The sequence below is a fragment of the Amycolatopsis sp. NPDC051045 genome, assembly GCF_040682955.1.
In the GTDB taxonomy this organism is placed as follows: Bacteria; Actinomycetota; Actinomycetes; order Mycobacteriales; family Pseudonocardiaceae; genus Amycolatopsis.
The window spans coordinates 43,973-100,015 of record NZ_JBFBCC010000008.1 but is presented as its reverse complement, the minus strand read 5'-3'; the positions used below and the strand labels follow the sequence as shown (position 1 = coordinate 100,015).

The following is a 56,043-nucleotide window of genomic DNA, read 5'->3' as shown; positions in this document are numbered from 1 at the left end:
TTCGGACAGTGTCTTGTGGAGGGTCCGGGGCAGCGGCGGGTAGTCGAAGACCGCCTCGCCGTCGGGCTCCAGGTGCGCCGTCGGCTCGCCGTCGGTGACCATCAGGACCACCGGCTGGGCGTCCGGGTGGCGGCGCAGGTGCTGCCCGGCGAGCAGCAGCCCGTGGTGGGCGTTGGTGCCCTGCTCCCAGGCACCCTCCAGGCCGACCAGCTCCGGCAGCTCCACCGACGTCGCGTACCGGCCGAACGTGATCAGCTGCAGGGCGTCGTTGCGGAAGCGGGTGCTGATCAGCTGGTGCAGCGCGAGCGCGGTGCGCTTCATCGGCAGCCAGCGGCCTTCCGACACCATCGACCACGACGTGTCGACCAGCAGCGCCACCGCCGCGCGGGACCGGTGCTCGGTTTCGACCACTTCGACGTCTTCGACGTCCAGCCGGACCCGGCGCTCCCCCACCGAAACCGACCGCAGGACGGCGTTGCGGATGGTCCGCGGCACGTCCCAGGGCTGCATGTCCCCGAACCGCCACGGCCGCGACGCGCCGGTGGGCTCGCCGGCCGCGCCCGCCGACTCGGTCTCGCGCTCGCCGGTCTTGCCGCGCAGCGCGTTCACGATGTCGGACAAGGCCGTCTCGCCGAGGCGCCGCAACGCCTTGGGCGACAACCGGAGCGAGCCGTCGGCGGCGCGCTCGAACAGGCCCTGGCGGCGCAGTTCGCGCTCCAGTTCGGCCAGCCGGCGGGCGTCGACGCCCGCGTCCTTGCCGAGCTGGGCTTCGAGGGCCTCCAGGTCGATGTCCTCCAGCCGCGCGCCGGGGTAGGACTGGCCGAGCTGCTCGGCCAGCGCGTCCAGCTCGGCGAGGTCCGCCATGGCCTGGGCGCCTTCGCCCATGCCCAGCGGGTTCTTGCCGCGGAAGCGTTCCGAGCCCGTCCAGTCCTCGCCCGGCCGGGCCGCGCGCAGTTGCGCGTCGAGGTTGGCCAGCTGCTGGGCGAGGCGCGGGTCGCCGAACGCCTGCTGGGTCAGTTCGGCCAGCTCCGCCCGCTGTTCGGCGGACATCGAGTTGAGCATCCGCTGGGCCGCCGCGGAGCGCTCGGCGAGCGCGTCGATCAGCTCTTCGACGGTGCGCGGGTTCTCCGGGAAGAACTCGCCGTGCTTGCCCATGAAGTCGTCGAAGCGCTCCTGGATGTCTTCGGCGCCCCGGGCGTGCGCGGCCAGCAGGTCGTTGAGGTCGGAGAGCATCTCGTTGATCCGCTCGACGTCCTCGGGCCCGGCGTTCTGCAGTGCCTGCTTCATGCCCTGGAACCGGGACTCCATCAGCTCCTGGCCGAGCAGATCCCGGATCTGCTGGTAGTTCTCCCGGCCCTGTTCGGACCGCCAGTCGTAGTTCGCCAGTTCGTTGACCGCCGCGGCCGTGCCCGACGGCAGCGCGTCGAGCTGGGCCTCCCGGAACCGGGCTTCGTCGTCCGGATCCGGGAACAGCTCCCGCCGTTCGGCGTCGAGGGCCTCCTGCAGCAGGCGCTGGACCTCCTGGAGGGTGCCGTCGAGCCGGTTGCGCCGCTGGATCTGCGAGCGGCGCTGCCAAAGCCGGCGGGTCAGCTCGTCGAGGCCCGCGGTGCGGTCGGTGCCGCGCCGCAGCATTTCCTCCAGCGCGGACCGCGGCGAAGCCCCGGCCATGACGTCGCGGCCGATCTCGTCGAGCGCGTCGCGCAGGTCGGCCGGCGGAGCGAGCGGATCCGGCCCGTCGTGCCACGGGCCGTAGGAGTAGCCGTCGGGAAGCGGGACCGCGGTCATCGGCCGTAGACGGTCGTCGCGTCGTCGGAGTCCTTGGCGAGCCTTCGCGACAGGAACAGCGATTCGAGGGCGAGTTCGACGGCGGCCGCGATCCGCCCGGCGGGCTCGTCGGCGGCCACCCCGGCCCGCGCGGCGACCTCGTGCAGCACCGGCAGCTCCGGCAGGGCCGCGAGGACGTCCTTGCCCGGCACGCGCTCACCGGTGGCCACCAGGTGGCCGTCGCCGACCGCGTCGGCCAGGGGCCGCAGGTCGAGACCGGCGAACCGGTCGCGCGCGGTCTCCGCGACGGCGAGGCGCAGCAGGTGCACGAGGTGCTCGATCTCGCGGCCTTCTTCGCCGGGCTCGAATTCGATCTTGCCGCGCAGCACCGACGGCACGGCGTCGAGGTCGACCGGCCGCGCCACCGCGGGCTCCTCCCCCGTCAGCGCCGAACGCCGCAGGGCGGCCGCCGCGACGGTCTCCGCCGCGGCGACGGCGAACCGGGCCGAGACGCCGGAACGCTGGTCGATCACCGTGGACTCGCGGAGGTTGCGCACGAACCGGGCGAGGACTTCGAGCAGCGGCTCGCCGACCTCGGCGACGAGGTGGGCTTCCTGCCGCACGACGGCGACCTCCGCCTCGACGTCGAGGGGGTAGTGGGTGCGGATCTCGGCGCCGAAGCGGTCCTTGAGCGGGGTGATGATCCGGCCGCGGTTGGTGTAGTCCTCGGGGTTCGCGGTCGCGACGAGCAGGACGTCCAGCGGCAGCCGCAGCGTGTAGCCGCGGACCTGGATGTCGCGCTCCTCCATCACGTTGAGCAGCGCGACCTGGATGCGTTCGGCCAGGTCGGGCAGCTCGTTGATGGCGACGATGCCGCGGTGGGCGCGCGGGACCAGGCCGAAGTGGATGGTCTCGGGGTCGCCCAGGCTGCGGCCTTCGGCGACCTTCACCGGGTCGACGTCGCCGATCAGGTCGCCGACGGAGGTGTCCGGGGTGGCGAGCTTTTCGGTGTAGCGCTCGGAGCGGTGGCGCCAGGCCACCGGCAGGTCGTCGCCGAGTTCGGCGGCGCGCCGGATCGACGCCGGCGTGATCGGCTGCAGCGGGTGTTCGCCCAGCTCGGAGCCCTCGATCACGGGCGTCCACTCGTCGAGCAGGCCGGGGAGGGTGCGCAGCAGGCGGGTCTTGCCCTGGCCGCGTTCGCCGAGCAGGACGACGTCGTGGCCGGCCAGCAGCGCGCGTTCGAGCTGCGGCAGCACGGTGCGGGAGAACCCGACGATGCCGGGCCAGGCGTCTTCACCGTTCTTGAGGGCGGTCAGCAGGTTGTCGTGGATCTCTTGCGCGATCGGGCGCGGCTCGTACCCGGCCGCGCGCAGGGCCCCGGCGGTGCGGGGAAGAGCGTCTGGAACAGCGTTCACCCGTTCGACGCTACTGCCGGATCGGCGGCCCGTCGATGTGGAGCGACTCCAGCGTGGGCGCGCGCTCGGTGCAGGGGGCGGCCCGGTAAAATAGGGCAGTAAAATGGCGAACTGTGTGCCGACCCAGTGCGACTTTCGCCGTCTGGTCGAGCGCGTGGCTCAACGGGGCCGCCGCGTCCGACGATGTCCTCGATGCCCTGCTCGCGTGGGGTGAGGCCCACGACGTCGTGGCCGCCGACGCGGCCGCGGCCGAGGCGTTCGCGCTCCCGCTGGCCTTCAACCGGGCGGCCACTCCGGTGCAGCTGCTGATGGCGCTGCGTTCGCAAGGAGCGAAATCGCTGCAGCTGGTGCTCCCGGTCCCGGGCGACGTCCGCGGCCTCGGCGGCGGCGGTCCGTTCACCGAAGCGGCGTTGCGCTCGGGCGACGCGCTGGTGCTGCCGGACCTCGGGTCCGGCCTGGTGCCGGAGCCGATCGCCGAAGGCCTGGTGCGCTGGACGGTCTACTCGGTGCCGTCGCCGACGACGCCGGAGTACGTCGCCCTCGGCGACGCCGAGCACGGGCTGACGGACGCGATCCGGGCCAGCGCCGGGGCGTTGCAGGCGCTGGACGTGGCCTCGGACCGGCCGGGCGTGCGCGCGGAGCTGTCGGCCCACCTGCGGTCCCGTCCGGACGTCGACTGGCCGGCGGGGACACCGGGGCGCGCGTTGCGGGTGCTGCAGCGGGCCGACGAGATCGCGGCGATCCTGGCGGTCGCTTCGTCGGAGGACCCGGGCGGAGCGCTGTCGGCCTCGGCGTCGACGCTGCGGGCCCAGGCGCTGCGGCCGCTGTCGGACGCGGTCCGGACGGCCCGGCGCGCGGCGGTCAACGAGGCCGTGCGGGTGTTCGCGGAGCAGACGGCCCGCGAAGGCTGAGCCCCGGCGCGGCCGATACGGTGCAGCCATGGCCGAGGACACCTGGGCCGCGCTGGGTACTGGGCCTGCCGACGCGGGCGGACACGGTGGCCGAACTCGGCGAGTCCCTCCGCGCCCGGGGCGTGGAACCGCTGCAGTGGTACGGAGTCTGGCTGTTCGTCGACTGGCTCGACCTCAGCGGAGCCCCCGTGGACGAGGCCGAAACGGAGCGGGTGGCGGCCGTCGAGCTCGAAGCGGGCCGGCGGGACCCCTACCGCCGGCTCAGCCGCGTCTTCCACCTGGTGGGGCGCAAAACCTAACGGCCGGGGCGCTTGGCCGGTTCGCAGCACCCGATGGCGCAGGGCGCGCCGTTGGTCGTGCAGCCCGCCACCGGGAACGAAGACAGCTTCCGCGGCTGCACCCCGTGCGTGTGCTCGCGGATCAGCTCCACCACCAGCTCCGCGAACCTCGGGTCCGCACCCGCCGTCGCCGCGCGGGCGAAGGCCATTCCGTGCTCCGCCGCGCGCTCGGCCGCCTCGTTGTCCAGGTCCCAGATCACCTCGAGGTGGTCGGACACGAACCCGATCGGCGAGACGACCACGCCACGCACCCCCGCGGCGTGCAAGGCGTCGATGTGGTCGACGATGTCGGGCTCCAGCCACGGCACCTGCGGCGGCCCGGACCTCGACTGCCACACGACGTCGTAGGAATCGATGCCCGCCTCGGCCGCCACCAGCCGGGCCGCCTCCGCGATCTGCCGCGAGTAGCGGCGGCCGCCTTCCGCGGGCGGGCCCGACGCCAGATCCGCGCTCTCCGGCACCGAGTGCGCCGTGAACACCGTGCGGATCCCGGGCTCGTTCCCCAGCGACGCGTGGGCCGCGCGCACGGCGTCGGCGACCGCCGAGACGAACAGCGGGTGGTCGAAGAACTGCCGGATCTTCACCAGTTCAGGCGCGGCGGAGCCGACCGCCGCCCGGGCGCGCTCGATGTCCTCGTCGTACTGCCGGCACGCCGAGTAGCCGCCGTACGCGCTCGTCGGGAAGACCAGGACGCGCTTCGCGCCTTCCGACGTCAGGGAAGCCAGGGTCTCCTCGACCATCGGGTGCCAGTTGCGGTTGCCGAAGTGCACCGGCAGTTCCATGCCGGCGGCCGAAAGCTGCTTCTCGACCGCGGCCATCGCTTCGCGATTCAGCTTGTTGATCGGCGAGACCCCGCCGAAGTGCTGGTAGTGCTCGGCGACCTCCAGGAGCCGCTCGCGCGGTACCCCGCGGCCCCTGGTGACGTTCTCGAGGAACGGCATGACGTCGTCGGGCCCTTCCGGACCGCCGAACGAAAGCCACAGCAACGCGTCGTATCCCACCCCGTCATCTTGCCGATGTGGCGGCCCGCACGCTGACTCGGGCTCGTTGTGAATCGAGCAGTCCAAAACCCTGGTACGGTGACGCCATGGCCAGGCCACGGGAATTCGACGAGACCGCCGCCGTCGAGAGCGCAATGCAGGCGTTCTGGGACCGCGGCTACGAGGCGACGTCGACGCAAGACCTGTGCCGGGCGACCGGGCTCGGCCGCAGCAGCGTCTACAACGCCTTCACCAGCAAACGAGCCCTGTTCCGGCGTGCGCTGGCGCACTACACGACCCGGGAACTGGGCAAGCGGAAAGCGATCCTCGACGGGCCGGGCACCGCGGCCGAGCGGCTCACGGCGGTCCTCGACACGGTGATCGAAGCCGGCCTCGGAAACCGCGGCTGCCTGGTGGTGAACACCCTCGCCGAACTCGGGCTGCCGAACGACGAGGTCGGCGCCGCCCTGCGCAGCGACACCGCCCAGAACCTGGCCATGTTCGCGGAATGCGCCAGGGAAGGCGTGCTCGACGGCAGCCTCCGCGACGGCCTCGACCCGGCCGACGTGGCGGAGTTCCTGCTCAGCACCATCTCGGGCCTGCGGGTGATGGGCCGCCGGGGCTCGAGCCGCGAGGCGCTGCACACCGTCGCCGACCTGGCGCTCTCGGCGATCCTCGCGCACTGACCCGCAGCCGGGACCCGGCTGAACCCTGCCCGAGTTTTGAACTGACCGATACACAACCAAGGAGAACCCGTGCCCCTGGCTGTCTTCGTCCTCGGGCTCAGCGTCTTCTCGCTGGGCACGTCCGAGTTCATGATCACCGGCCTGCTCCCCGGGATGGCCGCCGACCTCGGGGTCAGCATCCCCGACACCGGGCTGCTGATCTCCGCGTTCGCCGTCGGCATGGTCGTCGGCGCGCCGCTGCTGGCCATCGGCACGCTGCGGCTGCCCCGCCGCCGGACGCTGCTGGTGATGCTGGGCGTGTTCATCGCGGCGCACGTCGTCGGCGCGCTCGCCGACGGGTACGCGCTCCTCTTCGCCACGCGGGTGGTCGCGGCGCTCGCCTGCGCCGGGTTCTGGGCCGTCGCCACGGCGACGACGATCGCGCTCGTGCCCGTCGACCGGCGCGGCCGCGCGATGGCAGTGCTCGTCGGCGGCCTGACCCTGGCCAACGTCGCCGGGGTGCCGGCCGGGACGTTCCTGGGCCAGCACGCGGGCTGGCGCGCGGCGTTCTGGGCGGTGGCGGCGGTGACCCTGGTGGCGGTGGCCGGGGTGGCGGCCCTCGTGCCCGAGACGACCGGCGATGCGGCGACGGTTCGCGGCGAACTGCGGCTGTACCGGCGCGGCCGGGTCTGGCTCGCCCTCGGCGTGATCGCGTTGGCCCAGGCCATGATCTTCGCCGCGTTCAGCTACCTGGCGCCCCTGTTGACCGAAACCGACGGCCTCCCCGAGCCGTGGGTGCCCGGCGTCCTCGCGTTGTTCGGCGTCGGCGCGCTGATCGGGATCACCGTGGGCGGCCGGCTCGCCGACCGGCGGCCGTTCGCGACGCTGTACGGCTGCCTCGGGCTCGCGCTGGCGGCCCTGCTCGTGCTCGCCCTCACCACCGACGCGCTCGTGGCCACCGCGGCCGTGCTGGTCTTCGGCGTCGCCGGGTTCGGGGCCAATCCGGCGCTGAACGTGCGCACCTACCAGGTCGCCGGCGACGCGCCCACGCTCGTGGGCGCCAGCACGACCGCCGCGTTCAACGTCGGCAACACCGTCGGCCCGTGGCTGGGCGGCGTCGCGATCGAAGCCGGCCTCGGCTTCCCGAGCGTGGCGTGGACGGGCATCGCCCTCGGCGTGGCGACGCTGGCCGCGCTCACGGTCGCCGCCGCCGTCCAGCGGACCGACGACCGTGAGCCGGCAGTCGTGTGAGGCTCAGATCCCGAGGAAGTGGACCCCGCCGTCGACCATGATCATCGAGCCGGTCGTGGCGGGGAGCCAGTCCGACAGCACCGCGCAGACACTCTTCGCCACCGGGTCCGGGTCCGTGCTGTCCCAGCCGAGCGGCGCGCGCTCGCCCCAGCCGTCCTCCAGGTCGACGAAGCCCGGGATGGACTTCGCCGCCATCGTCTTCATCGGGCCCGCGCTGACCAGGTTGACCCGGATACCCTGCGGCCCCAGCTCCTTGGCCAGGTAGCGGTTGACCGACTCGAGCCCGGCCTTCGCGACGCCCATCCAGTTGTAGACCGGCCACGCGACGCGCGCGTCGAAGTCCATGCCGACGTACGACGCGCCCCGGCCGAGCAACGGCAGGCACGCCTTCGCCAGCGACATGTACGAGTACGTCGAAACCTCGATCGCGGTCTTGACGTCTTCGGCGGGCGCGTCGAGGAACGGCGCGCCGAGACAGGTCTGCGGGGCGAAGCCGATCGAGTGCAGCACCCCGTCGAGGCCGTCGACGTGCTCGCGGACGCGGTCGGCGAGGCCGTCGAGATGCTCCTGGTTGGTGACGTCCAGCTCGATCACCGGCGCCGTTTCGGGCAGCCGCTTCGCGATGCGCTCGACCAGCGACATGCGGCCGAAGCCGGTCAGCACCACCTTCGCGCCCTCCTGCTGCGCGATCTTGGCCGCGTGGAAGGCGAGCGACGCGTCGGTGATGACGCCGGTGATCAGCAGGCGCTTGCCTTCGAGCAGTCCGGGCACGGGTCCTCCAGGTCTTGTTCGGGGTGGGGGTCTTCGAAGAACGTCAGTGGCCGAGGCCGAGGCCGCCGTCGACCGGCAGCACCGCGCCGTTGACGTAGCCGGCCTCCTCCGAGGCCAGGTAGCGGACGGCGGCGGCGATCTCCGACGGCTCGGCGTACCGGCCGGAGGGCACCTGGGCGAGGATTTCCTTCTTGCGGTCCTCGGACAGCTCGTCGGTCATGTCGGTGTGGACGAACCCGGGTGCGATGACGTTCGAGGTGATGTTGCGCGAGCCGAGCTCACGGGCCAGCGAGCGCGCGAAGCCGACCAGGCCGGCCTTCGACGCGGCGTAGTTCGCCTGGCCGGCCGAGCCGGAGAGGCCGACGACCGAGGAGATGAAGACGAACCGGCCCCACCGGCCGCGCAGCATGCCGCGCGACGCGCGCTTCGCGACCCGGTAGGCGCCGGTCAGGTTGGCGTCGATCACGCGCTCGAACTGCTCGTCGCTCATCCGCATCAGCAGCGTGTCGTCGGTCAGCCCGGCGTTGGACACCAGCACCTCGACCGGCCCCTGGTGCTCCTCGACGAGCTTGAACGCCGCGTCGACCTGCTCGGTGTCGGTGACGTCGGCCTGCACGCCGAACAGCCCTTCCGGCGCGCCCGAACCACGGTGCGTGACGGCGACCTGGTGCCCCTGTGCGGCGAGGTCCCGGGCGATCGCCAGACCGATGCCCCGGTTGCCCCCGGTGACCAGAACCGACCGTCCCACTGTGTTCTCCCTCTTCGTGAACTCCTGCGCTGCTGACGCGCACGAGGTTATCGGCAGCGCCGCCGGGTCGCGCAGCCGCGCCCGGGTCGCCGTGACCGTCCTAAGCGGGTGTTAGGAACTGTCTCCCGACCTTGCTGGTTACCCGCTGGTTGGTCACCGTGAGTCGCAACACAGGAGGTCGACGATGACAACCCGGATCGACGGTGCCACCACGTACCAGCATGGCAGCGAAAAGCGCGTGATCGGCAACGTGCTGCGCGGCTCGATCGGCAATCTGGTCGAGTGGTACGACTGGTACGCCTACGCGGCGTTCACCACCTACTTCGCCAAGTCCTTCTTCCCGACGACCGACACCACGGCCGCGTTCCTCGGCACCGCCGCGGTCTTCGCCGTCGGGTTCCTCATGCGCCCGCTGGGCGGCTGGATGCTCGGCCGGTTCGCCGACCGGTTCGGCCGCCGCAGCGCCCTGGTGCTCTCGGTCTCGCTGATGGCGGGCGGCTCGCTGCTGATCGCCGTCACGCCGAGCTACCACACCATCGGCATCGCCGCGCCGATCCTGCTGCTGACCGCCCGGCTGATCCAGGGCCTGTCGGTCGGCGGCGAGTACTCCACCTCGGCGACCTACCTGTCCGAAGTGGCCACGCCCGGCAAACGCGGCTTCTACTCGAGCTTCCAGTACGTGACGCTCTACGGCGGCCAGCTGCTGGCGCTGGGCCTGCAGCTCATCCTCCAGGCGATCCTCACCGAGCAGCAGCTGACGTCGTGGGGCTGGCGGATCGCCTTCGTCGTCGGCACCTTCGCCGCGCTCACCGTGATGTGGCTGCGGCGCGGCATGGACGAGTCGGAGAGCTACCAGCGGGAAGCGGGCGAAAACAAGGGCGAACGCGGCACGCTGCGCGCGCTGATCAAGTACCCCAAGGAGATCGCACTCGTCGTCGGCCTGACCCTCGGCGGCACGGTGGCGTTCTACACCTTCGCCACCTACAGCCAGAAGTTCCTGGAGAACACCGCGCACATCCCGCGCCGGCAGGTCACCATCGTGCTGTTCTGCGCGATCCTCCTGGCCGCGATCCTGCAGCCGGTGTTCGGGCGCCTGTCCGACCGGATCGGCCGCCGTCCGCTGCTGCTGTTCTTCGGCATCGGCGGCACGCTGCTGACCGTCCCGCTCATGACGGTGATGGGCTCGACCCGCAACCCCGTCGGCGCGTTCTTCCTCGTGCTGGCCGGGCTGGTGATCGTCGCCGGGTACACCTCGATCAACGCCATCGTGAAGGCCGAGCTGTTCCCGACGAAGATCCGCGCCCTCGGCGTCGGGCTGCCGTACGCGCTGACCGTGGCGATCTTCGGCGGCACCGCCGAGCTGATCGCGCAGGCGTTCAAGAGCGCCGGGCACGAAACGGTGTTCTTCTGGTACGTCGCGGGCTGTGTCCTGGTGTCGCTGATCGTCTACGGCACAATGCGGGAAACCTCGAAGACCTCCGAGCTGGAAGAGCGCCAATAGGGGGATGACCGTGCGCGTGCTCCTCGTCGAAGACGACGCGGGTGTCGCCGGCGCGCTCGCCGAGTCGCTGCACGCGCGCGGTCATCCCGTCACCAGCGTCGCCCGCGGGGCCGATGCGCTGCACCAGCACCGCGCGGCCGACCTCGTCCTGCTGGACCTGGGCCTGCCCGACCTCGACGGCCTCGACGTCCTGCGCAAGATCCGGGCCGTCTCGCCGGTCCCGGTGATCGTGCTGACCGCCCGTGGCGACGAGCGGTCCGTGGTGCGCGGGCTGCGGCTCGGCGCCGACGACTACCTGACCAAGCCGGTCCGGCTGGCCGAGCTGCTGGCCCGGATGGACGCCGTCGTGCGGCGCGCGGTGGCCCGCGCCACCCCGGCCGGGGACGTCGTGCGCGTCGAGGACGTCGAGATCGACCTCGGCGCCCGCCGGGTCCTCGTCGCCGGGCACGACGCCGGGCTGACCACCAAGGAGTTCGAGATCCTGGCCGTCCTCGCCGCCCGGCCCGGCACCGCGGTCAGCCGCCAGCAGCTGATGGACGAGGTCTGGGGCGACGCGTACCTCGCGGTGTCGCGCTCGCTCGACGTCCACCTGACGCAGCTGCGCGCGAAGCTCGACCGGCCGGGGCTGCTCACCACCATCCGCGGCTTCGGCTACCGGCTCGGGCGGGACTGAACCGGCGTGCGCACCCGGCTCCTGGTGGTCCTGGTCGCCCTCGCCCTCGCGGTGGTCGCCGCGTTCGCCGTGCCGCTGCTGACCGCCACCGCCGAGCAGCGCACCCAGCAGCTGGTCATCTCCCGCACCGCCGACGTCGACCGGTTCGTCGTGCTGGCCCAGCAGGCCGTCGACAGCCACGACCCGGCCGCGCTCGCGGCCGACGCGGAGCGCTACGCCCGGTTGTACGGCGAAGGTGTCGTCATCGTCGACGCCCGGCGCGTCCCGCTGGTGCAGGCGGGCGGGCTGACCGCGGGCGATCCGGCGGTGCGCGCACTGGTGGAAGCGACCATGCGCAACGAGCCGGCACCGCGCGTCGACCGGCTGGACCCGTGGTCGGCCGGACCGGCCTCCTTCGCGCGCCCGGTCGGTACCGGCACCCGCGTGTCCGGGGTGGTCGTGCTGCGCGCTTCGGTCACGGCGGCGGCCGCGGACGTCGCCGCCCGGTGGGGCACCATCGGCGCCGGCGCGGTGCTGGTCGCGGTGGTGTTCGTGCTGCTCGCCGTGGTGCTGGCCCGCTGGATGGTGCGGCCGCTGCACGAACTCGAAACCGGGGTGCTCGCCGTCGCCGCCGGGCACCGCGCGCACGTCCCGGAACGCACCGGGCCGCGCGAGCTGCGGTCGCTGGCCGCCGAGGTCAACCGGATGTCCGAGGCCGTGCTCGAAGCCGCCGAGCAGCAGCATCGGCTGGTCGCCGACGCTTCGCACCAGCTCCGCAACCCGATGGCCGCGCTGCGGCTGCGCGTCGACTCCCTGGCCCACCAGGTCGAGGGCGAGAGCACCACCTACCGGGCGACCGTCGCCGAGGTCGAGCGCCTCGAGAAGCTGCTCGACGGCCTGCTGGCGCTCGCGCTGGCCGAAAGCACCGCGACCCGCGTGGCGGCCGGGGGCGCCGACGAGGCCTGCGATCTCGCGTCCGTGCTCGCCGAACGCGTCGACGCCTGGCGCCCGGCCGCCGAGGACGCGGGATCGGTCATCGTCCCGCCACCGGGCCACGACGAGCCGGTGACCGTGCGCTGCCCGGAAGGCGAGCTGGCGCAGATCCTCGACGTCCTGCTCGACAACGCCGTCCACTACGCCGGCCGTGGCGCGAAGATCACCACCGACTGGGAAAGCGGCGCGTCGACCGCCACGCTGATCGTTTCCGACGACGGGCCGGGATTGTCCGAAGAGGACAGAGCACGGGCGACCGAGCGGTTCTGGCGCGCCGGCGGCGAAGGCGCCCCGCGCGGGACCGGCCTCGGCCTGGCCATCGCCCACCAGCAGGTGCGCACCCGCGGCGGGGTCCTGGAACTGCGGCAGGCCCACCCGCACGGCCTGGAAGCCCGCGTCACGCTGCCGCTGCAGGAGGTGCCGGGATGACGCTCACCCGCCGCACGGCCCTGCTCGGCGGCCTCGGCCTCGCGCTGGCCGGGTGTTCGACGTCCGGCTACCGCGGCCCGGAACGCGCGCTCACCATCGCGGCCGGCGAGCGGGGCGGGTTCTACCTGGCCTTCGCCGAGCTGCTCTCCGCCGAGCTGAACCGCGCGGAACCGCTGCTGCACGCCACCGCCGTGCCGACCGAGGCGAGCGTCGCCAACGTCGACCTCGTGCGCCGGGGGCAGGCCGACCTCGGGCTGGTGCTCGCCGACGTCGCCCAGACCGCGATCGGCGGCGGCCCGCCGTTCGCCGGGAAGGTGCCGCTGCTCGCGCTCGGCCGCGTCTACGAGAACTACCTGCAGCTCGTCGTGCGGGCGGACGGGCCGGTGCGGACGCTCGCCGGCCTCGCCGGGCGCGCGGTCTCCCTGGGCGCGGGCGGCTCCGGGGCGGCGCAGCTCGGCGAGCGCCTGTTCGCCGAGGCGGGCATCGCGGTGGACGCCCGGCACCTGCTGTTCGACGACGCGGTCCGCGCGCTGGCCGGCCGCCGGATCGACGCCATGCTCTGGTCCGGCGGCGTGCCGACGCCGAAGCTCGCCGACCTCACGCGCACGACGCCGATCGCGCTGCTGCCCCTGGATTCGGTGGTGCCGGCGTTGCGCGCGGAGTACGGCCCGGTGTACGACCAGGTCCAGGTGCCCGACGGCGCGTACCGCGGAGTCGGCGCGCTGAGCACGATCGGCGTGGCGAACCTGCTGGTCTGCGCCCCTTCGCTGCCCGACGACGTCGCCGCGGCCGTCGTCCGGCTGCTCGTCGAACGCGCCACCGCCCTGGTGCCCGCCGAAGCCGTCGGCACGCAGTTCCTCGACGTGCGGACCCTCATCGGCACCCAGCCGGTCCCCCTCCAACCAAGCGCGGCGGCCGCGTACCGGGCGCTGCACGGCTGAGCGCTAGATTGGGCGGGTGACCGCACCTCGCCGCCCGATCACCGAGATGCCGCTGCGCGTGCGCTACCACGAGTGCGACGGCCAGGGCATCGTCTTCAACGCCCACTACCTGGCCTACGTGGACATGTGCGCCTTCGAGGCGGAGAAGGCCCTCTTCGGCTCGCACGACAAGTTCCTCGCGCACGGCACCGACGTCGTGGTCGCGGAGGCGAACCTGAAGTTCCGCGCGCCGGCCCGGTACGACGAGGAACTGGTCGTCTCCCAGTACCTGAACCACCTCGGGACGACGTCGCTGATCTTCGACTTCGAGATCCACCGCGACGGGACGCTCCTGCTGGCGGCGAACATCCGGTACGTCTTCATCGACCCGGCGACCGTGCGGCCCACGCCACCACCGGACGCGGTCCGCACGGTCTACGCCGGCCTGCTCGGGGACTGAGCCGTGTTCCGCGTTCTCTTCTACCAGCCGGAAATCCCGCCCAACACCGGCAACGCGATCCGCCTGGCCGCCAACACCGGCTGCGAACTGCACCTGGTCGAGCCGCTCGGGTTCACCTTGGCGGACAAGCAGCTGCGCCGGGCCGGGCTCGACTACCACGACCTGGCGCGGGTCCACGTCCACGCCGACCTGGCCGCGGCCTGGGAAGTGTTGCTGCCGGCCAAGGTCTACGCGTTCACCGCGTCGGCGACCCGGCTGTACACCGACGTCGCCTACACCCCGGGCGACGTCCTGATGTTCGGGCCGGAGTCGGTGGGACTGCCCGCGCCGGTCCGGGACGCACCCGAGGTGACCGACCGCGTGCGGCTGCCGATGCTGCCGACGAGCCGGTCGCTGAACCTCGCCAACACCGCGGCGATCACGGTCTACGAGGCCTGGCGCCAGCACGGGTTCGCGGTCCCCTGATCGCCTTCCGATAGGTTCGCCGGATGCGACAGCAGTTCCTGGGGGCGCTCATCGGCGCCGCGTTCGGCACGGTCTTCGTCCTGGTCAACTCCGGTGACCCGCTTCCCGCGGCGGTCGGCTGGGTGCTGCGCGCCCTCGCCGTGCTCGCCCTGGCCGCGGTGGTGGGCCTCGGCGTCCGCACGGGCGGACGGCCGACGCTCGAAGGCCGGCCGGTGTTCGGGCCGAGCTACCGCGTGATCGTCATCGGCGAGATCGTGCTGCTGGTCGCCGGCTTCTTCGTGCTGAGCCTGCTCGACGCACCGGTGCAGGCGAACGTCGCGTGGATCGCCACGATCGTCGGGCTCCACTTCGCCGCACTGGCCTCGGCGTGGAAGACCCGCTCGATCCTGGTGGTCGGGGTGGTGCTGACCGTGCTGGGCGTCGTCGGCCTGGCGCTGCTCGGCAGTCCGGCCCTGGCCTGGGTGCCGTTCGTCAGCGGTGTCCTGCCCGGCGTGACCCTGCTCGGCGGAAGCCTGTACGGCGTCCGCCGAGCGTAGGTCACGGGAGTCTCTGGCCGAAGAACAGGCCGGCCGCCGCGCCCAGCATCAGGATCAACGTGCCCACGACCACCCACGGCTTGCTCGCGTCGGCGTCCTTGAGCTCGTAGCCGATCTGCTCGCCGAGGTCCCCGTAGACCTTCTTCAGCTCCTCGGCGCTGGCGGCCTTGTAGAAGTCGCCGCCCGACAGGCGTGCGATCTCGCGCAGCGATTCGTCGTCCACGCTGACCGGCTGGGGCTTGTCGTCGATGGTGACCGAGCCGTGGGTGGTGCCGAAGGAGATCGACGAGATCGGCACCCCGGCCTGCTTCGCCGCTTGCGCCGCGGTGTAGCCGCCTCGCGCCGCGTACAGGTCCTCCGGCACCGTCTGCTTCCCGTCGGACATCAGCACGATCCGCGCCGGGGGTGGGCCGTCGGCCCCGCCGACGACGCTCGAGAAGCTCTCCACCGACTGCAGCGCCGCGAAGATGCCTTCCCCGGTCGCCGTCGACTGGGCCAGCTTCAGGTTTTCGATCGCCTTGATCACGCCGTTGCGGTCCGTGGTCGGGTTGACCAGGACCGTCGCCGTGCCCGCGAACGAAATCAGGCCCAGGTTGATCCCCGGCGTCATGTTCCGCGCGAAGCTCGTCGCGGCCTCCTGCGCCGCCTGCAGCCGCGTCGGTGCGACGTCGGTGGCTTCCATCGACAGCGACACGTCGATCACCAGCAGCACGGTCGCCCGGTTGCGCGGCACCTTCTGCTCGGCGGTCGGCCCGGCCAGCGCCACGGTGAGCAGCAGCAGCGACAGCACGATCAGCACCGCCGGCAGGTGCCGGACCCAGCCCTGGCTCTTCGGCGCGACCTTTTCGAGGAGCTCCAGGTTCGCGAACCGCATGGTCCGCTTCCGGCGCGCGCGCTGGGCGAGCACGTACCCGACGGCGACCGCGGCGACCGCGATCAGCAGCAGGAACCACCAGGGCGACGCGAACCCCGTCAGGCTCATGCGCCCACCTCGCTGACGCTCGGCGCGGCCTGAGCCGAAAGCGCAGTGTCGAATGGTTCGGTCGCAAGCTCCCTCACGCGCCCACCTCGCCGACGCTCGGCGCGGCCTGAGCCGGGGACGCCGTGCCGACGGGGTTCGTTCGCAAGCTCCCTCACGCCACACCTCCCGACCAGCGGCGCTTGCGGGCGACGACGAACCGCACCATGTCGGCGATCCAGTCGGCGTCGGTGCGCAGCGTCAGGTGCGCCGCACCCGCGCGCCGCAGACCGGACGCCACCCGCTGCCGGTGGGCGTGGGCCGCGGCCCCGAACTCCTTGCGCAGCAAGGCCGAAGCGTGCACTTCGCGTTGTTTCCCTGTCTCCGGGTCGGCCAGCACGACGGTGCCCACCTCGGGCAGGTCGACGTCGCGCGGGTCGAGGACTTCGATCGCGATCAGTTCGTGGCGCCCGCCCAGCGCCCGCAGCGGCCGCTCCCAGGACGTGTCGCCCAGGAAGTCGGAGACCACCACGGCGAGGCCACGGCGGCGCGGCGGACGGCGCAACGCCTCCAGCGCCTGCGCGAAGTCACCTCGGGTGCCTTCGGCCGCGCGCGGTGTCTCGGCCAGCTTCCGCACCAGCCCGCGGGCGTGCGCCATACCGCCGCGCGCCGGGATGCGGGTCGTTTCGGCGCCGGTGGAGATCAGCGCGCCGATCCGGTTGCCGCCGCCCCCGGTGAGGTGCGCGACCGCCGCGACGGCGCAGACCACCAGATCGCGCTTCTCGCACAGCGCGGTGCCGAAGTCGAGGCTCGCCGAGAGGTCGGCGACCACCCACGTCTCCAGCTCGCGGTCGGCGACGGTCTCCCGGATGTGCGGGGTCGTGGTGCGGGCGGTGACCGCCCAGTCCATCCGGCGGACGTCGTCACCGGGCTGGTACGGGCGGGCTTCGCCGGGCTCGGACCCCGGCCCCGGCACCAGGCCGAGGTGGTTGCCCTGCAGCAGCCCGTCGAGCCGGCGGCGGACGTCGAGCTCGAGGGTCCGGAGCCCGGCTTCCAGCCGGTCGCCGCGCAGCACCGGCGGCGCCCAGGAAGGGCGGACGCCCTCCGCTTTCTTGGCCATTTCGGATTACCTGACCGGCGCGCCCGCCGGGACCGGGCCGCCCTGGCCGGCCCCGCCCTGCGGCCTGGCCGACACCTGCGGCAACGGCACGGTCTGCAGCACGCGCGTGATGATGTGGTCGATCGGCACGCCGTCGGCCAGCGCGTCGTAGGACAGCACGAGCCGGTGGCGCAGCACGTCCGGCACGACGTCGACGACGTCCTGCGGCAGCACGTAGTCGCGGCCGCGGACCAGCGCCAGTGCCCGCGCGGCGGCGATGATGCCGAGGCTCGCCCGCGGCGAAGCGCCGTAGGACACCCAGCCCGCGACGTCGGCGAGGCCGTGCTCGTTCGGCGTCCGGGTGGTCAGCACCAGCCGGACCACGTAGTCGACGAGCGCGTGGTGCACGAACACCTGCGACGCGACGCCCTGCAGCCGGACCAGCTCGCCGGGGCTGAGCACCTCGTGCGGGGTGGGCGGGGTGACGCCCATCCGGTAGATGATCTCGCGCTCCTCCTCGGCGGAGGGGTACTCGACGAGGATCTTGAACAGGAACCGGTCGCGCTGCGCCTCCGGCAGCGGGTACACGCCCTCGTTCTCGATCGGGTTCTGCGTGGCGAGCACGAGGAACGGGTCGGGCATCGGGAACGTCTGCCCGCCGATCGACACGTGCCGTTCGGCCATCACCTCGAGCATCGCCGACTGCACCTTCGCCGGCGCGCGGTTGATCTCGTCGGCGAGCACGAAGTTCGCCACGACCGGGCCGAGCTCGACGTCGAAGCGCTCGGCGCCCTGGCGGTAGATCCGGGTGCCGAGGATGTCGGCGGGCACCAGGTCGGGGGTGAACTGCACGCGCGAGAACGAACCGCCGACGACCCGGGCGAACGTCTCCACGGCCAGGGTCTTCGCCACCCCGGGCACGCCTTCGAGCAGCAGGTGGCCCTTGGCCAGCAGGCCGACCAGCATCCGCTCGACCAGGCGGTCCTGGCCGACGATGATCCGCTTGACCTCGAACACGGTCCGCTCCAGCAACTGGGCGTCCCGGGCCGGCGTCCCGGGCTGCTGCCCGTTCCCGCCCTCGGCGTAGCCGGGCTCGGTCACTCTGCCTCCTCAAACTCGTGCGCCGCCCCCGCGACGGTGATCACGCGGTGCGACCGTACTGCGTCCCCCGGTCGTTCGTCCGCCCGGCACGCGGACGGGCGCGAAGGCCCCGTCAGTAGCCAACACGGTCACCGGTGTGACATCTGTGAAGCACCCGCTCGACCTGACCGGGCGACCGGACGGGGCGAGGATGCGGAGGGCCCGTCCCGGCGCGAACACGCGGACCGCGGCGGCTTCCCGGTCACCACGCTCCGCGAGGTGGCTCGGGCCTCGATCCCGCCGGATCCCCGTGGCTCAGCGATGCCGTTCCAGGTCCTCCGGGGTGTCGATGTCGTCGGCTTCGCCCCGTTCGGCGGGGATCTCGGCGACCACCAGCCCGCCCAGCACCCGGCGCACGGACGCGTTCTCCGCCGTGGCCGGCAGCGCCGCCCGCAGGGCCGGGACGCGCCACGCACCCAGCAGCCACTGCCGCTGCCCCGCCGCGTCCACCAGGACCGCGCCGTCGCCGGGGCCGATCGCCGCCACCAGCTTGTCCACTGTGGACCGGCGGACGCCCGGGAGGTCGGCCGCCAGCACCACGACGGTCTCGACGTCTTCGGGCACGAACACCAGCCCCGCGGCCAGCGCGGCCACCGGCCCGGTGCCGGGCACCGGTTCCCGGGTCCACACGACGTCGAAGCCGGGCCGCCGCGGGCCGACGGCGATCACCCGCTCGGCGCCGTCGAGGGCGTGGATCGCGCGGGCCAGCAACGGTTTCCCGCCCACCGACAGCGCCGGCTTGTCCACTCCGGACAGCCTGCGGGCCGAGCCACCGGCCACCACGATCCCCGCGTAGCGCACCGGGGAACCCTAGCGGCCCAGCACGAGGTAGGTGAAGCCCAGCACGCCCCGGTAGTCCCGGACGTATTCGCGCAGCCGCCGGTCCAGCCAGTCCCGGACCTCTCCCGCCCGCGGGTCGGCCGGGTGCGCCGCCAGCCACCCCTCCCAGCCGGCCCGCGAGGTCGACTCGAAGTCGTCCCATTCGAGCTGGCCGGCGGTGCTGACGTGCAGCACGCGCCAGCCGGCGTCGTTCGCGGCGTCGAGCAGGTCCGGCAAGGTCAGCAGGTCCGGGCCGAAGATGTCCAGCGCCGTGGCGTTCGGTGGCACCGCCCAGAAGCCGTCGCCGTAGAGCAGCCTGCCGGACGGCAGCACCACCCGGGCGAGTGCTTCGAGCGCGGCCGTGGTCGAGCCGAAGATGTGGGCGGCACCGATGCAGAAGGCCCGCTCGGCGGGAACGTCCCAGGTCGCGGCGTCCGACTCGGTGAATTCGACGGCCAGGCCACGCTCGCCGGCCGCCGTCCGGCCGCGGCCGAGGCCGGTCACGTCGACGTCGACGCCGGTCGCGCGCAGGCCCGGTGCCCGGGCGGCCGCCCGCAGCAGCAGTTCGCCCCAGCCGCAGCCGAGGTCGACGAGGTGCCCCTCGCCCAGGGCCATCCGGTCGAGCAGCAGCTCCGCGTGCGGCTCGGACAGGGGGGTGTTCCAGCGCATCCGGGAGCGCCGCAGCGCGGTCAGTTCGTCGTCCACCGGGTGAGCTTGAAGCCCGGACGGCCACGGCGTCGAGCGGGTTTCAGTCGAGCGGGTTTCAGCCGAGCAAGCGGGTCGCGTAGGGCATGATCCCGCCGTAGCGCACCGGGGCGACCCGGACCCGCAGGCCGGACTGCGGCGCCTCGACCATCTGCCCGCCGCCGAGGTAGAGGGCGACGTGGTGGATGCCGCCCGGGCCGCCCCAGAACAGCAGGTCGCCGCGGCGCATCTGGGACAGCGGCACCCGCCGCCCCGTCGCGTACTGGTAGCCGCTGTAGTGCGGCAGCGAGCGGACCCCGGCGAAGGCGTAGATCATCAGGCCGGAGCAGTCGAAGCCGATCTTGTTGTAGTCGCCGTAGCGGTCGGCGACGCCGCCGTCGCGGATGCCCCGGGTCGGGCCGCTCGCGTTGCCGCCGCCCCACGCGTACGGCATCCCCAGCTTGGACAGCGCCCGCGCGATCACCGCCTCGATCGACGAACCGGCCGGGCCCGACGGCGCCGCACCGCCCGCCGGACGGTCCGCACCCCCGGACGAGGCGAGGGCGGCCTGGCGGGCGCGTTCCTCGTCTTCACGCTGCTTCTGGGCCAGCCAGTCCTGGTAGCGCTGCCGCTGGCCCTGCAGGCCGCCGACCTTGGCCTGGGCGGCGTAGAGCTGCTGTTCGACGTCGGCCTTGTTCTTCTCGAGCTGGGTGGTCTGGGCCGCCTGGCTGTCCTGGACGCGCTCGGCGGCGGTCTGCGCCGCGTCGGCGCTGTTCTTGGCCCGGCGGGCCGCGTCCTGCTTCTGCTGGGCGATCTCGGCGGCCTTGCGGGCGGCGGCGTCCTTGTTGGACTTGTCGGTCCGCGCCTGCTGGAGCCGGTCGAGGGCGTTCAGCCGGTCGCCGCCGACGGCGTCGAGCAGCTGCGCGCGGGCGAGCATGTCACGGGGGCTGTCCGCGCTCAGGTACGCCGAGAGCGAGCCGACCGTGCTGCCCTGCTGGAAGCTCGCCGCGGCGAACGTCTTGAGGTCCGCCCGGGCCTTTTCGATGGCCGCCGAAGCCGCGTCCGCCTCGGTCCGCGCGGCCTTGGCGTCGTCCTCCGCCCGCGCCGCGTCGTCCTGCGCGGTCTGCAGGTCGACCAGGGCTTTGTTGGCCTCTTCCTGCTTCAGCTCGACGTCGTCCTGCAGCTGCGAGAGCTTCTGCTCGGCCTGGGCCAGCTGGTTGGTCAGCCGGCCGACCTCGCCGGCCTTCGCGTTCGCCTCGGCCTTGCCCGCGTCGATCTCCGAGTCGCTCGGGTTGGGCGGCGGCGGGGGTGCCGCGAGGCCCGTGCCGCCGCCGCCGAACAAGATCACCAGGGCGAGCGTGCTCACGGTGAGTCCCCGTCGTGCTCCCGGCACCTTTCGTTCCCGACGCCGTCCCGGCACGACCGCCACCTCCGCTCACCTGCGCACACCGCGCATCACTGCAGTCACACCACTATCACAAGCATCACGGGAAACTTACACACCGTAGGCATCAAACCCCCTGAACGAGGGACGTTCGCGAGCCCGCGTGTCCGGATGGCGCAGCCCACACCGCGTGTCGTCTTGAACCGTTAACAGGACACGCGTACTGTTTGAGGCACCGCGAGGTGTGCCATCCCGCATCCGGTCCTACGGTGGGGGTGCGCAAGACTCGCTCCGCCCCGTGCGGACCTGCACGACACCGAACCGACCGAACTGACCCGGGACTTCCCTGCCGCGACGGCGCGGCGTCCCCGCCACTGGAGTTAGACGTGACCGCACCTGCCAGCAAGGACAGCTTCGGCGCCAAAGACACGCTGAAGGTCGGCGACGCCTCGTACGAGGTGTTCCGCCTGAACAAGGTCGAAGGCGCCGAGCGCCTGCCGTACAGCCTGAAGATCCTGCTCGAGAACCTGCTGCGCACCGAGGACGGCGCGAACATCACCGCCGACCACATCCGCGCGCTGAGCTCGTGGGACCCGAAGGCCGACCCGTCGATCGAAATCCAGTTCACGCCGGCCCGCGTGATCATGCAGGACTTCACCGGCGTGCCCTGCGTCGTCGACCTCGCCACCATGCGCGAGGCGGTCACCGACCTCGGCGGCGACCCCGACAAGGTCAACCCGCTCGCCCCGGCCGAGCTGGTCATCGACCACTCGGTGATCATCGACGTCTTCGGCCGCCCGGACGCCTTCGAGCGCAACGTCGAGATCGAGTACCAGCGCAACCGCGAGCGCTACCAGTTCCTGCGCTGGGGCCAGGGCGCCTTCGACGAGTTCAAGGTCGTCCCGCCGGGCACCGGCATCGTGCACCAGGTCAACATCGAGCACCTCGCGCGCACCGTCATGGCCCGCGGTGGCCAGGCCTACCCCGACTCGTGCGTCGGCACCGACTCGCACACCACCATGGTCAACGGCCTCGGCGTGCTGGGCTGGGGCGTCGGCGGCATCGAGGCCGAGGCGGCCATGCTGGGCCAGCCGGTGTCGATGCTCATCCCGCGCGTCGTCGGCTTCAAGCTGACCGGCGAGATCCCGGCCGGCGTCACCGCCACCGACATCGTGCTCACCATCACCGAGATGCTGCGCCGCCACGGCGTCGTCGGCAAGTTCGTCGAGTTCTACGGCGAGAGCGTCGCCGAGGTGCCGCTGGCCAACCGCGCCACCATCGGCAACATGAGCCCGGAGTTCGGCTCGACCGCGGCGATCTTCCCGATCGACGACGAGACCATCCGCTACCTCAAGCTGACCGGCCGCTCGGCCGAGCAGGTCGCCCTGGTCGAGGCCTACGCCAAGGAGCAGGGCCTCTGGCACGACCCGTCGCGCGAGGCCGCCTACTCCGAGTACCTCGAACTGGACCTCTCGACGGTCGTCCCGTCGATCGCCGGCCCGAAGCGCCCGCAGGACCGCGTCGCGCTGACCGACGCGAAGACGTCGTTCCGCGTGTCGCTCGCCGACTACGTCACCGACGAGGTCGAAGGATCCGCCGCGCGCAAGCCGGGCGTTCCCCAGCAGGAGCAGCCGAAGGGCGTCCAGTCCACCGTCGACGAAGCGTCGTCGGAGTCCTTCCCCGCCAGTGACGCGCCGGCCTACTCCGCCGGCGGCAACGGCGGCGGCGAACCGGCGCCCCACCACACCGGCGCGGCCGCCGAAGGCCGCCCGAGCAAGCCGGTCAAGGTCAGCACCGCCGACCGCGGCGAGTTCGTCCTCGACCACGGTGCCGTGGTGATCGCCTCGATCACCTCCTGCACCAACACCTCCAACCCGTCGGTCATGCTCGGCGCCGCGCTGCTCGCGCGCAACGCCGTCGACAAGGGCCTCACGGTCAAGCCGTGGGTGAAGACGTCGATGGCGCCGGGCTCGCAGGTCGTCACCGACTACTACACCAAGGCCAACCTGTGGCCGTACCTGGAGAAGCTGGGCTACCACCTGGTCGGCTACGGCTGCACCACCTGCATCGGCAACTCCGGTCCGCTTTCGGACGAGATCTCCGCGGCCATCCAGGAGAACGACCTCACCGCGGTCTCGGTGCTCTCGGGCAACCGGAACTTCGAAGGCCGGATCAACCCCGACGTGAAGATGAACTACCTCGCGTCGCCGCCGCTGGTCATCGCCTACGCGCTGGCCGGCACGATGGACTTCGACTTCGCGAACCAGCCGCTGGGCCAGGACCCGCAGGGCAACGACGTCTTCCTCAAGGACATCTGGCCGACGGCCAAGGAGATCCAGGAGACCATCGACCACGCGATCACGCAGGAGATGTTCACCAAGGACTACGCGGACGTCTTCGACGGCGGCGAGCGCTGGAAGTCGCTGCCCACCCCGGAGGGCAAGACCTTCGAGTGGGACGCCGAGTCCACCTACGTGCGGAAGCCCCCGTACTTCGAAGGCATGACGCCGGAGCCGGCCGCGGTCACCGACATCACCGGCGCGCGCGTGCTGGCGAAGCTGGGCGACTCGGTCACCACCGACCACATCTCCCCGGCCGGCGCGATCAAGCCGGGCACCCCGGCCGCGCAGTACCTCACCGAGCACGGCGTGGAGAAGAAGGACTTCAACTCCTACGGCTCCCGGCGCGGCAACCACGAGGTGATGATCCGCGGCACGTTCGCGAACATCCGGCTGCGCAACCAGCTCCTCGACGACGTGCAGGGCGGCTACACCCGCGACTTCACGCAGGAGGGCGCGCCGCAGGCGTTCATCTACGACGCGGCCCAGAACTACGCGGCGGCCGGCACCCCGCTGGTGGTGCTGGGCGGCAAGGAGTACGGCTCGGGTTCGTCGCGTGACTGGGCGGCCAAGGGCACCTCGCTGCTGGGCGTGCGCGCGGTGATCACCGAGTCGTTCGAGCGCATCCACCGGTCCAACCTGATCGGCATGGGCGTCATCCCGCTGCAGTTCCCGGCGGGCGAGTCGGCTTCGTCGCTCGGCCTCGACGGCACCGAGACGTTCGACATCTCGGGCATCACGGCGCTCAACGACGGCACGACCCCGCGCACGGTCCACGTGACGGCGACCAAAAATGACGGCACCAAGGTCGAGTTCGACGCGGACGTCCGCATCGACACCCCGGGCGAGGCGGACTACTACCGCAACGGCGGCATCCTGCAGTACGTGCTGCGGAAGATGACGCAGGCGTAAGGGAATTCGTCCGCTGAAGGCCTCCCCGCTCACCGAGCGGGGAGGCCTTTCCTATGCGGGCACGGCCACCCAGCGGACGCTGGACACCGACGGCTCCAGCGACAGCCGCGACACCGCCGCCTCCATCTGGGCGTCGTCGCGCTGGTCGCCGATCAGCTGCGCGCGGACCTCGACCGTGCGGTCCTCCGGCCGGTCCGTGCTCAGGACCGACAGCAGCCGGAAGTCCGTGCGCGTCAAGGCCTGCACGAGCAACGCCCGCACGTGGGCCTCGGCCTCGTCCCGGGTCACCGCCTGGAACTCGTAGCGCGCCGGGGTCTCCTCGCCCGAGTCCGGGCGGCGGTCGACGACGCGGCCGAGCGGCCGCAGCACCACGTTCACCCCGACCACGACGGCGGTCCCGGCCACCGCGACCGCGTACAGCCCCGCCCCGGCGAGAGCGCCGACCGCGGCCGAGCACCAGAGCGTCGCGGCGGTGTTGAGCCCGCGGACGTTGAGGCCGTCCCGCAGGATGACCCCGGCGCCGAGGAACCCGATGCCCGAGACGATCTGCGCGGCCACCCGGGTCGGGTCGGCGTCGCCACTGGAGCTCAGGCCGCCGAAGCCGTGCGCCGACAGGAGCACGAACAGTGTCGCGCCGACGGCGACGAGGGCGTTGGTGCGCAACCCGGCCATCCGGGCGCGGAACTGGCGCTCGAACCCGATGACGGCACCCAGGCCGACGCCGACGCCGACGCGCAGCAGCATTTCGAGAATGGTCATGATCCGGCTCTTTTCCGGCGTGCGCGCACTGCCGGACAGGAGGGCGACCGGAACTCAGCCCCGCCGGAAGCCTCCGGTGAGCGCGTGCCCGATCGTCCCGTGACTGTCCTCCGGCATGTGCCGCTCACCTCGCTTCCCGTGTTCGTGGATGATCAACCGGACCACTGTAGCCCCGGGCGCCCGCCCCCGGGCTGTGATCAGCACTACGCCCAGTGCCGTCGCAGGTGCGGGACGAGGTCGCCGGGCCGCTCGTCGGGGAAGAAGAGCTTCGCGCCCGGTACCTCGACGACTTCGGTGACGCCGGGAACCGCGTCGGCGAACCGGTGCGCCCACTCGATGCCGAAGTTCGGGTCGCCGGTGCCCCAGACCAGCAGGGTCGGCACCGTGAACGCCTTGAGCAGCGGCTCGATCGCGGCCAGCTCCTCGCCGCGCACCGAGGTCAGCAGGCGCTCGAACTGCCGGGCCGCCGCCAAGGTGCCGAACACCGGCCGCACGAAGGCTTCGACGATCTCGTCCGGTACCCGGTCCGGCCGTTCGTAGCCGTCGCCGAGCGCACTGGCCCGCGCCCGGTCGGGGTCCGCGGCGAGCCGGACCGACAGCGGCGCGAGCTCCCCGCGCCGGGCGAGTTCGACGATCGGGCGGAACGCCACCGGCGGCAGGTTGCCCTGCGTGTCGCAGTTGGTCAGGGTCAGCGTCCGGAGCCGGTCGGCGTGGTGCACGGCGAAGACCTGCGCGACGGCGCCGCCGGTGTCGTTGGCGACCAGGTCGAGCTCGCCGAGTTCCAGTGCCTCGCAGAAGTCCTCGAGGAGCCGGGCCAGCCCGTGCAGGCTGAGGTCCTGCTCCGGCGTGACCGGCGAGGCGCCGTGCCCCGGCAGATCGGGGGCGATGCACCGGCGCTGCCCGGCGAGCTCGGCCATCGCCTTGCGCCACAACAGGTTGTTCGTCCCCGCGCCGTGGACGAACAGGGCCACCGGCCCTGCGCCGATGTCCACGTAGCTCACGTCGCCGGACGCCGTCGACACGCGTCCGCGAAGGTCCTCCCAGGTGCGCAAATCCATCGGTACAGTCCCTCCAGAAGTAAACCGACTGACGGTCTAGTATCAACAGACCGACAGTCGGTTTGTCAACGACGGAGGCTGTGCACGGCATGAACAAGAAGATCGACCGCGGCCAGGCGACCCGCGGGCACCTCGTCGCGGTCGCCACCGGCCTGTTCACCGAACACGGCTACGACGGCACCTCGATCGAGGCCGTCCTGCGGACCGCCGAAGTGAGCCGGGGTGCGCTCTACCACCACTTCCCCGGCAAGGACGCCCTGTTCGCGGCCGTTCTGGACACCGTGTACGAGCGGGTGGAAGCGGACGGCGCCCGAGCCGTCGAGGGCCTGACCGACCCGGTGGCAGCCTTGCGCGCCGCCTGCATGGCGTGGATCCGGAGCACCGCCGACCCCGTGGTGCGGCAGGTGCTGCTCATCGACGCGCCTACGGTGCTGGGCTGGCAGCGCTGGCGCGAGCTCGACGAGCAACGCACCCTCGGCAAGATCAAGGCGGCGTTGCGGCGCGACGGCCGGATCCCGGCCGCGCGCGTGGACCTCTTCGCGCACGTGCTGCTCGCCGGGATGAACGAGATCGCGATGCTCCTCGCCCGGGCCGACGACCACCGGAGCGCGGCCGCGGAGGCGGAAGCGGCCGCCGGGGACCTGCTCGACCGGCTGCTGGGGGCATGAGAACGGGCCGGGGCGACAGCGTCACCCCGGCCCGTTTCCCGTCCTGCTACGGAGTTTCGAACGGCTGGACGTTCGGCTGGAACACCTGGCCGCCCGCCGGGACCTTCAGGTCGGTCAGGTAGTCGGCCACGGCCTTGTCGACGCCGAGGGAGTCCCCGAGGATGCAGTGGCCGAACGCGTCGACCGACAGCAGGCGGGTGTTGCCCAGCTCGGCCGCCATCCGCTGGGCGAACCGGTACTGCGTCGCCGGGTCGTAGAAGTTGCCGACCACGACCACCGGGACGTCCGTCTTCGCCCGCCAGGGGCCGCGGTAGGCGTCCGGCTTCTTCGCCGGCCACACCGGGCAGGCCGCTGTGTCCGCGAACGCCTGGTAGCGGCCGAAGGTCCGCGACTCACGCTCCCACTTCGCGGCGATGTCCGGCACCTGCTCCTGCTTGATCTTGAACGGCTTGTCGGAGCAGTTGACGGCGAAGTACGAGTCGTCGCCGGTGTAGGGGCTGTCCGGGTTCTGGTCGGCCAGGCCCTGCTTGCCGGGGGTGAGCGCCTTGAGCGGCTTGGCCTGCAGGGTCTGCGCCTGCGCGCCCGCCGGGTGGAGGGCGTTGTAGAGCGCCTGCAGGTCCTCGGCGAGGCCGGGGAAGGCCGCCGGGGAATAGAGCGCGCCCGAGACCCCGCCGGTGAACGAGTTGATGTCCACCGCGGCGCCGCCGGGGATGGTGATCGGCTGCTTGCGCAGGTGCTCGCGGAGCTCGTCGAACTTCGCCCGCGGGTTGCCGTCGCTGAACGCGCACTTAGCGCCGGCCTGATCGCAGCGCTCGAGGAAGGCGTCCAGCGAAATCTCGAAGCCCTGCGCGCGTTCCCGGTCGTACTGCACGCCGTCACTGGTGCGCAGCGCCGGGTCGACGTTGCCGTCGATCACGATCGCCCGGGACTGCTTCGGGAACATCGACGTGTAGGTCGAGCCGATCAGCGTCCCGTACGAGAAGCCGACGAAGGTCAGCTTCTGGTCGCCGACCGCGGCGCGCAGCGTGTCGAGGTCGCGCACGACGTCCTTGGTGGACATGTGGTTCAGCAGTGAACCCGCGTTGTTCCTGCAGAACCGGCCGTAGTCGCGGTAGCTCGCGAGGGTGCCGGAAATTTCGGCGCGGCTCAGCGGCACCGCGACCTGGGCGCCGAAGACCTCCTCGGCGTCTTCCTGCGTGGTGAAGCAGCGCAGCGGGTTGCTCTGGCCGACGCCGCGCGGGTCGAACCCGATGAGGTCGAAGCGGTCGAGGACCGGCGGCTGGAGGTAGTACTGGCCGCCGATCGGCATCGTCAGGCCCGACCCGCCGGGGCCGCCCGGGTTGAGGAACAACGAGCCGATGCGGATGCCGGGCGTCCGCGCCGCCCGCTTCAGCAGGGCGATGTCGATGGTGCCCAGCCCGGCGTTGTCGTGGTCGATCGGCACGCGGTAGCGCGCGCAGCTGTAGAACCGGACCTGGTCCGCCGGCACGCCGGCGAGGGTGTCGCTCGGGCAGGTACCCCAGTCGACAGCGGCGGTCGCCCCGACGACGGCGGGCTTGACCGCTGCGTCTTCGGCCGCCGCGGCGGGGCCGGCCGTTCCGGTCAATCCCACGCCGGCCACGAGCGCCCCCACCAGCGCGAAGGACCGGACCCGGCTCTGTGTGGATCTCGGCAAGACGTCTCCTCCCGTGCGCGCGCCCTCCGTCGCGCGGTCACGACGTCACGGCGTGTTACCCGGGAGAGACTGGCACAAACCGGTGAATCCCGGCACCGGCCGAAAGGATGGTGGGGCACCTACCGGACCAGCCGGGTCAGCACGAAAACCGGCAACGGACGGCTCGCCTCCCGCTGCTCCATCCGGTACCCCGGCCAGAAGCCGAGCAGCTCGTCCCACATCCGGTCGTACTCCTCGCCGTGCAGCTCCCGTGCGAGGACCTCGACCGCCTTTCCCGCGAGCGCCACCTCGCACTTCGGGTCGGCGCGCAGGTTCAGCGCCCACGCCGGGTCGTTCGGGCGGCCCCAGTTGGACGCCGTCAGCACGAAGTCACCGCCGCGCGGGTAGTAGAGCAGGTTCGTGCTCCGGGGCAGCCCGCTCTTGCGGCCGGTCGTCGTGAGCCGCAGCGACGGCAGCCCGGCGAGCGCCACGAGGCTCACCCGGCCGCCGAACGCCTTGTGCAGTTTCTTGTCCGCCCACACGACGAACCGGGCCGTGCGCATCAGCCACGGCTTCGTGCCGACGGCCCGGGCGAGCGCCCGGAGAGGATTAGCCACGCACAGATCTTGCCAGGCTCACCCCGAACCGCTGCTGCGAGTCGGTCCACCAGTGCGCCAGGGCGAATCCGGCCGCGGCCAGCTCGGCCTCGACGCCGCTCGGGCGGAACTTGGCCGAGATCTCCGTCCGGATGTGCTCCCCCGCGGCGAACCGCACCGTGAGGTCCGCGCCGGGGATCTCGACGGTCAGCTCGCGACGGGCCCGCAGGCGCATCTCGATCCACTCGTTCTCCGCGTCCCAGTGCGCGACGTGGTCGAACTCGTCGGGATCGAAGTTCGCGCCGAGGCGGGCGTTGATCACCCGCAGGACGTTCTTGTCGAACTCCGCCGTGACACCCGCCGCGTCGTCGTAGGCGCGTTCGAGGGTGCCCGGGTCCTTGACCAGGTCGGTGCCGAGCAGCAGCCACTCCCCCTCGTCGAGCACCTCCCGCACCGAGCGGAGGAACGCCGCACGCTCGGCGGGCAGGAAGTTGCCGATCGTGCCGCCCAGGAAGGCCACCACTCGCGGCTGACCACCGGGCAGCAGGGCGAGGTGCTGGGTGAAGTCCCCGACGACACCGCGGACCCTCAGCCCCGGGTAGTCCTTCGAGATCGCCTCGGCGGCCTCGGCCAGCGCGGACTCGGAGACGTCGAGCGGGACGAACGCCTCCAGGGTGCCGTGCCCGGTGAGCGCGTCGAGCAGCAGCCGGGTCTTCTCGCTCGACCCCGAGCCGAGTTCGACGAGCGTGTGCGCGCCGGTCAGCTTCGCGATGTCGGCGGCGTGCGCGGCCAGCACCTCGCGCTCGCTGCGGGTCGGGTAGTACTCCGGCAGCCGGGTGATCTTCTCGAACAGCTCGCTGCCGTCGGCGTCGTAGAACCACTTGGGCGGCAGCCACTTCTGCTCCGCGGTGAGCCCGGCGACGACGTCGGCGCGCAGTTCCGCGGTGACGGCGTCGCCGGAACGGTGGTGGTCGAGATCGACTTCGGTCATGACAGCTCCTGGGTGAGGGGAAGCAGGTCGACGCCGGCCGCGGTGGCGCGCACGGCGTGGTGGTCGGGGACGGGCCGCCAGCGCGGGTCGCCGTCACAGGGTTCGGAGGACAGCAGCACGCCGGCCGGGGTCTCCAGCAGCGACAGCGCGTGGGTCCAGGCCGTGCCGATCAGCGTTTCGCCGTCGGTGAGCAGGAAGTTGAGCCGGGAGCCGGGCGCGGCCGCCTCGACGGCGGCGGTCAGCGCCGCCACCGCCCGCAGCGGGTCCTCGCCGGTGGCGAGCCGGGCCCGCAGCAGGGCCCAGAGCACCACCGAATCCGTCGGCGCTTCCAGCGTCAGCAATTCGGTGACCGGCAAGGTCTTGGCCAGTTCGGCCAGCGAGCCCGGGAAGCCGCGGACGACGCCGTTGTGGCTGAACAGCCAGCGACCGGCGGTGAACGGCGCCGCGGCCGCCTCGGTCACCGGCAGGCCGGTGGTGCCGTTGCGGACCGCGGCGACGAACGCGCCCGTGGTCACCGCCGCCGCCAGCGGCGGCAGTGTCTCGTCCGTCCACAGGGGAGTGGACCGCCGGTGCCGCAGCGGGGCGGCGTCGGGGCCGGGGTACCACCCGAGCCCGAAGCCGTCGGCGTTCACGGAGCCGCCGCCGCGCATGTCCGCCGGCGCGTACGACTGCACCAGCAGGGCATGCGGGGCGCGGAAGAGCACCTCGGCGGGCGAGACCGGCTCGCCGAGGTAGCCGATGTGGCGGCACATGCGCCTACCCCACCTCGCCGGGTGCCGCGTCGCGGGCGGTGCGGAAGCCGGCGAAGATCTGCCGCCGGATCGGGTAGTCCCAGTTGCGGAACGTGCCCCGGATCGCCGCCGCGTCCGTGCCGAACGACCCGCCGCGCAGCACCTTGTACTCCGGCCCGAAGAAGACCTCCGAGTACTCCCGGTACGGGAAGGGCGCGAAGCCCGGGTAGCCGTGGAAGTCCGTGCTCGTCCACTCCCAGACGTCGCCGATCAGCTGGTGCGCGCCGGTCGGCGACGCACCCGCCGGGTACGCCCCCGCCGGCGCCGGGCGCAGGTGCCGCTGGCCCAGGTTGGCGTGCTCGGGCCCCGGTTCCTCATCGCCCCACGGGAACCGGCGCGACCGGCCGCTGGCCGGGTCGAACCGCGCCGCCTTCTCCCACTCCGCCTCGGTCGGCAGCCGCCGCCCGGCCCAGGCCGCGTACGCCTCGGCTTCGTGGTAGGAGACGTGCACGACCGGCTCGTCGGCCGGGACCCGCTCGTAGACCCCGAACCGCGTCCGCCACCAGCCGTCCTGCTCCCGCTTCCAGAACCGCGGCGCGGTGATGCCGTTTCCGGTGCGGTAAGCCCAGCCGGCCGGGCTCCACCACTGCTCGTCGTCGTACCCGCCGCCGTCCAGGAACTCGACGTAGGCACCGCACGTCACCGGCACGGTGTCCAGCCAGAACGCGTCGACGGCGATCTCGTGCGCCGGGCGTTCGTTGTCCAGCGCCCACGGCTCGGCCGAGGTGCCCATCGTGAAGGCGCCGCCCGGCACCAGGACCTCCGCCGGCAGCGCACCGGACCGCGCGGCCGGCGGCTCCGGCGCGTGCAGCACCGGGTCGCCCCGGCGCAGCTGGTGGGTGGCCAGCATCGTCTCGTCGTGCTGCTGCTCGTGCTGGGTGATCATGCCGAACGCGAACGCCTGCTCGGTCAGCCTGTTGCTTCCCAGCGGAACGCGGTCCAGCACGTCGAACGCCTTCTCGCGGACCTGCTTGACGTACGCGCGCGCCTCGGCCGGGCCGAGCAGCGGCAGCTCCGGCCGGTCGGCGCGGGCGTGCTGGAAGGCGTCGTAGATGTCGTCGATCTCCGGCCGCAGCGGTTCCCGGCCGCCGACGTCGCGGACCAGCCACAGCTCCTCCTGCACGCCGATGTGCGCGAGGTCCCAGACCAGCGGCGACATCAGCTTGGAGTGCTGGCGGACCAGGTCCTCGTCGTCGACCGCGTCGGTGAGCGCGACGCTGCGCTCCCGGGCCCGGGTCAGCGCCTCCGCCGCGCGGGCGCGCAGGTCCTGCGCGTTCAGTTCGCCCAGGGCGTCTGTGCTCATGCTTCGCTCCTCGCTCGGTACGTGCGCCCCTGCACGCTCTCGCTGATCCCGGTGATCGACTCCTCGGTCAGCCCGGTCGTCGCCAGCTCGGCGCAGCCGAGGTCGGCCAGGGCCGCCGCGGCGGCCGCCAGCTCCGGATCCGCCAGGCCGCGCCGCGCCGCCGTGGTCCACCGGTCCGCGACCGGGGCGCAGAGATCGCGCACCTTGTCCACAGTGGATGGACGAGCGAGCAGCGCGGCGACCAGCGCCACCGGCGTCAGCCACTCGTCCGGTGGTTGCGCGTCGAGGTACCGGATCTCCAGGTAACCCTGGGGGCGGACCGGGGTGAACATCGTGGTGAGGTGGTAGTCGAGATCGGCCACCGTCGGCCGCGGCAGCAGAGCGGCCGCGCCCCGGCCGTCGATCCAGCCGGCGAACGTGAGCCCCTCCGGCGCGTCCCACGGCCGGTCGCCGCGGGGCAGCACCATCAGGGGAACGTCCATCAGGCGCCCGGCCCACGCTCCGGCCGGGTCATCGCCCGCCGCGCCGGCCGTGCGCGTGCGGACCGCTTCCGTGTCGTGCACGGCGAGCCAGCGGGCGGAGGCGTGCCCCGTGTCCTGTCCGGCGTGGACGCGGGAGTTGGCGAAGAGGGCCAGCAGCGGCGGGCCCATCGCGTGGGCCGCCGCCCACCGCGCGGCGTAGTGCTCGCGCTCCCCCGTGTCGACGCAGACCTGCAGGCCCGCGGTGCTGCACATCATCGCGAGGCCGCCGGGACCGATCGGCGCGAACCGGCGCTCCATGGCCGCGTACCGCGGGGTGTTCAGGATCCTGCGTGGCGCGCGATGGGCGTCGATGCCGGATCCGCCCAGCTCGAGGCCGTGCCGGGCGAGGCGGTCACGCAGGTGGTGGAGGTCGGCCGTCACGGCTGCGTCGAGAGCACGCAGGGAGGCCTGGGGAAGGGCCGAGATTTCGACCTGGCCCCCGGGTTCGAGGCTCACCGGTGAGCCGGCCGGGAGCGGCGAAGCGGGGCTGTCGGGGCGGAGGGTCCGCGGGGTGTGCGGGCCCAGCGCCGTGGCGAGGACATCGGGATCGAGGGGTCTGGCCGGGTCATCGGCGTGGTGCACGGTGAACTCCAGCTCCACGCCGGTCAGGCGCGGTGGTCCGTGCTTGAAACACACCGATGCGACGTACGCCTCCCCGGCTGCGCGGTCCGCCAGGACCCGCGCGGTACGGTTCGACGCACTACCCGACTTTTCGGGGAAATCGTGCACCGCTTGCATGTGGCGTTCCTGTTCCGTGTGGTGGAACTTCTTGACTTCGGACGCTACACGCGGGGTACGACAAAATCAGGCCGGATCTTGCGCTGCGGGAGCGGCTCACCACTCCGTAAGAAGTCCCGGATCAGGGCAACGCGGGCTCGGTGCCCAGGCCCAGCTCGGCCGCGGACGCCCGCACGGCCTCGATCACCAGGTGCAACGCCGGACGCCGGGACGTAGCGCGCCGGTAGGCGATCGAAACCGTCCGGAGCAACGGCGTGGTGAGGGTGACGACGTCGATTCCGGGTGGCCGCAGCAGCCGCAGGCCGAGGTCCGACACGAGGGTGATGCCGAGGCCGGCCCCCACCATCGCCATCGCGGTCGACTGCTCCTCGACCTCGTGGTTGATCTTCGGGGCGAAGCCGTGCCGCCGGCAGGCCGTGCGCATCGCGCGGCCGAAGTGCGACTTGGGGCTGGCCAGGATCCACGGGTGCTCGGCGAGGTCGTCCAGGGACGCCGACCCCGAAGGCACCGCACCCCGCGGCACCGCCGCGTGCAGCCGTTCCACGGCCACGACGGCGCGTTCCAGCCCGGCGTCCCACGTCGTCGGCGCGTCGGAGTACTCGATCACGAACGACAGGTCGAGGGTGCCGTCCCGGACCGCCTCGGCGGTGTCCTCGGGGGCCAGCTCGCGCGTGCGCACCTCGATGCCGGGGTGCTCGCCGGCGAGCGCGGTCAGCGCCGTCGGGAGCAGGCCGGAGGCCACCGACGCCCACACCCCGGCGGTCAGCCGGACCGTGCGGGCCTCCTGGGCCTCCTCCAGGGCGTGGGTGGCCCGCTCCACCGAGCCGAGGATCTCCTCGGCGTGCTCGGTGAGCAGGGTGCCCAGCTCGGTCAGCTGGACGCGGCGGCCGAGCCGCTCGAACAGCTTCGCGCCCACGTCGCGCTCCAGCTGCGCGAGCTGCTGCGACACCGCCGAAGCGGTGTAGTGCAGGGCCGCGGCCGCCGCGGTCACCGTGCCGCGGCGGTGCAGCTCGCGCAGCATCCGCAAGCGGTGCAACGAAAGCTCCATACACAAAACTTAAACGAGATCGTGCAGCAGCGGTAAATGGACGGGCAGGCCGCCGGGGGCGCACGCTCGTGGTGACGGTCACGAGACCGCCCCGGACTCCCCCTGGAGGTGAGTGGCCCGATGACCCCCGCCCAGCCGCTGATGCGGCTCACGTGGACCGATCCCGTCACCGGCGCGAACGGCTACCTCGTCGTGCACAGCCTGGTCTCCGGCGTCGCCACCGGCGGCACCCGGATGCGAACCGGCTGCACGATGAGCGAGGTCGAGGACCTCGCCCGGGGCATGGCGAACAAGACCGCCACCTTCAACCTGCCGGTCGGCGGGGCCAAGGGCGGCATCGACTTCGACCCCAAGGACCCGCGCGCGTTCGACGTGCTCAAGCGCTTCTGCGCGTTCCTGCGGCCGTGGCTGGACGCGCACTGGGTGACCGCCGAGGACCTCGGGGTGCCGCAGCACCTGATCGACTCCGTGTTCGCCGAGCTGGGGCTCGAACAGTCCTACCACGCCGCGATCCGCCGTTCGGCCGATCCGGCGCGGACCCTGCGCCGGGTGCAGGCGGGCCTCAACGCGCCGGTGCCCGGCGGCCTGCTGCTGGGCGACGTCGTCGGCGGCTACGGCGTGGCGCAGGCGTGCCTGGGCGTCGCGGCGGCGTGGGACTGGGACGTGCGCGGGACGACCGTGGCGATCCAGGGCATCGGCACGATGGGCGGCGGCGCGGCCTGGTACCTGCACGAAGCGGGGATGAAGGTGGTCGCGGTGGCCGACGCCGCGGGCACGCTGTACGACCCCGCCGGGCTCGACGTCCCGGCGCTGCTGGAGCTGCGGGACCGCTTCGGCGAGGTGGACCGGACCCGGCTGCCCGCCGGCGTCCGCTCGCTGCCCCGCGAGACGATCGTCGGGATCGACGCCGACGTCTTCGTGCCGGCCGCGATTTCCTACGCGCTGCGGCCGGACAACGAGAGCGTGGTCAAGGCCAAGGTCGTCGTCGAAGCGGCCAACGCGGCGACGACGCCGGACGCGGAGGCGGCGCTGTCGGCCCGCGGTGTCGCGGTCGTACCCGACTTCGTCGCCAACGCGGGCGCGGCGGCCTGGGCGTGGTGGCTGCTGCTGGGCGAGGTCGGCGCGGACCCGGCCGACTCGTTCCTGCGGCTGCGCACGGAGATGCAGGCGAAGATCGCGTTGCTGCTGGCCGAGTGGAACATGGACCGGCTGCCGCTGCGCCTCACCGGGCTCCGGCTGGCCGAGGCCAACCGGACCCGGCGCGCCGAGGCCGCGCTCGTCCCCGAAGGCGAGCCGGGGCTGCTCATCCCGTAGTCAGGAGCGGTCCGCGAAGCGGTCGGTCGCGCCGATCAGGACTTCCTGCATCGACGCGGCCGACACCGTGTGCCCCACGTCGTCGAGCATCACCAGTTCGCTGCCCGGCCAGGCGTGGTGCAGCAGCCACGGCGTACCGACGAGGTTGCTCGTGTCCAGCACACCCTGCGCCAGCACGGCCGGGATGCCCGCGAGCTTGCCGGCCTGGCGCAGGATTTCGCCGTCCTCGAGGAACGCGCGGTTGCTGAAGTAGTGCGTGACCAGCCGGGCGAAGCACAGCCGGTACGCCGGATCTTCGAAGACGTCGTGCGGTGGCACGCCGGGGAGCATCGCGTCCTCCCAGGCGCACCAGTCCTTCGCGGCTCGGTGGTGGACCGCGGGGTCGGGGTTCATCAGGAGGCGGTGGTAGGCCGCGGACAGGTCCCCGTCGCGCTCGCTCTCCGGCACGCCTGCGCGGAACTTGGCGAAGCCCTCCGGGAAGTACGCCCCGAGGCCGCGGATGAGCATCTCGATTTCGATGAAGCGGTCGGTCGCCAGGCCCATCAGGACGACTTCGCTGACCCGTTCGGGGTGCCGCAGCGCGTAGGTCAGGCTGAGCACCGAACCCCAGGAACCGCCGAACAGCAGCCACTTTTCGATGCCGAGGTGGCCGCGGAGCCGCTCGAAGTCCGCCACCAGGTGGCCGGTGGTGTTGGCGGACAGGTCGGCGACCGGGGCGCCGGCGTGCGGGGTGCTGCGCCCGCAGCCGCGCTGGTCGGCCAGGACGATCCGGTAGCGCGCCGGGTCGAAGAAGCGGCGGACGTTCTCCGAACAGCCGGAGCCGGGTCCGCCGTGCACGACGAGCGCGGGCTTCCCGTCCGGGTTCCCGCAGGTCTCCCAGTAGATCTCGTGCCCGTCGCCGACGTCGAGCATCCCGTGGGCGTACGGTTCGATCTCGGGGTACAGCCCGGCCATCAGCGCGTCCTTCCACCGGAATACAACAGCGCTGTCACGTTAGCGCCGCAGACCGCCCCGCGCACCGTCTTTTCCGGTTCAGCCGAGGGTGCCGGCCAGCTCGTCGAGCGTGTCGGCCAGCTCCTGCGGACCGGCCGGGCCGATGTGGATGACCGCGTCGTCACCCGTGCCGGAGGTGTAGCTGAGGTAGCGGCCCCAGTCCGTGTCGGCGTAGTGGAGCGGCTGCTGCAGGCAGGTGTGGCGGCCGACGTCGTCTCGACGGCCGACGTAGAGCTCCCCGCTGCCCGACACCGGCCGCTGCACCAGGCTGACGACGTCGGCGACGGCCGGGTCCAGCGGGTAGGCGGCCTGCCCGCGCCGGGCGGCCTCGGTCAGGTCGGCCACTCGGACGGTGCGCCGGCGGCCGCCGCCGGGACCGACCGGCGGCAGCTGCTCGACCAGGGACTCGGCCAGCCGGTTCCGGTCGATCTCCTGCACGCCGACGTGGGCCCCGTCGGAGACCGCCAAGACCGCCTGCAGGCCTTTCGCGGCGGCGAGCACACCGTAGGTCTGGCCACCGGCACCGACCCAGCCGTAGCACTCCCGCGCCGGGCTGACCAGCAGCGGGAGCCAGTCGAGGAAGTCGACGGTGGCCCGGCCGCGCGCATCGACCAGCCCGGCCTCCGCGAGGGCGGCGTCGATCCGCTTGCCGGCTTCCTCGCGCTCCTCGTCCGAGAGCCACAGCGGCTCCGGACGCAGGGTGAGGTGCAGCTGGCCGACCTGTTCGCGGTCGGCCAGCGCGGCCAGCGCCTCGACCGGAACGTCCACCCGGCCTGTTGCCACGTCCACCCGCCTACTCGCCGATGACCGGCGGACTGGTCCGCTGGTCGGTGCCGAAGATCGCGTCCGGGTCCGCTTCGATCAGGTAGTCCGGCCGCTGGTGCTCATCGTCGTCCTCACCTTCGCCCCGCCGGCCCCCGGGCCCCATCGGACCCATCTGCCCGGACCGCCCGGCAGCCGACCGCGCCGCGGCGGCCTCCGCCGCGGCCGCGTTGCCGAGGCTGCCCATGCCGGAGCCGCGGCCACCGCCGAACCCGCGCTCCCCCGCACCACCGGCACCGCTGCCACTGCCGGTTCCGGTGCCGCCCCGGCCGGAGGAGTCGAGCAGCCGTCCGCCGGCGTTGCCGCTGTTGGGCCCCCGCCCGCCGGTGCTCGAGTTCGGGTCGTTGGCGAAGGTGTTCGAGTAGTTCTGGCCGCCGCCCCCACCGGTGTTGGTGGGGTAGAAGTCGATCCCGCCGGTGTTCGGCGGCGTCTTGCCGGGCAGGTCGCCGCCGGTCTGCTGGCCGGGCCGCGTCTTCGTGGGCAGGGTGCCGGTCGGCCGGGTGGTGTCCGTCGGGCGCGTGATGTCGGTGCCGCCCGGCTTGTCGGTACCGCCGGGGCGATCGGTACCGCCCGGCCGGTCGGTACCACCGGGACGATCGGTGCCGCCCGGGCGGTCGGTACCGCCGGGCTGGTCGGTGCCACCGGTGTGCGTGGTGTCGACGCTGGTCGTCGAGGTGTGGTCGTCGCCGCCCGGGTCGCCGCCGCCGTTCTCCGGGTACCACCGGTTCCGGTCGGTGGGCTCGTTGATCCACGGATCGACGCGCCCGGGCGGGCTCGGCTGGTTGACGGCGATCGCGGCGCCGTCGGCTTCGAGGACGCCGTAGTCGGTGGGCAGGATCGCCCGGGTACCACTCGTGACACTGCTGTACTGGTCCATCACGCGGACGTTGGTCTCGTTCGCCGCGTTGTACCGCGCCATGCCCTCTTGGTAGTTGTCGATGTCGTCCTTGGCCATGAACGGCCCGGCGATCGGGATGGCCGCCTTGAGCCCGGTGGTCCAGGGGCTGGGCTTGTCGGGCTTGGGCGGAACCTTGACGACGGTGGCGCTCGACGCGTTGAAGACGTCGGCCTGGGTGTCGACGGAAGCCTTGGTCACGTCCAGCGGCGCGGCGGTTTCCGCGAAGGCCTGTTCGAGCGGCCCGGCCCCGGCGTTGGCCGCGTCGGCGGCGTCACCGGTCCAGGCCTGCTTCATCCGTTCCTGCAGGGATTTGATGCCCTGGGCACGGTCGAGGTAGGCGGCGGACAGCTTGTTCACCCCCTCGGACAACTGCTCGAGCCCTTGGGTGTCACCCTGCCTGAAGTTGTCGTAGATCTGCTTGCCGTCCACTCGTCAAGCCCCCTTGAGTGTTTTGACCGTCCCAGCTGCGACGCGCTGGGCGACGTCGCAGGAATCCTGTTGGCCCTCGTAGCCTTCCGCGAAGATCGACACCGCCAGGTCGTCGGCGATGCCGAGTGCCATGGAGCAGTTCCCGTTCGGGCGGCGGTCGCGGATGTCGAAGTACAGCGCGGGGTAGCCCTCGATGTCCGGAGCGGGCTCGAGAAACTTGAACAGGCCGTTCGGGCGTTCGTACGCGGCCTGGATTCCGGCCAGCCCGCCGGCGCCGGCGTCACGGTTTCCCGTACCCAGGATGACCAGCACGCTCGTTCCGTCTCCCCGGATCTGCCAGCCACAACTGGGACCGGACTGGCGTTCGGGAGCGTTGTCGCGCGGAAGCGGCTTACCCGCGTCTGTGTACCGCAGTTGGGACAGCAGTTCCTTCGGCACCAGACCACACGGGTCGCCCACGAATTTCGTCGCGTCCAGTGGAACGGCGACCTTCGGCACGTTCCCGGAAGGACTCGGCTGCGCCGCCGTACCCGGCGAAGAAGGAGTGTCCACCGGCTGGGCGGTACCACCGGTCGTCGGGGTGCAGCCGGCGACGAGTGCACAGACTGCGAGGGCGACCCCGCCGAGCACACTCGCGCGGGTGGCGTGGCCCAGGTTCACGTCGCCTGCCCGAAGGTCTCGGACAGGCCCTGGTCGGTGGCGACCGTCTTCGTCTGGGCTTCCTTCAGCTTCTTGATGTAGTTCTGCACGTACTTGCGCATGGAGTCGTTCTGCGCCTGCAGCGAAGTGATCGAGTCGTAGGTGGTCGACGCGTAGCCCGAGCTCGCCGGATCCTGCCCAGGAGCGACCGCGGCGATCGCGAGCCCCTCGATCGTGCGAGCGTCGTCGACGATCTTCTCCAGCTCGGCTTCCCACTGGCCGATCACCGAGGCGAGCTCCTCCGGATCCATCTCGAACCGGCCGCCCCCACCGCCACCGCCGCCGTAGACCCGGCCGCGCTCGCCCAGGATGTCGCCACCCCAGACCGCCTGGACCGCCTGCCCGGCTTCGCCGATGATCACGCCCGCACCTTCCCCTCAGCTCACCCACCGTGATGGGGCAAACCTTAGCCAACCGTCTCACTTCGTGTCAGCGAATCGCCGCAATGGTGGGACGCGGGGGCGGACCGTCCGGTTCCCGGCCCTCCGGGTCACAGTACGTACGTACGGATTGCGAGATCGCGGGTCCCGGTGCCAGGATTTCAGGATGCCACGCGTAAGCCAGGATCACCTCGACGCACGCCGGCGCCAGATCCTCGACGGCTCGCGCGTCTGCTTCGCGCGCCACGGCTACGAAGGTGCCACAGTCCGGCGCCTCGAGGAAGCCACCGGCCTCTCGCGCGGGGCCATCTTCCACCACTTCCGCGACAAGGAGTCGCTCTTCCTCGCCCTCGCCGAGGACGACGCACTCCGGATGGCCGACGTCGTCGCCGAACAGGGCCTCGTCCAGGTCATGCGTGATCTGCTGGCCGGGGGCGACCACCCGGCCGACTGGCTGGGGACGCGCCTGGAGGTGTCCCGGCGGCTGCGCACCGATCCGGAGTTCCGCGCCCGCTGGGCCGAGCGGTCGGAGCAGCTCACCACCGCCACCCGGCTGCGCCTGTTGCGCCAGCGGGAGGCCGGAAAGCTGCGTGACGACGTCGACGTCGACGTCCTCACCGCCTTCCTCGAACTGGTCCTGGAAGGACTCGTGTCGCACCTGGCCATGGGCCTGCCCGCCGCCGGGCTGGGACCAGTGCTCGACCTCGTCGAGGAGACCGTGCGGCGCCACCGGCCCGGCACCACCTGACCCGGGCGGCCCGAAGATGAGCGCGCCGACACACCCGTGGCGCCAGCGGCGGGTGCGGTGGACGCGTTAAGATTGCCCCCATCGTCGCAGTACATGCCGATTTCTTGCTAGGAGTGACCGTTTCGTGCGCGCAGCGCAGTCACCCGGTGACAGTACCGGGCCGGGTGACCGACCCGGCTGTCCGATAGGTTCATCCCCCGCCGCCCGGGCGGGTGCGGAATGATCCAGATCCTCTTCGCCGTGCTCGGCGTCCTCCTCTTCGTGTTGCTGACGGTCGGCACCGGGCTCGCCGTCGCGGCCGAGTTCTCGCTGACCGCGCTGGAGCGCAGCACCGTCGAGGCCAACGTCCGCCAGGTCGGCGACCGCCGCGCGCTGGCCGTCCAGAAGGCCCACCGGACGCTGTCGTTCCAGCTCTCCGGCGCCCAGGTCGCGATCACCCTGACCACCCTGATCACCGGGTATCTGGCCGAGCCGCTGATCGGCGAGCTCGTCCGGCCGCTGCTCACCGGCATCGGGCTCCCGGCCGGCTTCGCCGCGGGCGCCTCGGTCGCGCTGGCTCTGATCATCGCCACCTCGCTGTCGATGATCCTCGGCGAGATGGTGCCGAAGAACCTCGCGATCGCCCGGCCGCTGCCGACCGCCCGCGCGGTCACCGGCTACCACTCGCGGTTCTCGGCCCTGTTCCGCTGGCTCATCACGCTGATGAACAACAGCGCGAACTTCCTCGTGCGCAAGTTCGGCGTCGAGCCGCAGGAAGAGCTGCGATCGGCACGCTCGCCCCAGGAGCTGGGTTCGATCGTGCGGTCCAGCGCGGAGAGCGGCACGCTCGACACGTCCACCGCCGAGCTGCTGGACCGCTCGCTGCGGTTCGGCGAGCGCACCGCGGAGGAGCTGATGACCCCGCGCGTGCAGCTCGAAGCCCTCGCCGTCGACGACACCGTGGAAGACCTCATCGAAATCTCCCGCCGCACCGGGTTCTCCCGCTTCCCGGTGCACGCCGAGGACCTCGACGACGTCCGCGGCGCCGTGCACGTCAAGCAGGCCTTCGCCGTGCCCGCCGCGGACCGGGCGGCGGTGCCGATCGGCTCGGTCATGCGGCCGGTGCCGACCGTGCCGGAGTCCCTGCCCGGCGACGACCTGCTGCTGCGCCTGCGCGATTCCCGCTTCCAGCTGGCCATCGTCGTCGACGAGTACGGCGGCACGGCCGGGCTCGTGACCTTGGAGGACGTCGTCGAAGAGATCATCGGCGACGTCCGCGACGAGCACGACGAGCGCGAGGCCCCGGCGTCGCAGCAGGTCGGCGCCGACAGCTGGCTGGTGTCCGGGCAGCTGCGCGCGGACGAGGTCACCGGTGTCACCGGGTTCCGGATGCCGGACGGCGACTACGAGACCATCGCCGGGCTGATCCTCGAGCGGCTGGGCAAGATCCCCGCCGAGGGGGACGCCACCGAGGTCGACGGCTGGCTGCTCACCGTGACCACGATGGACAAGCGCCGGATCGCCGAGGTCGAGGTGGCCCCGGTCCGCCCCGCCGGAGAACCGGCCGGAACCGAGGTGGTCTCGTGACCGACTGGCTGAACATCGCCCTCGTGGTGGTCCTGCTGCTGGCCAACGCCTTCTTCGTCGGCGCGGAGTTCACGCTGATCTCCTCCCGGCGCGACCGGCTCGAGGCGCTGCTGGAACAGGGCAAGACGCGCGCGAAGATCGTCATCAACGCGAGCAAGCACGTGTCGCTGATGCTGGCCGGCGCGCAGCTGGGCATCACCATCTGCTCGCTGTTGCTCGGCCGGGTCGGCGAACCCGCCATCGCGCACCGGCTTTCGGCCGCGTTCGACCTGCTCGGGCTGCCCGAGGCGCTGCTGCACCCCATCTCGTTCGCGATCGCGCTGGCGTTCATCACCGTGGCGCACGTGCTGATCGGCGAGATGGTGCCGAAGAACCTCGCCATCGCCGAGCCCGAACGGCTCGCGCTGTGGCTGGTGCCGGCGCACGTCGCGTGGGTGAAGGTGGCCAACCCGTTCATCTGGCTGCTGAACTTCGTGGCCAACTCGCTGCTGCGCGCGGTCAACGTCGAGCCGAAGGACGAGCTGGAGACGGCCTACACGTCCGACGAGCTGGCCGAGCTGCTCAGCGAGTCGCGGCGGGAGGGCCTGCTGGACCAGTCCGAGCACCAGCGGCTCGCCCAGACGCTGTCGTCGGTGCAGAAGACGGTCGCGGACGTGCTGGTGCCCACCGCCGAGCTGACCACGCTGCCCTGCTCGCCGACCGTCGGCGAGGTCGAGAAGGCCGTTTCCTCCACCGGGTTCTCGCGGTTCCCGGTGTGCACCGACGACGGGCGCCTGACCGGCTACATCCACGTCAAGGACATCCTCGACCTGGCCGGGCAGGACCCGGCGGCGATCGTGCCCGGCTCGAAGACGCGGGCGCTCACCGAACTGCGCGCCGACGCCCGGCTCGACGTCGCGCTTTCGGCGATGCGCAAGGAACGCAGCCACCTCGCGCGGGCACTGGACGCGAGCGGGAACGCCGTCGGCGTCGTCGCGCTGGAAGACCTCGTCGAGGAGTACGTGGGCACAGTGCGTGACGGCACCCACGTGGGCGCATGACCGGCGTCGAGGTGCTCGCCGAGCCGGACTGGCTGGCCCGGGAGGCGGCGCACGTCTCGCGGATGCGGCGGTGGACCGGCCCGCACCAGGAGCGCCGGGCGCGGGGCGAGAAGCACCCGGTGCTGGACTTCCTGTTCACCTACTACTCGTACCGGCCGTCGCACCTGCAGCGGTGGCAGCCCGGGCCCGGCGTCGCGCTCGCCGGGCCCGCGGCGCGGCGCTTCCTGGACCGCAAGGGCTACGTTTCGACGGCCGACGGCGTGGTGCTGGATCCCACCGGCTTCACCGAAGGCAAGGTGCGGACGGCCGAGTTCGTCCTCGGCCTGCTGACCGCGACGGCGTCACGCGCACCCCGGCTGAGCTGTTTCGGCCTGCACGAGTGGGCGATGGTGTACCGCGAGCCCGCGGATTCGGTCCGGCACGACCAGGTGCCCCTGCGGCTGGGGTCGGCCGGCACCGACGCGGTCGTGGAATCCCTGGACATCCGCTGCGGGCACTTCGACGCGTTCCGCTTCTTCACGGCTCCCGCACGACCGCGCAACGAGCTGACGCCGTCGCGGGAGACGCAGATCTCCCTCGAGCAGCCGGGGTGCCTGCACGCGAACATGGACCTGTTCAAATGGGCGTATAAGCTCGACCCGTTCGTGCCCGCGGAGCTCGTGGCGGACTGCTTCGAACTGGCGGTGGAGATCCGGACGCTCGACATGCGGGCGAGCCCGTACGACCTGGCCGGGTTCGGCTACCCGCCGGTGCGGATCGAAACGGCGGCCGGCCGGGCGGAGTACGCCCGCGCGCAAGGGGAGTTCGCCCGCCGGGCGGCGCCGCTGCGTCATCGCCTGATTGCGCATTGCCATCGCCTGGTCAGCGCAGCACCCTGAATCCAGGCCACTGTGAGTCAGATTATTCTCTCTCCGATACTCACCTGTTAGGGTGATAACGGTTTGATTGCATCGCAGCGCGTGCTTGGCATGCGCTCACCCGCGAAAGGATGACGATGGGGCGACACTACCGGGACGAGGAGCCGGTGCCGCACCCTCAGGACCGCACACCGCGCGTCCCGGCCGAGGGTCGCCCGCACCAGGGGCCGGGCCGCAGCGAGGCCTCCGGCGCCTTCCGCACCCCGGGACGCAGCTCCATCTCCGCCGCCTTCGGGATCGCCGGCCGCGCCACCGGCTCCTCCCGCGGCTCCGGCGAGTCATCCGGTTCGGCCTTCTTCACGGAAGGGGCCGAGGCACCCGGGTTCCAGCCCGAAGCCGGCAGTGCGCACCCGGCCGCCGGGCGCCCCGCCGGCACCCGCCGGGGCGAGACCTCAGGCTCCTACCCGGTCGCGAGCAGCGGCGAATCCACGGTGACCCACGCCCCTCAGCGTCGCGGAACCCCGGACTCGTACCCGACCACCACCCTCGCGGAAGTCCCCGGCGCCCACCCCGCCGCGAACAGCGGCGAATCCACGATGACCCACGCCCCCCACCGCGGCGGAACCCCGGACTCGTACCCGACCACCACCCTCCCGGAAGTCCCCGGCGCCTCCACCACCCGCTCTCGCCGCAAGGGCGGCGGCACCTCCGGCGCCCACCCGGCCGGGAACCGCATCGAAGCGCCCGGCGCCCACCCCGCGCCCGGCGGCGGAGCCCCCCGCGCCTCCCGCCGTGGCGAAGCCTCCGGCTCGTACCCGGCCGCCGCCCCCGCCGAAGCACCCGGCGCCCCCACCGCCACCCGTTCCCGCCGCAAGGGCGGCAAGACGGCCGTTCGCCACCCCGAATCGGCCGCCGAGCGGACCGAAGTGATCACCCGGCAGGACGAGTTCTCCGACGACCTCGCCGCCACCTCCCGGAACGAGGCGTCCGGGACCTCCCGCACCCTCGACCGGAGCGACGACACCGGCTCCGCCCGCGCCGCGGGCCGCGGCGAGAGCACCCGGACCGCCGAACGCGGCGACACCACCGGACCCCACCGCACCGCCCGCGACGAAAACACCGGCCCCCAGCGCGCGGGCCGCAGCGAAGGCACCGGAACGCACCGCATCGTCGGCAAGGCCGACGCCACCGGCTCGCACCGCATCGTCGGCAAGAAGGCCCCGCGCCGCCGGATCGCGACGTGGCCGATCGCCTGCCTCGTCCTCGCCGTCCTGATCGGGCTCGGCGTCGTCGGCTGGAACTGGGCCGACAACGAGCTCAACAGCCGCGCCGAGGCGCAGGCCGCCAGCTGCGACGGCGGCACCTCGCACATGCGGGTCGTCGTCACCCCGAGCGCGCAGAAGCCGCTCGCCGCCGCGGCCGACCGGTGGAACCAGGCCGCCACCGTCGTCCACGGCCAGTGCGTGCACGTCATGATCGAAGCCAAGCCCTCGGCGCAGGTGCTCGACGCGCTGGTCGGCCGGGCCAACCTGGACTCCATCGGCGGGCTCCCGGCCGCCTGGCTGCCGGAATCGTCGTACTGGGTCAGTGAGCTCACCACCAAGAAGCCCGAGATGATCGGCTCGCCCGCCCAGTCCGTGGCGAACGCGCGGTCGGCGGACTACCCGTTCATCGGGCTCACCGGCCCGGGCATCGACGACACCGTGCTGCGCGCCGCCCAGACCTTCCGCGAGTACCTGGAGCAGCCCGCCCAGCAGGCCGACTTCGCCGCGGCGGGCATCAAGAGCGCCTGACCCGCGGCCCGCGAAGTCTTCGAGACCAACGCCACCCTCTACCGCCACTTCGCGACCCGCGACGACCTGCTCGCCGTCGTCGGCGACCGCGGCTCGGACCCTAGACGCGCGTCCCGTTGTCGAGCTCGGCCACCACGGCGAGGTCGTCCTCGGCCAGCTCGAAGTCGAAGATCCCGAAGTTCTCGCGGATCCGGGTCGTGGTCGCCGAGGCCGCCACCGCGACCGTGCCGGTCTCCAAGTGCCAGCGGAGCACGATCTGGGCCGGGGTCTTGCCGTACTTCGCGGCGAGCGCGGTGACCGTCTCGTCGGACAGCAGCGCGGCGTTCGCGGCCGGGCTGGCCGCGGCCGTCACGATGCCGCGCCCGGTGTGGAACTCGCGCAGCGGGAGCTGCTGCAGCCACGGGTGCAGCTCGACCTGGTTGACCGCGGGCACCGAACCGGTCGCGTCGATCAGCCGGCGCAGCTCGGAGACACCGAACCCGGCCACGCCGATCGCGCGGACCCGGCCCTCGGCGCGCAGCCGGCTCAGCGCGCGCCAGGTGTCGGTGAACGCGCCGTTCGTGCCGTCCAGCAGGCAGAGATCGGCCCGCTCGAGCTGGAGCGACGCCAGCGCCTGGTCGGCCGCCCGGCGCGCGGTGTCGTAGCTCTGCGCGGGCACGTGCACGCTGACGAAGAGGTCCTCGCGCGGCACCTCGGCCGCCGCGAGCACGGCGCCCACCGCCGCCTCGGTCCCCGGCGTGGTGTCGATGCCGCGGTAGCCGGTGTCGAGGGCGATGCGGACGGCCCGGCCGGTTTCGGCCGTGGACAGGCCCGCGACACCGAACAGCAGCTGGGGGATGCGGATTCCGTCGGACAGGGCGAGCGAAGGCGGGACGGCCATCAACCGGTGATCCTCACTTCGGATGCTGCGCGGACCCCCATCATCCCACCCGGGCGGCCCGCTCGCGCAGATACGCCGCCGTCGCCGGGTCGGCCGGGAAGAACGACTCGATCACCAGCTCCGCCACGGTGACGTCCAGCGGCGTGCCGAACGTGGCCACCGTGCTGAAGAACGTCAGGTCGGTGCCTTCGTGGCGGAACTCGAGCGGCACGAAGATGTCACCCGGCCCGGGGACCTCCACCTCGGGTACCGGCTGGTCGCACGGGTAGCCGCGCAGCTCGTCCAGGAGCTCGGCGAGCCCGGCGTCCGCGGTCTGGGTCACCTGGCGCCGCAGCCGGCCGAGCAGGTGCGCGCGCCACTCCCCCAGGTTGCGGATGTGCGGCGCCATGCCGTGCGGGTGCAGGGTGGCGCGCAGCACGTTGGTGGTCAGCTCGGGCGCGACGCCGGCGACGAACAGCGCGACACTGGCGTTGGCGTCGACGAGGTCCCAGTTCCGGTCGACGACGGCGGCCGGGTACGGCTCGTGCCCCGCGAGCAGCTGCCGGACGGCTTGGCGGACGGCGTCCATCTCCGGGTCCCCCAAGGCACTCTCGGTGTAGGCGGGCGCGTACCCGGCGGCGAGCAGCAGCCGGTTGCGTTCCCGCAGCGGCACGTCGAGGTGCTCGCCGAGGCGCAGCACCATGTCCCGGCTCGGCCTCGAGCGGCCGGTTTCCACGAAGCTCAGGTGGCGGGTGGAGATGTCCGCCGAGATCGCCAGGTCGAGCTGGCTGATCCGGCGCCGGTCGCGCCATTCCCGCAGCAGCTCACCGACGGGCCGCTGCCGCGCCTGCACCATAGTCGTCACGAAAGCGACGCTACGGCGATCACCGGGGCGCGGCCATTACTTCGGGGGTAATGCCACCGCGTTACCTCCCGCGTAATCGACGGGCCGCCGCCCATCGGCCAAAGTCGGTCCCAGCGCAGGACGACGGCGAATCCGTTGTCCCCCAAGCGAAGGAGCAAGACATGACCGACGTCCGCACCATCGTCGAGCAGTACATCGCCGTCTGGAACGAGACCGACGGTGACAAGCGGCGCGCCCTCATCGCCGACGTCTTCACCGAGAACGCCGGCTACACCGATCCCCTCGGCGCCGTCCGCGGGCACGACGGGATCGACCAGTTCGTCGCCGGGGCCCAGCAGCAGTTCGCCGGGCTCGCCTTCAGCCTGCCCGCCGGTCCCGACGCCCACCACGACCTCGCCCGCTTCCGGTGGCACCTCGGCACCCCCGGCGCCGAGCCGGTCGCGATCGGCTTCGACGTCGTCGAACTCGAAGACGGCAAGATCGCCAAGGTGCACGGCTTCCTCGACAAGCTGCCCGGCTGAAAAGACCGTGGGGGCTCCGGGAGTCCCCACGGCGCTAGGCCTTCAGCGCGCCCCGCCAGCGCACGGCCGGGCGCAGCTTCTCCGGGTTCACCCGGTGCTTGTTGGCGCCGACGATGTCGAACATCGACTCGATCAGCGTGTCCGAGAGCAGGTGCGGCTGCAGCCCGAGCTCGAGCAGTCCGGTGTGCTTCACGTTGTAGTAGTGCTCCGGCGCCTCGGTGCGCGGGTTCTCCAGCTGCTCGATCTGCACCGGGCCGGGGAACCGGTCGGCCACCAGCTCGGCGATGCCCGCCACGGACATGCTCTCGGTCATCTGGTTGAACACGCGGAACTCCCCCGGCCCGGCGGGGTGCTCGACGGCGAGGCGGATGCACTCCACGGTGTCGCGGACGTCGATCAGGCCGCGGGTCTGCGTGCCCTGGCCGTACACGGTCAGCGGCTGGCCCAGCACGGCCTGGATGACGAACCGGTTGAGCACCGTGCCGAACACCGCGTCGTAGTCGAAGCGGGTCGCCAGGCGCGGGTCCAGCGCGGTCTGCGGCGTCTGCTGGCCGTACACGATGCCCTGGTTGAGGTCCGTGGCGCGCAGCCCCCACGCGCGGCAGGTGAATTCGATGTTGTGCGAATCGTGGACCTTGGTCAGGTGGTAGAAGGAGCCCGGACGCTTCGGGAACAGCACCCGGTCTTTGCGCCCGTTGTGCTCCAGTTCCAGCCAGCCTTCTTCGATGTCGATGTTGGGCGTGCCGTATTCACCCATTGTGCCCAGTTTGACCAGGTGGATCGCCGGATCGATCTCCGCGATCGCGTAGAGCAGGTTCAGCGTCCCGACCACATTGTTGTGCTGGGTGTACACCGCGTGTTCGCGATCGATCATGGAATACGGCGCCGACCGCTGCTCGGCGTAGTGGACGACGGCGTCCGGCGCGAAGTCGCGCACCGCCCCGAACAGGAACTCCGCGTCGAGGAGGTCACCTTCGTAGCTGGTGATCGTCCGGCCGGAGACCTCCCGCCAGGTGGTGATGCGGTCCGCGAGGGATTCGATCGGGACCAAGCTTTCGACGCCGAGTTCGGCGTCGTACCCGCGCCGCGCGAAATTGTCGAGGACGGCCACGTCGTGGCCTTTGTCCGATAAGTGCAGCGCGGTCGGCCAGCCCAGATATCCGTCACCGCCGAGAACCAGCACCCGCATTGTGCCGCCTTTCCTGCTCGTTTACGCCCCGAACGCTATAGATCACGTGCTGATGAAGACCTGGCAATGAGCTGTGAATCTCCTATGCGTGAGGGGGTCGGACGGCGCGGCGGCCGGCCCGCGGGGAGGATGGGGGCATGACGACCGTAACCAACGGCGTGCGGCCCCGCACGGCGGAGAAGACCCGCCGTCGCGGCTGGGCCCGGCTGGCCCGCGCCGCGACGACGTCGGTCGCGGCGACGGTGGTCAGCCAGGTGGTGCTGCTGGCCGTCCTCACCGCCGGCGGGGTCCCGGCGCTGGCGAGCACGCTGGCCTGGGCCGCCGGGGCGGTGCTGAACTTCCTGGTCACGCGGCGCTGGGTGTGGGGCCGCACCGGGCGGCCGCAGGTCCGGCGCGAGCTGCTGCCCTACCTCGGGGTGATCGGCCTCGGCGGGCTGGCCTCGATCGGCCTGACGACCCTCGCGGGCTTCCTGCTGACGCCCCTGGACCTGCCGCACTTCTGGTGGGTCGCGCTCGTCGACGGCGCGTACGTCGGCAGCTACGCGCTGGTGTTCGTCGTCAAGTTCACCCTGCTCGACCGGCTCGTGTTCGGCCGCGGCGCAGCACGTACCCCCGCCACCACGTCCCGGTCATGACGCGGGCGTAGTTGGCGCCGTAGACGAGGCTGCCGCCCTTCTTGCTCATGCCCGCCTTGCGCAACCGCATGCTCATCGGCAGCTCGGCGACCCGGGCGCCGCGCGCGGTGACGCCGAGCAGCAGCTCCGAGGACTGGTACTGCGGCTCGTGGAGCGGCACCGAGCACGCCAGCTCCGCCCGCATCGCGCGGAAGCCGAACGACGTGTCGGTGATCCGCCGCCCGGTCAGCACCGACGCCAGCACCGCGAACACCCGCACGCCGAGCCACCGGACGCGGCTGTCGGCCTCCTCGTGCCCGAGCCGGCGGGACCCGGTGACGAAGTCGGCGGTGCCGTCGAAGACCGGGCGCACCAGCGCTTCGAGTTCGCTGTTGTCGTACTGGCCGTCGGCGTCGGTCGTCACGAGGTATTCGGCGCCGGCGGAGGCCGCGAGGTGGTAGCCCAGCCGCAGCGCGGCGCCCTGGCCGCGGTTGCGCGGCGCGACGCAGACGTAGGCGCCGTGGGCTTCGGCGATGGCGGCCGTGTCGTCGGTCCCGCCGTCGACGACGACGAGCACGTCGACCGGCATGCCGAGGCACTCGTCCGGCATCTTCTCCAGGACTTCGCCGATCCCGCCGGCTTCGTTGTAGGCCGCGATGACGACGGTCAGCGGCGCCAGCTTCAGGTCCGGGTGGCGGCCGCGGAAGTCGTCGAGGGCGCCGGAGTCGACGTCGTCGGGGAACGCGGCGAGACGTTTCCGGCCGGCCGAGGTCAGCGTCGTGAAGCCGAGCGCCCCGGCCACCGGCAGCAGCACCAGCGCGGGGATCTGGTAGCGCCAGGAGAACAGGAAGACGGCCGACGCGAAGAGCAGGACCAGGCCGCTCGACGCCGCCAGCAGCGCGCCCGCCCGCGCGGGATCGAGGGGCCGTTTGCGGCGGAACACCGTCAGGAGGCCCAGCAGCGCGCCGATGCCGAGTACCGCGCCGGGCACGTAACCGCCGCCGAGCTGGTAGCCGCGCAGCATTTCCGCCAGTGGCCGGTCGACGCTCGCGACGACGCCGTCGTTCTGCAGCGTGACGAGGTCGATCAGCGACTGGTCGGCCCACTGCGGATAGCTCGGCTGGAACTGCCACCGGTCCAGCGGGACGTCGGCCGGGTCCTGGTCCCGCGTCCAGGCGAAGCTCTTGGCGAAGTCGTCCAGGATCGCGCCGGCGACGTCGCCCGGCTGGGCCTTCAGCACCTCGACCGCGAACTCGTGGGCCAGCGCCTGCTTGTCCGCGCCCGGGGGCAGCGGCCCGGGCCAGTTCGGGTCCAGGTCGGCGTGCGTGTAGTTGTCCACCAGGCGCGTCTCGCGCGGCTCCGCCGGGCAGAAGACCTGCAGCGCCGGCTCGAGGTGGAGGTTCGCGCAGTCGGCGACGGCGGCGGTGCGGCCGTAGAGCATGTTCCCGGACGGCCCGGTCAGGCCCCACTTGCCGGTCTCCGCGTGCACCCGCGCGGCGTAGGGCGCGAGCACGACGAGCAGGCCCAGGAGGCCGGCACCGGCTCGCCGCCACCCGGCCCAGTGCCGCCACGCTCCCCCGGCGACGACCAGGTAGACCAGCAGCGGCAAGGCCAAGGAGATCCCGATCAGCCGGGTCAGCACGGCGAACCCGACCAGCAGGCCCGCGGCCGCCGCACGCTTCCAGCCGGGGGCGCCGCGGCCGAGCAGCAGCCACAGCAGCGCCAGCAGCACGGCCTCGAAGGTCACCTCGGACATGATGTTCTGCTCGATCTGCAGCTGGTAGGCGTCGAGCAGCACCGGCGCGGCGGCGAGCGCGGCGACCCACGGGCGCCCGCCCAGCCGCAGGACGAGCCCGTACACACCGATCGCGACGAGCACGCCGCCGACGTGCTGCACAGCCGCCACCCAGGCCAGGCCGCCGACGGCGAGCAGCGGGCGCAGGACCAGGTCGTAGCCGATCGGGTCGAGCTGGTCGGCGCGCAGGGCGTGCAGGTTGTCGAGGTACCGGAACGAATCGATGAACAGCAGCGCGGGGCGGTAGGCCAGCCAGGTCAGCACCCGGAGGGTGATCGCCGGGACGAGAAGCAGGAGCAGCAGCCAGTGGCGCCGGAGGAACGCGGTCACGGCGGCGTGAGGCCGGAAAAGTACTTCCACGCCGTGGCGAGGCCGTCGGTCAGCGACACCTCGGGCCGGTAGCCGATGGTCTCCGCACTCGCCGAGACGTCGACGACGACGGCGGGCATCTCGCCGGCCGGGGCCTCGACGTGCTCGACCGGCAGCTCGGCCCCGGTCACCTCCCGCACGGCCGCGACCATCTCCAGCACGGACACCGAGCGACCGGCCCCGACGATCGCGCGGCCGGAGTAACCGCTGCCGAGGGCCAGGAGGATCGCGCGGACGACGTCGTCGACGTGCACGAGGTCGCGGCGCTGGCGGCCGTCGCCGTGGATCTTCACCCCGGTGCCGGCCAGCGCGGCCCGCATCATCCGCGGCACGAAACTGTCCTTGTGGGACATTCCCGGGCCGTAGACGTTGGTGAACCGCAACGCACACGTCGTCATGCCGTACGCGCCGGCGTAGCCCGACAGCAGCATTTCGCACGCCGCCTTGGTGGCGCCGTACGGCGTCAGCGGACGCAGCGGCAGGTCCGGGGTGATCGTCGCGGAGCCGACGTTGCCGATCACGGCGTTGGTCGAGGCGAGCAGGAACTTCGGCACCTCCCGGCGCCGGGCCAGTTCGAGCAGTTCCTGGGTCACGAGGACGTTGTCGGCGAAGGTGTCCTCGGGGAGCTCGACCGACCGCAGCACCGAAGTCAGCGCGGCGAGGTGCACGATCCCGGCGGTCTCCGGCGTCACGGCCTCCTCGCGGACGGCGGCTTCGCGCAGGTCGCCGGTCACCACGCGCACGCCGGCCAGGTCCTCGGGGAACGGCACCCGGTCGACGACGGTGACCGGCACCCCCCGGCCGCGCAGGGCGCGCACGACGGCCCGGCCGATGAAGCCGCTGCCGCCGGTCACGACCACGGACGTCCGATCAGGACCGTGCCCACTCACCATGGGCGTCAACCTACCTTCCGTTCCTGTGCGTCCGCAGTGCGCCCGCGTACGCGGAACCGGCCGTCAGGCGAACGCCTCCGGGGGCGGACAGGAGCAGACCAGGTTCCGGTCGCCCGCGGCGCCGTCGATCCGGCGGACCGGCGGCCAGATCTTCGCCGCGCCCGTCCCGGCGGGGAACACCGCGGTTTCGCGGCTGTACGGCCGGTTCCAGGCACCCGCGATGCAGCCCGCCGTGTGCGGCGCCTGCCGCAGCGGCGAGTTTTCGAGCGGCCACTCCCCCGCCGCGACCCGGTCGATCTCGCCGCGGATCGCGATCATCGCGGCGCAGAAGCGGTCGAGTTCGGCGAGGTCTTCGCTCTCCGTCGGCTCCACCATCAGCGTGCCCGCGACGGGGAACGACATCGTGGGCGCGTGCAGCCCGTAGTCCGCCAGCCGCTTCGCGACGTCGTCGACGGTGACGCCGGTGGCCTTCGTCAGCGGGCGCAGGTCGAGGATGCATTCGTGCGCGACGAGCCCTTCGCGGCCGGTGTACAGCACCGGGTAGTGGCCGCCGAGGCGGCGGGCGACGTAGTTGGCGTTCGCCACCGCGACGAGCGTCGCCCGGCGAAGGCCGTCGGCCCCCATCATCCGGATGTAGGCCCACGAAATCGGCAGGATCGACGCGCTCCCCCACGGCGCCGCGCTGACCGGGCCGACGCCGGTGGCGGGGCCGGCGGCCGGCTGCAGCGGGTGGTTCGGCAGGAACGGGGCCAGGTGCGCGCGGACCCCGATCGGGCCGACACCGGGCCCGCCGCCGCCGTGCGGGATGCAGAACGTCTTGTGCAGGTTGAGGTGGGAGACGTCGGCGCCGAACCGGCCGTACTGGGCGACGCCGATCAGCGCGTTCAGGTTGGCCCCGTCGACGTACACCTGCCCGCCCGCGTCGTGCACCGCCGCGCACACCTGCCCGACGGTGTCTTCGTAGACGCCGTGCGTCGAAGGGTAGGTGAGCATGATCGCGGCCAGGTCGGCCCGATGGGAGTCCACAGTGGACTTCAGGTGCGCGAGGTCGATGTTGCCGTCGTCGTCGCAGCGGACCACGACCACTCGCATGCCCGCCATCACGGCGCTCGCCGCGTTCGTGCCGTGCGCGCTGGCCGGGATCAGGCAGACGTCACGCGCGTGCTCGCCGCGGGAGCGGTGGTAGGCGCGGATGGCCAGCAGGCCCGCGAACTCGCCCTGGCTGCCGGCGTTGGGCTGCAGGGAAACCGCGTCGTAGCCGGTGATCCGCGCGAGCCAGGCGCCGAGATCGGCGGCCACGTCCAGGAGCCCGGCGGCGTCCTCGGCCGGGGCGAACGGGTGCAGCCCGGCGAACTCCGGCCAGCTGATCGGCTCCATTTCCGCGGTGGCGTTGAGCTTCATGGTGCACGAGCCGAGCGGGATCATGCTGCGGTCGAGCGCGACGTCCTGGTCGGCCAGGTGGCGGAGGTACCGCAGCAGCGCGGTCTCCGACCGGTGGGCGTGGAACACCGGGTGCGTGAGGAACGCGCTGGTGCGCCGCAGCGGGGCCGGCAGCGCGTCCGCGGTGTCCGCGTCGAGGCCGTCCACATCGGACACCGAGACACCGAAAGCCTTCCACACGAGCGAAAGCCGCTCGCGCGTGGTGGTTTCGTCGCAGGCGATGCCGACGTGGTCTCCGTCGATCCGGCGCAGGGAGACGCCGAGGTCGCGGGCCGCCGCGACGACCGTGTCCGCCCGGCCGGGCACCGCCGCGGCGACCGTGTCGAAGAACTCGCCGTGCACGACGTCGACGCCGCCCTCGGCGAGCCCGGCGGCGAGCACGGTGGCCATCCGGTGGGCCCGCAGCGCGATCCCGCGGAGCCCGTCGGGCCCGTGGTACACGGCGTACATCGAGGCCAGCACCGCCGGCAGGACCTGCGCGGTGCAGATGTTCGAGGTGGCCTTCTCGCGGCGGATGTGCTGCTCCCGCGTCTGCAGGGCGAGCCGGTACGCGGGCGCGCCGTCGGCGTCCTTCGAGACACCGACCAGCCGGCCGGGCAGCTGCCGCTCCAGGCCGTGGCGCACCGCCAGGTACGCGGCGTGCGGGCCGCCGAAGCCGGGCGGGACGCCGAAGCGCTGCGTCGATCCGACGGCGACGTCGGCGCCGAGTTCCCCCGGCGACCGCAGCAGGGTCAGGGCGAGGGGGTCGGCGGCGACGACCACGGCCGCGCCGTGTTTCTTGGCGTCGGCGATGGTGAGGTCGAGTTCCCGGGCCGCGCCCGAGGCGCCCGGGTAGGACAACAGGACGCCGAAGAAGTCACCGCCGAGCCCGAGCCCGGTGAGTCCCTGGGAAAGGTCCTCGACGACGAGCTCGATCCCCAGCGGCTCGGCGCGCGTGCGGAGGACGGCGAGGGTCTGCGGCAGGGTGTCTTCGTCGACGACGAAGCGGCGGGAAGGCGACCGGCCGGCGCGGCGCACGAGAGTCATGGCTTCGGCGGCGGCGGTGGCCTCGTCGAGCAGGGAGGCGTTCGCGACGGGCAGCCCGGTGAGGTCCGAGACCATGGTCTGGAAGTTGAGCAGCGCTTCGAGCCGCCCTTGGGAGATTTCCGGCTGGTAGGGCGTGTAGGCGGTGTACCAGGCCGGGTTTTCGAGCACGTTCCGGCGAATCACGGGCGGGGTGACGGTGTCGTGGTAGCCGAGCCCGATCATCGCGGCGGTCGGCCGGTTGCGCGCGGCCAGCTCCCGCAGTTCGGCAAGCGCCTGCGCTTCGGAAGCGGCCGGAGGCAGCTCGAGCGGCTCGGCGGACTCCCGCAGCGACGACGGCACGGCCCGCTCGGCGAGTGCGTCGAGGGAGGCGACGCCGATGACGTCGAGGATGTGGCGAAGTTCGTCCGGACCGGGTCCGATGTGCCGGTCGGCGAAGGGAATGCCCTGTTCCAGCGAGGCGAGTGACGGATCCACGTGAGCCTCCTGCGAGCGGCGGTGTCTACGCGACCGACTCTAGAACGGAAGCGACGTCGGGAGGCGACCACCCGACCAGCTCCAGAACGGAGCCAACCTCGAGAGGCGACCACCCGACCAGCTCCAGAACGGAGCCAACCTCGAGAGGCGACCACCCGACCAGCTCCAGAACGGAGCCAACCTCGAGAGGCGACCACC

At 72.4% G+C, this 56,043-nt stretch carries 52 protein-coding genes (1 of these 52 running past the window's edge); 21 read left to right on the top strand and 31 right to left on the bottom strand.

Features of this window, described 5'->3' with window-relative positions:
• Both AB0M80_RS20500 and AB0M80_RS20495 read right to left on the bottom strand, forming a co-directional pair.
• Positions 1-1,785: the 5' portion of a VWA domain-containing protein gene (locus AB0M80_RS20500; RefSeq protein WP_364566902.1), read on the bottom strand. It extends 177 nt beyond the left edge of the window; the window shows 1,785 of its 1,962 coding nt (coding positions 1-1,785); the start codon lies at positions 1,783-1,785; its stop codon lies beyond the left edge, outside the window.
• Positions 1,782-3,179, bottom strand: coding sequence for an ATP-binding protein (locus tag AB0M80_RS20495; protein WP_364566899.1), 1,398 nt, complete (start codon positions 3,177-3,179; stop codon positions 1,782-1,784). Before AB0M80_RS20495 ends, AB0M80_RS20500 begins: the two co-directional genes overlap by 4 nt.
• A 113-nt stretch (positions 3,180-3,292) precedes the next feature.
• On the opposite strand from AB0M80_RS20495, the gene AB0M80_RS20490 reads away from it, so the two are divergent.
• A complete protein-coding gene (locus tag AB0M80_RS20490) occupies positions 3,293-4,090 on the top strand; it encodes a hypothetical protein (protein ID WP_364566897.1) in 798 nt (265 codons plus the stop codon).
• A 20-nt stretch (positions 4,091-4,110) separates the two neighbouring features.
• Complete coding sequence (locus tag AB0M80_RS20485; protein WP_364566894.1) at positions 4,111-4,389, top strand: hypothetical protein; 279 nt, start codon at positions 4,111-4,113, stop codon at positions 4,387-4,389.
• Here AB0M80_RS20485 and AB0M80_RS20480 read toward each other — a convergent pair.
• A complete protein-coding gene (locus AB0M80_RS20480) occupies positions 4,386-5,429 on the bottom strand; it encodes a ferrochelatase (RefSeq protein ID WP_364566893.1) in 1,044 nt (347 codons plus the stop codon). The two genes, AB0M80_RS20485 and AB0M80_RS20480, sit on opposite strands and share 4 nt — an antisense overlap.
• Before the next feature lie 86 nt (positions 5,430-5,515).
• On the opposite strand from AB0M80_RS20480, the gene AB0M80_RS20475 reads away from it, so the two are divergent.
• Positions 5,516-6,094, top strand: a complete 579-nt coding sequence (locus AB0M80_RS20475; protein WP_364566890.1) for a TetR/AcrR family transcriptional regulator — start codon at positions 5,516-5,518, stop codon at positions 6,092-6,094.
• A 69-nt stretch (positions 6,095-6,163) separates the two neighbouring features.
• Entirely contained in the window at positions 6,164-7,324 is a 1,161-nt protein-coding gene (locus tag AB0M80_RS20470) for a Cmx/CmrA family chloramphenicol efflux MFS transporter (protein ID WP_364566888.1), read from the top strand.
• A gap of 3 nt (positions 7,325-7,327) precedes the next feature.
• Here AB0M80_RS20470 and fabI read toward each other — a convergent pair whose 3' ends face one another.
• Entirely contained in the window at positions 7,328-8,095 is a 768-nt protein-coding gene (gene fabI / locus AB0M80_RS20465; protein WP_364566886.1) for an enoyl-ACP reductase FabI, read from the bottom strand.
• Positions 8,096-8,138: 43 nt separating this feature from the next.
• Entirely contained in the window at positions 8,139-8,843 is a 705-nt protein-coding gene (locus tag AB0M80_RS20460) for a beta-ketoacyl-ACP reductase (RefSeq protein ID WP_364566883.1), read from the bottom strand.
• Between the two features lie 184 nt (positions 8,844-9,027).
• Here AB0M80_RS20460 and AB0M80_RS20455 point away from each other — a divergent pair, with 184 nt between their 5' ends.
• From AB0M80_RS20455 to AB0M80_RS20425, 7 genes are read left to right on the top strand one after another with little or no spacing between them, the layout of a single operon-like run.
• Positions 9,028-10,344 (top strand): MFS transporter, encoded by a 1,317-nt coding sequence (locus tag AB0M80_RS20455; RefSeq protein WP_364566882.1) that lies wholly within the window; start codon positions 9,028-9,030, stop codon positions 10,342-10,344.
• A 4-nt stretch (positions 10,345-10,348) separates the two neighbouring features.
• Positions 10,349-11,017, top strand: coding sequence for a response regulator transcription factor (locus AB0M80_RS20450; protein ID WP_364566880.1), 669 nt, complete (start codon positions 10,349-10,351; stop codon positions 11,015-11,017).
• A 6-nt stretch (positions 11,018-11,023) separates the two neighbouring features.
• Positions 11,024-12,418 carry a HAMP domain-containing sensor histidine kinase gene (locus AB0M80_RS20445; protein ID WP_364566877.1) on the top strand — a complete coding sequence of 465 codons (1,395 nt, stop codon included), beginning with the start codon at positions 11,024-11,026 and terminating at the stop codon, positions 12,416-12,418.
• Positions 12,415-13,359 carry a TAXI family TRAP transporter solute-binding subunit gene (locus AB0M80_RS20440; RefSeq protein ID WP_364566874.1) on the top strand — a complete coding sequence of 315 codons (945 nt, stop codon included), beginning with the start codon at positions 12,415-12,417 and terminating at the stop codon, positions 13,357-13,359. Before AB0M80_RS20445 ends, AB0M80_RS20440 begins: the two co-directional genes overlap by 4 nt.
• Before the next feature lie 16 nt (positions 13,360-13,375).
• Positions 13,376-13,798, top strand: coding sequence for a thioesterase family protein (locus AB0M80_RS20435; protein ID WP_364566871.1), 423 nt, complete (start codon positions 13,376-13,378; stop codon positions 13,796-13,798).
• Positions 13,799-13,801: 3 nt separating this feature from the next.
• Positions 13,802-14,263, top strand: coding sequence for a tRNA (cytidine(34)-2'-O)-methyltransferase (locus AB0M80_RS20430; RefSeq protein ID WP_364566869.1), 462 nt, complete (start codon positions 13,802-13,804; stop codon positions 14,261-14,263).
• 23 nt (positions 14,264-14,286) lie between these two features.
• Positions 14,287-14,799 carry a hypothetical protein gene (locus AB0M80_RS20425; protein WP_364566866.1) on the top strand — a complete coding sequence of 171 codons (513 nt, stop codon included), beginning with the start codon at positions 14,287-14,289 and terminating at the stop codon, positions 14,797-14,799.
• Position 14,800: 1 nt separating this feature from the next.
• On the opposite strand, the gene AB0M80_RS20420 is transcribed toward AB0M80_RS20425, so the two are convergent.
• The 6 genes from AB0M80_RS20420 to AB0M80_RS20395 all read right to left on the bottom strand — a co-directional run bounded on the left by AB0M80_RS20420 (position 14,801) and on the right by AB0M80_RS20395 (position 20,892).
• Positions 14,801-15,781 (bottom strand): VWA domain-containing protein, encoded by a 981-nt coding sequence (locus tag AB0M80_RS20420; protein WP_364566863.1) that lies wholly within the window; start codon positions 15,779-15,781, stop codon positions 14,801-14,803.
• Positions 15,782-15,932: 151 nt separating this feature from the next.
• On the bottom strand, positions 15,933-16,877 hold the full coding sequence (locus AB0M80_RS20415; protein ID WP_364566860.1) for a DUF58 domain-containing protein: 945 nt from the start codon (positions 16,875-16,877) through the stop codon (positions 15,933-15,935).
• A 6-nt stretch (positions 16,878-16,883) separates the two neighbouring features.
• Entirely contained in the window at positions 16,884-17,957 is a 1,074-nt protein-coding gene (locus AB0M80_RS20410) for an AAA family ATPase (protein ID WP_364566857.1), read from the bottom strand.
• Positions 17,958-18,251: 294 nt separating this feature from the next.
• Entirely contained in the window at positions 18,252-18,797 is a 546-nt protein-coding gene (locus AB0M80_RS20405; protein WP_364566855.1) for a molybdenum cofactor guanylyltransferase, read from the bottom strand.
• A gap of 9 nt (positions 18,798-18,806) precedes the next feature.
• A complete protein-coding gene (locus tag AB0M80_RS20400) occupies positions 18,807-19,520 on the bottom strand; it encodes a class I SAM-dependent methyltransferase (RefSeq protein ID WP_364566852.1) in 714 nt (237 codons plus the stop codon).
• A 58-nt stretch (positions 19,521-19,578) separates the two neighbouring features.
• Positions 19,579-20,892, bottom strand: coding sequence for an NlpC/P60 family protein (locus AB0M80_RS20395; RefSeq protein WP_364566850.1), 1,314 nt, complete (start codon positions 20,890-20,892; stop codon positions 19,579-19,581).
• A 377-nt stretch (positions 20,893-21,269) separates the two neighbouring features.
• Here AB0M80_RS20395 and AB0M80_RS20390 point away from each other — a divergent pair, with 377 nt between their 5' ends.
• Positions 21,270-24,134: an aconitate hydratase gene (locus AB0M80_RS20390; RefSeq protein WP_364566848.1), complete on the top strand. Its 2,865-nt coding sequence runs from the start codon at positions 21,270-21,272 to the stop codon at positions 24,132-24,134.
• 51 nt (positions 24,135-24,185) lie between these two features.
• On the opposite strand, the gene AB0M80_RS20385 is transcribed toward AB0M80_RS20390, so the two are convergent.
• Together AB0M80_RS20385 and AB0M80_RS20380 are read right to left on the bottom strand one after the other, a co-directional pair.
• Entirely contained in the window at positions 24,186-24,893 is a 708-nt protein-coding gene (locus tag AB0M80_RS20385; protein WP_364566846.1) for an MgtC/SapB family protein, read from the bottom strand.
• A 203-nt stretch (positions 24,894-25,096) separates the two neighbouring features.
• On the bottom strand, positions 25,097-25,951 hold the full coding sequence (locus tag AB0M80_RS20380; protein ID WP_364566844.1) for an alpha/beta hydrolase: 855 nt from the start codon (positions 25,949-25,951) through the stop codon (positions 25,097-25,099).
• 89 nt (positions 25,952-26,040) lie between these two features.
• Between AB0M80_RS20380 and AB0M80_RS20375 the strand changes: the two genes are divergently transcribed.
• Positions 26,041-26,619 carry a TetR/AcrR family transcriptional regulator gene (locus AB0M80_RS20375; protein ID WP_364566841.1) on the top strand — a complete coding sequence of 193 codons (579 nt, stop codon included), beginning with the start codon at positions 26,041-26,043 and terminating at the stop codon, positions 26,617-26,619.
• A 46-nt stretch (positions 26,620-26,665) separates the two neighbouring features.
• Here AB0M80_RS20375 and AB0M80_RS20370 read toward each other — a convergent pair whose 3' ends face one another.
• The 7 genes from AB0M80_RS20370 to AB0M80_RS20340 all read right to left on the bottom strand — a co-directional run bounded on the left by AB0M80_RS20370 (position 26,666) and on the right by AB0M80_RS20340 (position 34,261).
• Positions 26,666-28,294 (bottom strand): alpha/beta hydrolase, encoded by a 1,629-nt coding sequence (locus AB0M80_RS20370; RefSeq protein WP_364566838.1) that lies wholly within the window; start codon positions 28,292-28,294, stop codon positions 26,666-26,668.
• A gap of 119 nt (positions 28,295-28,413) precedes the next feature.
• The gene (locus AB0M80_RS20365; RefSeq protein WP_364567635.1) at positions 28,414-28,836 is read right to left on the bottom strand and encodes a nitroreductase family deazaflavin-dependent oxidoreductase; all 423 of its coding nucleotides are present in this window, start codon (positions 28,834-28,836) and stop codon (positions 28,414-28,416) included.
• A 46-nt stretch (positions 28,837-28,882) separates the two neighbouring features.
• Positions 28,883-29,860 (bottom strand): L-histidine N(alpha)-methyltransferase, encoded by a 978-nt coding sequence (egtD, locus tag AB0M80_RS20360; RefSeq protein ID WP_364566835.1) that lies wholly within the window; start codon positions 29,858-29,860, stop codon positions 28,883-28,885.
• Entirely contained in the window at positions 29,857-30,612 is a 756-nt protein-coding gene (egtC, locus tag AB0M80_RS20355; RefSeq protein WP_364566834.1) for an ergothioneine biosynthesis protein EgtC, read from the bottom strand. The genes egtD and egtC overlap by 4 nt, the downstream gene beginning before the upstream one ends.
• Before the next feature lie 4 nt (positions 30,613-30,616).
• Positions 30,617-31,954 carry an ergothioneine biosynthesis protein EgtB gene (egtB, locus tag AB0M80_RS20350; protein ID WP_364566831.1) on the bottom strand — a complete coding sequence of 446 codons (1,338 nt, stop codon included), beginning with the start codon at positions 31,952-31,954 and terminating at the stop codon, positions 30,617-30,619.
• The gene (locus AB0M80_RS20345) at positions 31,951-33,213 is read right to left on the bottom strand and encodes a glutamate-cysteine ligase family protein (RefSeq protein ID WP_364566829.1); all 1,263 of its coding nucleotides are present in this window, start codon (positions 33,211-33,213) and stop codon (positions 31,951-31,953) included. Before AB0M80_RS20345 ends, egtB begins: the two co-directional genes overlap by 4 nt.
• Before the next feature lie 121 nt (positions 33,214-33,334).
• Complete coding sequence (locus tag AB0M80_RS20340) at positions 33,335-34,261, bottom strand: LysR substrate-binding domain-containing protein (protein ID WP_364566827.1); 927 nt, start codon at positions 34,259-34,261, stop codon at positions 33,335-33,337.
• 120 nt (positions 34,262-34,381) lie between these two features.
• Between AB0M80_RS20340 and AB0M80_RS20335 the strand changes: the two genes are divergently transcribed.
• Entirely contained in the window at positions 34,382-35,575 is a 1,194-nt protein-coding gene (locus AB0M80_RS20335; RefSeq protein WP_364566825.1) for a Glu/Leu/Phe/Val dehydrogenase dimerization domain-containing protein, read from the top strand.
• Here AB0M80_RS20335 and pip read toward each other — a convergent pair whose 3' ends face one another.
• From pip to AB0M80_RS20310, 5 genes are all read right to left on the bottom strand, one after another.
• Positions 35,576-36,529, bottom strand: coding sequence for a prolyl aminopeptidase (gene pip / locus AB0M80_RS20330; RefSeq protein WP_364566823.1), 954 nt, complete (start codon positions 36,527-36,529; stop codon positions 35,576-35,578). It abuts the gene before it with no gap.
• Positions 36,530-36,607: 78 nt separating this feature from the next.
• Positions 36,608-37,336 carry an ESX secretion-associated protein EspG gene (locus tag AB0M80_RS20325; protein ID WP_364567632.1) on the bottom strand — a complete coding sequence of 243 codons (729 nt, stop codon included), beginning with the start codon at positions 37,334-37,336 and terminating at the stop codon, positions 36,608-36,610.
• Positions 37,337-37,361: 25 nt separating this feature from the next.
• Positions 37,362-38,717: a hypothetical protein gene (locus AB0M80_RS20320; protein WP_364566820.1), complete on the bottom strand. Its 1,356-nt coding sequence runs from the start codon at positions 38,715-38,717 to the stop codon at positions 37,362-37,364.
• A 3-nt stretch (positions 38,718-38,720) separates the two neighbouring features.
• Complete coding sequence (locus AB0M80_RS20315) at positions 38,721-39,347, bottom strand: DUF3558 domain-containing protein (RefSeq protein ID WP_364566817.1); 627 nt, start codon at positions 39,345-39,347, stop codon at positions 38,721-38,723.
• A 26-nt stretch (positions 39,348-39,373) separates the two neighbouring features.
• The gene (locus tag AB0M80_RS20310) at positions 39,374-39,778 is read right to left on the bottom strand and encodes a hypothetical protein (RefSeq protein WP_364566815.1); all 405 of its coding nucleotides are present in this window, start codon (positions 39,776-39,778) and stop codon (positions 39,374-39,376) included.
• Between the two features lie 184 nt (positions 39,779-39,962).
• Here AB0M80_RS20310 and AB0M80_RS20305 point away from each other — a divergent pair, with 184 nt between their 5' ends.
• From AB0M80_RS20305 to AB0M80_RS20285, 5 genes are all read left to right on the top strand, one after another.
• A complete protein-coding gene (locus AB0M80_RS20305; RefSeq protein WP_364566813.1) occupies positions 39,963-40,544 on the top strand; it encodes a helix-turn-helix domain-containing protein in 582 nt (193 codons plus the stop codon).
• Between the two features lie 219 nt (positions 40,545-40,763).
• Positions 40,764-42,110 carry a hemolysin family protein gene (locus AB0M80_RS20300; RefSeq protein WP_364566811.1) on the top strand — a complete coding sequence of 449 codons (1,347 nt, stop codon included), beginning with the start codon at positions 40,764-40,766 and terminating at the stop codon, positions 42,108-42,110.
• Positions 42,107-43,150 carry a hemolysin family protein gene (locus tag AB0M80_RS20295; RefSeq protein ID WP_364566809.1) on the top strand — a complete coding sequence of 348 codons (1,044 nt, stop codon included), beginning with the start codon at positions 42,107-42,109 and terminating at the stop codon, positions 43,148-43,150. The genes AB0M80_RS20300 and AB0M80_RS20295 overlap by 4 nt, the downstream gene beginning before the upstream one ends.
• Positions 43,147-44,028 carry a 3-methyladenine DNA glycosylase gene (locus AB0M80_RS20290; RefSeq protein WP_364566808.1) on the top strand — a complete coding sequence of 294 codons (882 nt, stop codon included), beginning with the start codon at positions 43,147-43,149 and terminating at the stop codon, positions 44,026-44,028. Before AB0M80_RS20295 ends, AB0M80_RS20290 begins: the two co-directional genes overlap by 4 nt.
• 116 nt (positions 44,029-44,144) lie before the next feature.
• Complete coding sequence (locus tag AB0M80_RS20285) at positions 44,145-45,800, top strand: hypothetical protein (RefSeq protein ID WP_364566806.1); 1,656 nt, start codon at positions 44,145-44,147, stop codon at positions 45,798-45,800.
• Between the two features lie 100 nt (positions 45,801-45,900).
• Here AB0M80_RS20285 and AB0M80_RS20280 read toward each other — a convergent pair whose 3' ends face one another.
• A complete protein-coding gene (locus tag AB0M80_RS20280; protein WP_364566803.1) occupies positions 45,901-46,680 on the bottom strand; it encodes an aldo/keto reductase in 780 nt (259 codons plus the stop codon).
• Between the two features lie 40 nt (positions 46,681-46,720).
• A complete protein-coding gene (locus AB0M80_RS20275; protein ID WP_364567629.1) occupies positions 46,721-47,515 on the bottom strand; it encodes a helix-turn-helix transcriptional regulator in 795 nt (264 codons plus the stop codon).
• Positions 47,516-47,685: 170 nt separating this feature from the next.
• On the opposite strand from AB0M80_RS20275, the gene AB0M80_RS20270 reads away from it, so the two are divergent.
• Positions 47,686-48,045, top strand: coding sequence for a nuclear transport factor 2 family protein (locus tag AB0M80_RS20270; RefSeq protein WP_364566800.1), 360 nt, complete (start codon positions 47,686-47,688; stop codon positions 48,043-48,045).
• A 34-nt stretch (positions 48,046-48,079) separates the two neighbouring features.
• Here the strand turns inward: AB0M80_RS20270 and AB0M80_RS20265 are convergent, their stop codons facing one another.
• A complete protein-coding gene (locus AB0M80_RS20265; protein WP_364566797.1) occupies positions 48,080-49,234 on the bottom strand; it encodes an NAD-dependent epimerase/dehydratase family protein in 1,155 nt (384 codons plus the stop codon).
• A gap of 137 nt (positions 49,235-49,371) precedes the next feature.
• Here AB0M80_RS20265 and AB0M80_RS20260 point away from each other — a divergent pair, with 137 nt between their 5' ends.
• Positions 49,372-49,869, top strand: a complete 498-nt coding sequence (locus AB0M80_RS20260; protein ID WP_364566794.1) for a GtrA family protein — start codon at positions 49,372-49,374, stop codon at positions 49,867-49,869.
• On the opposite strand, the gene AB0M80_RS20255 is transcribed toward AB0M80_RS20260, so the two are convergent.
• The 3 genes from AB0M80_RS20255 to gcvP form a co-directional block, all read right to left on the bottom strand.
• Positions 49,799-51,973: a glycosyltransferase family 2 protein gene (locus AB0M80_RS20255; protein WP_364566791.1), complete on the bottom strand. Its 2,175-nt coding sequence runs from the start codon at positions 51,971-51,973 to the stop codon at positions 49,799-49,801. The genes AB0M80_RS20260 and AB0M80_RS20255 overlap by 71 nt on opposite strands.
• Positions 51,970-52,905 carry an NAD-dependent epimerase/dehydratase family protein gene (locus tag AB0M80_RS20250; RefSeq protein ID WP_364566789.1) on the bottom strand — a complete coding sequence of 312 codons (936 nt, stop codon included), beginning with the start codon at positions 52,903-52,905 and terminating at the stop codon, positions 51,970-51,972. The genes AB0M80_RS20255 and AB0M80_RS20250 overlap by 4 nt, the downstream gene beginning before the upstream one ends.
• Positions 52,906-52,968: 63 nt before the next feature.
• Positions 52,969-55,845, bottom strand: coding sequence for an aminomethyl-transferring glycine dehydrogenase (gene gcvP / locus AB0M80_RS20245; RefSeq protein ID WP_364566786.1), 2,877 nt, complete (start codon positions 55,843-55,845; stop codon positions 52,969-52,971).
• Positions 55,846-56,043 lie beyond the last annotated feature (198 nt).

What these genes read in the sequence shown, in the direction of transcription:
- AB0M80_RS20475 (WP_364566890.1), top strand. Translation starts at nt 5,516, where the DNA reads ATGGCCAGGCCACGGGAATTCGACGAGACCGCCGCCGTCGAGAGCGCA.
- AB0M80_RS20455 (WP_364566882.1), top strand. Translation starts at nt 9,028, where the DNA reads ATGACAACCCGGATCGACGGTGCCACCACGTACCAGCATGGCAGCGAA.
- AB0M80_RS20450 (WP_364566880.1), top strand. Translation starts at nt 10,349, where the DNA reads ATGACCGTGCGCGTGCTCCTCGTCGAAGACGACGCGGGTGTCGCCGGC.
- AB0M80_RS20440 (WP_364566874.1), top strand. Translation starts at nt 12,415, where the DNA reads ATGACGCTCACCCGCCGCACGGCCCTGCTCGGCGGCCTCGGCCTCGCG.
- AB0M80_RS20425 (WP_364566866.1), top strand. Translation starts at nt 14,287, where the DNA reads ATGCGACAGCAGTTCCTGGGGGCGCTCATCGGCGCCGCGTTCGGCACG.
- AB0M80_RS20420 (WP_364566863.1), bottom strand. Translation starts at nt 15,781, where the DNA reads ATGAGCCTGACGGGGTTCGCGTCGCCCTGGTGGTTCCTGCTGCTGATC.
- AB0M80_RS20415 (WP_364566860.1), bottom strand. Translation starts at nt 16,877, where the DNA reads ATGGCCAAGAAAGCGGAGGGCGTCCGCCCTTCCTGGGCGCCGCCGGTG.
- AB0M80_RS20385 (WP_364566846.1), bottom strand. Translation starts at nt 24,893, where the DNA reads ATGACCATTCTCGAAATGCTGCTGCGCGTCGGCGTCGGCGTCGGCCTG.
- AB0M80_RS20380 (WP_364566844.1), bottom strand. Translation starts at nt 25,951, where the DNA reads ATGGATTTGCGCACCTGGGAGGACCTTCGCGGACGCGTGTCGACGGCG.
- AB0M80_RS20375 (WP_364566841.1), top strand. Translation starts at nt 26,041, where the DNA reads ATGAACAAGAAGATCGACCGCGGCCAGGCGACCCGCGGGCACCTCGTC.
- AB0M80_RS20365 (WP_364567635.1), bottom strand. Translation starts at nt 28,836, where the DNA reads ATGCGCACGGCCCGGTTCGTCGTGTGGGCGGACAAGAAACTGCACAAG.
- egtD (WP_364566835.1), bottom strand. Translation starts at nt 29,860, where the DNA reads ATGACCGAAGTCGATCTCGACCACCACCGTTCCGGCGACGCCGTCACC.
- egtC (WP_364566834.1), bottom strand. Translation starts at nt 30,612, where the DNA reads ATGTGCCGCCACATCGGCTACCTCGGCGAGCCGGTCTCGCCCGCCGAG.
- egtB (WP_364566831.1), bottom strand. Translation starts at nt 31,954, where the DNA reads ATGAGCACAGACGCCCTGGGCGAACTGAACGCGCAGGACCTGCGCGCC.
- AB0M80_RS20345 (WP_364566829.1), bottom strand. Translation starts at nt 33,213, where the DNA reads ATGCAAGCGGTGCACGATTTCCCCGAAAAGTCGGGTAGTGCGTCGAAC.
- AB0M80_RS20340 (WP_364566827.1), bottom strand. Translation starts at nt 34,261, where the DNA reads ATGGAGCTTTCGTTGCACCGCTTGCGGATGCTGCGCGAGCTGCACCGC.
- AB0M80_RS20335 (WP_364566825.1), top strand. Translation starts at nt 34,382, where the DNA reads ATGACCCCCGCCCAGCCGCTGATGCGGCTCACGTGGACCGATCCCGTC.
- pip (WP_364566823.1), bottom strand. Translation starts at nt 36,529, where the DNA reads ATGGCCGGGCTGTACCCCGAGATCGAACCGTACGCCCACGGGATGCTC.
- AB0M80_RS20305 (WP_364566813.1), top strand. Translation starts at nt 39,963, where the DNA reads ATGCCACGCGTAAGCCAGGATCACCTCGACGCACGCCGGCGCCAGATC.
- AB0M80_RS20300 (WP_364566811.1), top strand. Translation starts at nt 40,764, where the DNA reads ATGATCCAGATCCTCTTCGCCGTGCTCGGCGTCCTCCTCTTCGTGTTG.
- AB0M80_RS20290 (WP_364566808.1), top strand. Translation starts at nt 43,147, where the DNA reads ATGACCGGCGTCGAGGTGCTCGCCGAGCCGGACTGGCTGGCCCGGGAG.
- AB0M80_RS20285 (WP_364566806.1), top strand. Translation starts at nt 44,145, where the DNA reads ATGGGGCGACACTACCGGGACGAGGAGCCGGTGCCGCACCCTCAGGAC.
- AB0M80_RS20280 (WP_364566803.1), bottom strand. Translation starts at nt 46,680, where the DNA reads ATGGCCGTCCCGCCTTCGCTCGCCCTGTCCGACGGAATCCGCATCCCC.
- AB0M80_RS20275 (WP_364567629.1), bottom strand. Translation starts at nt 47,515, where the DNA reads ATGGTGCAGGCGCGGCAGCGGCCCGTCGGTGAGCTGCTGCGGGAATGG.
- AB0M80_RS20270 (WP_364566800.1), top strand. Translation starts at nt 47,686, where the DNA reads ATGACCGACGTCCGCACCATCGTCGAGCAGTACATCGCCGTCTGGAAC.
- AB0M80_RS20265 (WP_364566797.1), bottom strand. Translation starts at nt 49,234, where the DNA reads ATGCGGGTGCTGGTTCTCGGCGGTGACGGATATCTGGGCTGGCCGACC.
- AB0M80_RS20260 (WP_364566794.1), top strand. Translation starts at nt 49,372, where the DNA reads ATGACGACCGTAACCAACGGCGTGCGGCCCCGCACGGCGGAGAAGACC.
- AB0M80_RS20250 (WP_364566789.1), bottom strand. Translation starts at nt 52,905, where the DNA reads ATGGTGAGTGGGCACGGTCCTGATCGGACGTCCGTGGTCGTGACCGGC.